At 39.7% G+C, this 57,671-nt stretch carries 57 protein-coding genes and 2 tRNA genes (2 of these 59 running past the window's edge); 28 read left to right on the forward strand and 31 right to left on the reverse strand.

The annotated features are described in order from the left end of the window. Positions 1-315 carry the 3' end of an SPFH domain-containing protein gene (locus tag B1C82_RS17570; protein ID WP_086448895.1) on the forward strand. 612 nt of this gene lie to the left of the window's left edge, so 315 of the gene's 927 nt are visible here — the last part of the coding sequence; its start codon lies beyond the left edge, outside the window; the stop codon is at positions 313-315. Positions 316-362: 47 nt separating this feature from the next. Here B1C82_RS17570 and fliN read toward each other — a convergent pair whose 3' ends face one another. After that, entirely contained in the window at positions 363-881 is a 519-nt protein-coding gene (fliN, locus tag B1C82_RS17575) for a flagellar motor switch protein FliN (RefSeq protein WP_086448896.1), read from the reverse strand. A gap of 81 nt (positions 882-962) precedes the next feature. Here fliN and B1C82_RS17580 point away from each other — a divergent pair, with 81 nt between their 5' ends. The 4 genes from B1C82_RS17580 to B1C82_RS17595 all read left to right on the forward strand — a co-directional run bounded on the left by B1C82_RS17580 (position 963) and on the right by B1C82_RS17595 (position 4,501). Continuing rightward, on the forward strand, positions 963-2,258 hold the full coding sequence (locus tag B1C82_RS17580) for an AAA family ATPase (RefSeq protein ID WP_199775790.1): 1,296 nt from the start codon (positions 963-965) through the stop codon (positions 2,256-2,258). A 125-nt stretch (positions 2,259-2,383) separates the two neighbouring features. Then, a complete protein-coding gene (fcpB, locus tag B1C82_RS17585; RefSeq protein WP_086448898.1) occupies positions 2,384-3,208 on the forward strand; it encodes a flagellar-coiling protein FcpB in 825 nt (274 codons plus the stop codon). A 62-nt stretch (positions 3,209-3,270) separates the two neighbouring features. Then, positions 3,271-3,735, forward strand: a complete 465-nt coding sequence (locus tag B1C82_RS17590; protein WP_086449344.1) for a hypothetical protein — start codon at positions 3,271-3,273, stop codon at positions 3,733-3,735. A 4-nt stretch (positions 3,736-3,739) separates the two neighbouring features. Then, on the forward strand, positions 3,740-4,501 hold the full coding sequence (locus B1C82_RS17595; RefSeq protein ID WP_086448899.1) for an RsmE family RNA methyltransferase: 762 nt from the start codon (positions 3,740-3,742) through the stop codon (positions 4,499-4,501). Here the strand turns inward: B1C82_RS17595 and impL63 are convergent. Further along, positions 4,498-6,174, reverse strand: a complete 1,677-nt coding sequence (impL63, locus tag B1C82_RS17600; RefSeq protein ID WP_086448900.1) for a cytoplasmic membrane protein ImpL63 — start codon at positions 6,172-6,174, stop codon at positions 4,498-4,500. The two genes, B1C82_RS17595 and impL63, sit on opposite strands and share 4 nt — an antisense overlap. Before the next feature lie 334 nt (positions 6,175-6,508). Between impL63 and B1C82_RS17605 the strand changes: the two genes are divergently transcribed. From B1C82_RS17605 to metW, 3 genes are all read left to right on the forward strand, one after another. Beyond that, positions 6,509-7,813, forward strand: a complete 1,305-nt coding sequence (locus tag B1C82_RS17605; protein WP_086448901.1) for an O-acetylhomoserine aminocarboxypropyltransferase/cysteine synthase family protein — start codon at positions 6,509-6,511, stop codon at positions 7,811-7,813. A gap of 117 nt (positions 7,814-7,930) precedes the next feature. Further along, the gene (gene metX / locus B1C82_RS17610; protein ID WP_086448902.1) at positions 7,931-9,046 is read left to right on the forward strand and encodes a homoserine O-acetyltransferase MetX; all 1,116 of its coding nucleotides are present in this window, start codon (positions 7,931-7,933) and stop codon (positions 9,044-9,046) included. Further along, entirely contained in the window at positions 9,043-9,654 is a 612-nt protein-coding gene (gene metW / locus B1C82_RS17615; RefSeq protein ID WP_020768310.1) for a methionine biosynthesis protein MetW, read from the forward strand. Before metX ends, metW begins: the two co-directional genes overlap by 4 nt. A 189-nt stretch (positions 9,655-9,843) precedes the next feature. On the opposite strand, the gene B1C82_RS17620 is transcribed toward metW, so the two are convergent. After that, complete coding sequence (locus B1C82_RS17620) at positions 9,844-10,902, reverse strand: D-alanine--D-alanine ligase (protein WP_086448903.1); 1,059 nt, start codon at positions 10,900-10,902, stop codon at positions 9,844-9,846. A gap of 38 nt (positions 10,903-10,940) precedes the next feature. Here B1C82_RS17620 and B1C82_RS17625 point away from each other — a divergent pair, with 38 nt between their 5' ends. The 5 genes from B1C82_RS17625 (at position 10,941) to B1C82_RS17645 (ending at position 15,639) form a co-directional block, all read left to right on the forward strand. After that, positions 10,941-12,341 (forward strand): hypothetical protein, encoded by a 1,401-nt coding sequence (locus B1C82_RS17625; RefSeq protein ID WP_086448904.1) that lies wholly within the window; start codon positions 10,941-10,943, stop codon positions 12,339-12,341. A 5-nt stretch (positions 12,342-12,346) separates the two neighbouring features. After that, positions 12,347-13,126, forward strand: coding sequence for an MlaE family ABC transporter permease (locus B1C82_RS17630; RefSeq protein WP_086448905.1), 780 nt, complete (start codon positions 12,347-12,349; stop codon positions 13,124-13,126). 3 nt (positions 13,127-13,129) lie between these two features. Next, entirely contained in the window at positions 13,130-13,897 is a 768-nt protein-coding gene (locus B1C82_RS17635) for an ABC transporter ATP-binding protein (RefSeq protein WP_086448906.1), read from the forward strand. Positions 13,898-13,965: 68 nt separating this feature from the next. Next, positions 13,966-14,715, forward strand: coding sequence for a mammalian cell entry protein Mce (gene mce, locus B1C82_RS17640; protein WP_086448907.1), 750 nt, complete (start codon positions 13,966-13,968; stop codon positions 14,713-14,715). A 45-nt stretch (positions 14,716-14,760) separates the two neighbouring features. Next, on the forward strand, positions 14,761-15,639 hold the full coding sequence (locus B1C82_RS17645; protein ID WP_086448908.1) for an NAD(P)-dependent oxidoreductase: 879 nt from the start codon (positions 14,761-14,763) through the stop codon (positions 15,637-15,639). Here B1C82_RS17645 and B1C82_RS17650 read toward each other — a convergent pair. The 6 genes from B1C82_RS17650 to B1C82_RS17675 form a co-directional block, all read right to left on the reverse strand. Next, on the reverse strand, positions 15,611-16,171 hold the full coding sequence (locus B1C82_RS17650) for a GDYXXLXY domain-containing protein (RefSeq protein ID WP_086448909.1): 561 nt from the start codon (positions 16,169-16,171) through the stop codon (positions 15,611-15,613). The genes B1C82_RS17645 and B1C82_RS17650 overlap by 29 nt on opposite strands. Beyond that, complete coding sequence (locus tag B1C82_RS17655; protein WP_086448910.1) at positions 16,168-17,358, reverse strand: DUF2157 domain-containing protein; 1,191 nt, start codon at positions 17,356-17,358, stop codon at positions 16,168-16,170. Before B1C82_RS17655 ends, B1C82_RS17650 begins: the two co-directional genes overlap by 4 nt. Positions 17,359-17,453: 95 nt before the next feature. Beyond that, positions 17,454-18,320, reverse strand: coding sequence for a M48 family metalloprotease (locus B1C82_RS17660; protein ID WP_086448911.1), 867 nt, complete (start codon positions 18,318-18,320; stop codon positions 17,454-17,456). Between the two features lie 8 nt (positions 18,321-18,328). Next, on the reverse strand, positions 18,329-19,183 hold the full coding sequence (locus tag B1C82_RS17665) for a DUF2797 domain-containing protein (RefSeq protein ID WP_086448912.1): 855 nt from the start codon (positions 19,181-19,183) through the stop codon (positions 18,329-18,331). Further along, entirely contained in the window at positions 19,180-19,785 is a 606-nt protein-coding gene (locus B1C82_RS17670; protein ID WP_086448913.1) for an LIC_11883 family protein, read from the reverse strand. The genes B1C82_RS17665 and B1C82_RS17670 overlap by 4 nt, the downstream gene beginning before the upstream one ends. 31 nt (positions 19,786-19,816) lie before the next feature. Then, entirely contained in the window at positions 19,817-21,076 is a 1,260-nt protein-coding gene (locus tag B1C82_RS17675; protein ID WP_086448914.1) for an exo-beta-N-acetylmuramidase NamZ family protein, read from the reverse strand. A 66-nt stretch (positions 21,077-21,142) separates the two neighbouring features. On the opposite strand from B1C82_RS17675, the gene B1C82_RS17680 reads away from it, so the two are divergent. After that, positions 21,143-22,390: a lipoprotein LipL46 gene (locus B1C82_RS17680; RefSeq protein WP_086448915.1), complete on the forward strand. Its 1,248-nt coding sequence runs from the start codon at positions 21,143-21,145 to the stop codon at positions 22,388-22,390. A 142-nt stretch (positions 22,391-22,532) separates the two neighbouring features. Then, positions 22,533-24,584 carry an acyltransferase family protein gene (locus tag B1C82_RS17685; RefSeq protein WP_086448916.1) on the forward strand — a complete coding sequence of 684 codons (2,052 nt, stop codon included), beginning with the start codon at positions 22,533-22,535 and terminating at the stop codon, positions 24,582-24,584. On the opposite strand, the gene B1C82_RS17690 is transcribed toward B1C82_RS17685, so the two are convergent. From B1C82_RS17690 to B1C82_RS17730, 9 genes are all read right to left on the reverse strand, one after another. Continuing rightward, positions 24,581-25,120 carry an SRPBCC family protein gene (locus B1C82_RS17690; protein ID WP_234008378.1) on the reverse strand — a complete coding sequence of 180 codons (540 nt, stop codon included), beginning with the start codon at positions 25,118-25,120 and terminating at the stop codon, positions 24,581-24,583. The two genes, B1C82_RS17685 and B1C82_RS17690, sit on opposite strands and share 4 nt — an antisense overlap. A gap of 4 nt (positions 25,121-25,124) precedes the next feature. Continuing rightward, a complete protein-coding gene (locus B1C82_RS17695) occupies positions 25,125-25,445 on the reverse strand; it encodes an ArsR/SmtB family transcription factor (RefSeq protein ID WP_086448918.1) in 321 nt (106 codons plus the stop codon). Positions 25,446-25,559: 114 nt separating this feature from the next. Then, positions 25,560-26,327, reverse strand: coding sequence for a hypothetical protein (locus tag B1C82_RS17700; RefSeq protein ID WP_086448919.1), 768 nt, complete (start codon positions 26,325-26,327; stop codon positions 25,560-25,562). A gap of 272 nt (positions 26,328-26,599) precedes the next feature. Then, complete coding sequence (locus B1C82_RS17705; protein ID WP_008590488.1) at positions 26,600-27,448, reverse strand: flagellin N-terminal helical domain-containing protein; 849 nt, start codon at positions 27,446-27,448, stop codon at positions 26,600-26,602. Between the two features lie 406 nt (positions 27,449-27,854). Further along, on the reverse strand, positions 27,855-28,700 hold the full coding sequence (locus B1C82_RS17710; protein ID WP_008591598.1) for a flagellin N-terminal helical domain-containing protein: 846 nt from the start codon (positions 28,698-28,700) through the stop codon (positions 27,855-27,857). A gap of 393 nt (positions 28,701-29,093) precedes the next feature. Beyond that, the gene (locus tag B1C82_RS17715) at positions 29,094-29,792 is read right to left on the reverse strand and encodes a DUF1361 domain-containing protein (RefSeq protein WP_086448920.1); all 699 of its coding nucleotides are present in this window, start codon (positions 29,790-29,792) and stop codon (positions 29,094-29,096) included. A gap of 62 nt (positions 29,793-29,854) precedes the next feature. Continuing rightward, on the reverse strand, positions 29,855-31,189 hold the full coding sequence (gene creD / locus B1C82_RS17720) for a cell envelope integrity protein CreD (RefSeq protein WP_086448921.1): 1,335 nt from the start codon (positions 31,187-31,189) through the stop codon (positions 29,855-29,857). A gap of 82 nt (positions 31,190-31,271) precedes the next feature. Further along, positions 31,272-32,699: a two-component system sensor histidine kinase CreC gene (creC, locus tag B1C82_RS17725; RefSeq protein WP_086448922.1), complete on the reverse strand. Its 1,428-nt coding sequence runs from the start codon at positions 32,697-32,699 to the stop codon at positions 31,272-31,274. 4 nt (positions 32,700-32,703) lie between these two features. Next, positions 32,704-33,381, reverse strand: coding sequence for a response regulator (locus B1C82_RS17730; RefSeq protein ID WP_086448923.1), 678 nt, complete (start codon positions 33,379-33,381; stop codon positions 32,704-32,706). 152 nt (positions 33,382-33,533) lie between these two features. Here B1C82_RS17730 and pdhA point away from each other — a divergent pair, with 152 nt between their 5' ends. From pdhA to fliG, 4 genes are read left to right on the forward strand one after another with little or no spacing between them, the layout of a single operon-like run. After that, a complete protein-coding gene (gene pdhA / locus B1C82_RS17735; protein ID WP_086448924.1) occupies positions 33,534-34,514 on the forward strand; it encodes a pyruvate dehydrogenase (acetyl-transferring) E1 component subunit alpha in 981 nt (326 codons plus the stop codon). Continuing rightward, entirely contained in the window at positions 34,514-35,488 is a 975-nt protein-coding gene (locus tag B1C82_RS17740; protein ID WP_086448925.1) for a pyruvate dehydrogenase complex E1 component subunit beta, read from the forward strand. Before pdhA ends, B1C82_RS17740 begins: the two co-directional genes overlap by 1 nt. A gap of 44 nt (positions 35,489-35,532) precedes the next feature. Beyond that, complete coding sequence (locus tag B1C82_RS17745) at positions 35,533-36,861, forward strand: pyruvate dehydrogenase complex dihydrolipoamide acetyltransferase (protein ID WP_086448926.1); 1,329 nt, start codon at positions 35,533-35,535, stop codon at positions 36,859-36,861. Positions 36,862-36,883: 22 nt separating this feature from the next. Next, on the forward strand, positions 36,884-37,903 hold the full coding sequence (gene fliG, locus B1C82_RS17750) for a flagellar motor switch protein FliG (RefSeq protein ID WP_167373783.1): 1,020 nt from the start codon (positions 36,884-36,886) through the stop codon (positions 37,901-37,903). A 274-nt stretch (positions 37,904-38,177) separates the two neighbouring features. Here fliG and B1C82_RS17755 read toward each other — a convergent pair. Beyond that, a tRNA-Asp gene (locus B1C82_RS17755) sits at positions 38,178-38,251 on the reverse strand. Between the two features lie 128 nt (positions 38,252-38,379). Here B1C82_RS17755 and B1C82_RS17760 point away from each other — a divergent pair. The 4 genes from B1C82_RS17760 (at position 38,380) to lysS (ending at position 41,390) form a co-directional block, all read left to right on the forward strand. After that, on the forward strand, positions 38,380-39,051 hold the full coding sequence (locus B1C82_RS17760) for a CDP-alcohol phosphatidyltransferase family protein (protein WP_086448928.1): 672 nt from the start codon (positions 38,380-38,382) through the stop codon (positions 39,049-39,051). Positions 39,052-39,114: 63 nt separating this feature from the next. Further along, a tRNA-Leu gene (locus B1C82_RS17765) sits at positions 39,115-39,197 on the forward strand. A 56-nt stretch (positions 39,198-39,253) separates the two neighbouring features. Next, complete coding sequence (locus tag B1C82_RS17770) at positions 39,254-39,889, forward strand: hypothetical protein (RefSeq protein WP_086448929.1); 636 nt, start codon at positions 39,254-39,256, stop codon at positions 39,887-39,889. 1 nt (position 39,890) lies between these two features. After that, positions 39,891-41,390, forward strand: coding sequence for a lysine--tRNA ligase (gene lysS, locus B1C82_RS17775; protein ID WP_086448930.1), 1,500 nt, complete (start codon positions 39,891-39,893; stop codon positions 41,388-41,390). A gap of 6 nt (positions 41,391-41,396) precedes the next feature. Here lysS and B1C82_RS17780 read toward each other — a convergent pair whose 3' ends face one another. Further along, complete coding sequence (locus B1C82_RS17780; RefSeq protein WP_086448931.1) at positions 41,397-41,942, reverse strand: hypothetical protein; 546 nt, start codon at positions 41,940-41,942, stop codon at positions 41,397-41,399. Between the two features lie 112 nt (positions 41,943-42,054). Here B1C82_RS17780 and serA point away from each other — a divergent pair, with 112 nt between their 5' ends. Next, positions 42,055-43,278 (forward strand): phosphoglycerate dehydrogenase, encoded by a 1,224-nt coding sequence (serA, locus tag B1C82_RS17785; protein WP_086448932.1) that lies wholly within the window; start codon positions 42,055-42,057, stop codon positions 43,276-43,278. A 514-nt stretch (positions 43,279-43,792) separates the two neighbouring features. After that, complete coding sequence (locus tag B1C82_RS17795; RefSeq protein WP_167373773.1) at positions 43,793-44,098, forward strand: PilZ domain-containing protein; 306 nt, start codon at positions 43,793-43,795, stop codon at positions 44,096-44,098. A gap of 73 nt (positions 44,099-44,171) precedes the next feature. Here B1C82_RS17795 and B1C82_RS17800 read toward each other — a convergent pair whose 3' ends face one another. From B1C82_RS17800 to B1C82_RS17815, 4 genes are all read right to left on the reverse strand, one after another. Then, entirely contained in the window at positions 44,172-44,381 is a 210-nt protein-coding gene (locus tag B1C82_RS17800) for a hypothetical protein (RefSeq protein ID WP_008590531.1), read from the reverse strand. Positions 44,382-44,548: 167 nt separating this feature from the next. Then, positions 44,549-45,442, reverse strand: coding sequence for an alpha/beta fold hydrolase (locus tag B1C82_RS17805; RefSeq protein WP_086448933.1), 894 nt, complete (start codon positions 45,440-45,442; stop codon positions 44,549-44,551). A 4-nt stretch (positions 45,443-45,446) separates the two neighbouring features. Next, positions 45,447-45,929: a DUF309 domain-containing protein gene (locus tag B1C82_RS17810; protein WP_086448934.1), complete on the reverse strand. Its 483-nt coding sequence runs from the start codon at positions 45,927-45,929 to the stop codon at positions 45,447-45,449. After that, positions 45,913-47,391, reverse strand: coding sequence for an aldo/keto reductase (locus B1C82_RS17815; RefSeq protein ID WP_086448935.1), 1,479 nt, complete (start codon positions 47,389-47,391; stop codon positions 45,913-45,915). The genes B1C82_RS17810 and B1C82_RS17815 overlap by 17 nt, the downstream gene beginning before the upstream one ends. Before the next feature lie 227 nt (positions 47,392-47,618). On the opposite strand from B1C82_RS17815, the gene B1C82_RS17820 reads away from it, so the two are divergent. From B1C82_RS17820 to B1C82_RS17830, 3 genes are read left to right on the forward strand one after another with little or no spacing between them, the layout of a single operon-like run. Next, positions 47,619-48,320, forward strand: coding sequence for a succinate dehydrogenase cytochrome b subunit (locus B1C82_RS17820; protein ID WP_086448936.1), 702 nt, complete (start codon positions 47,619-47,621; stop codon positions 48,318-48,320). Further along, on the forward strand, positions 48,320-50,236 hold the full coding sequence (locus B1C82_RS17825; RefSeq protein ID WP_086448937.1) for a fumarate reductase/succinate dehydrogenase flavoprotein subunit: 1,917 nt from the start codon (positions 48,320-48,322) through the stop codon (positions 50,234-50,236). The genes B1C82_RS17820 and B1C82_RS17825 overlap by 1 nt, the downstream gene beginning before the upstream one ends. Further along, complete coding sequence (locus B1C82_RS17830; RefSeq protein ID WP_086448938.1) at positions 50,236-50,967, forward strand: succinate dehydrogenase/fumarate reductase iron-sulfur subunit; 732 nt, start codon at positions 50,236-50,238, stop codon at positions 50,965-50,967. The genes B1C82_RS17825 and B1C82_RS17830 overlap by 1 nt, the downstream gene beginning before the upstream one ends. Before the next feature lie 60 nt (positions 50,968-51,027). Here the strand turns inward: B1C82_RS17830 and B1C82_RS17835 are convergent, their stop codons facing one another. The 7 genes from B1C82_RS17835 to B1C82_RS17870 all read right to left on the reverse strand — a co-directional run. Further along, positions 51,028-51,921: a hypothetical protein gene (locus B1C82_RS17835; protein ID WP_086448939.1), complete on the reverse strand. Its 894-nt coding sequence runs from the start codon at positions 51,919-51,921 to the stop codon at positions 51,028-51,030. Between the two features lie 348 nt (positions 51,922-52,269). Next, positions 52,270-52,830 carry a hypothetical protein gene (locus B1C82_RS17845; RefSeq protein ID WP_086448941.1) on the reverse strand — a complete coding sequence of 187 codons (561 nt, stop codon included), beginning with the start codon at positions 52,828-52,830 and terminating at the stop codon, positions 52,270-52,272. Positions 52,831-52,959: 129 nt separating this feature from the next. Further along, positions 52,960-53,859 carry a PALP domain-containing protein gene (locus B1C82_RS17850; RefSeq protein ID WP_086448942.1) on the reverse strand — a complete coding sequence of 300 codons (900 nt, stop codon included), beginning with the start codon at positions 53,857-53,859 and terminating at the stop codon, positions 52,960-52,962. Between the two features lie 3 nt (positions 53,860-53,862). Then, positions 53,863-55,668: a translation elongation factor 4 gene (gene lepA / locus B1C82_RS17855; protein WP_086448943.1), complete on the reverse strand. Its 1,806-nt coding sequence runs from the start codon at positions 55,666-55,668 to the stop codon at positions 53,863-53,865. A gap of 105 nt (positions 55,669-55,773) precedes the next feature. Next, positions 55,774-56,154 carry a TIGR04452 family lipoprotein gene (locus B1C82_RS17860; protein ID WP_086448944.1) on the reverse strand — a complete coding sequence of 127 codons (381 nt, stop codon included), beginning with the start codon at positions 56,152-56,154 and terminating at the stop codon, positions 55,774-55,776. Between the two features lie 103 nt (positions 56,155-56,257). Further along, positions 56,258-57,250, reverse strand: a complete 993-nt coding sequence (locus B1C82_RS17865; protein ID WP_086448945.1) for a UDP-3-O-acyl-N-acetylglucosamine deacetylase — start codon at positions 57,248-57,250, stop codon at positions 56,258-56,260. A 6-nt stretch (positions 57,251-57,256) separates the two neighbouring features. Beyond that, on the reverse strand, positions 57,257-57,671 hold the 3' portion of the coding sequence (locus B1C82_RS17870; protein ID WP_086449346.1) for a DUF6989 domain-containing protein. 395 nt of this gene lie beyond the right edge of the window; only the last 415 of its 810 coding nucleotides appear in the window; the start codon falls outside the window, past its right edge; the stop codon is at positions 57,257-57,259.

The following is a 57,671-nucleotide window of genomic DNA, read 5'->3' on the forward strand; positions in this document are numbered from 1 at the left end:
CGCTCTTTAGGTATCAAAGAAGAAGCAATCAATAAGTCTGAGGGTGAAAAACAAAAAAGGATAAACGAGGCAGAAGGACTAGCTGCTGAAATTGAATCCATTGCAACTGCTACTGCAAAAGGTATCGAACTACTTGCAGCTTCCATCAAAACAAAAGGTGGAAAAGAAGCAGTAAAACTCAGGATCGCTCAGAGATTTATTAAAGAAGTAGAAAAATTAGGACAGGATGGAACAGAACTTGTTCTTCCGCTAAACCTATCTAATTTTAAATCTGTGATGAAGTCAGTACTCGGAAGCGAGGAAAAAAAGGCTTAAAATCAATCTCGTATCCGGAAAACAACTTCCGGATACGAAAATTCTATTTAGAGCATTCTACGAGAAGGATCTACTATCTCGGTAATTCTAATTCCGTAATAATCATCCAATAAAACCAGTTTTCCCTTTCCAACCAGTTTGCCGTTTGCTAAGATATCTAAATCTTCGCCGACTGCATTGTCTAATTCTACTACTGCACCTTCATTCAGACCTAGAACATCCTTAATGTACATATTGGTCCTACCTAATTCTACAGTAAGAGCCACATTCACATCTAGTAATAGATTTAAGTTTGCGGTATTGGAGGAAACTGAACTAGAACGAGCACTCGCTTTTGGAGGAGCCGGGGTAGAAGAAGGTCCCAAAGCGGCAGCAATATCTGCAAATGATGGAGCTCCTCCGGATGCCGGCGAAGTAGAAGCGCCAGCTCCACCACCAGAATCTCCTAATAGGGAATCCAATTCTCCGCTCAGATTAAAATCTGCTGAGCCACCGCCCCCACCACCAGGACTGGACCCGGTTAGTAATGCGTCTATATCGTCTTGTGAAAGGGAGCCTTCACCCATTAGGACTTGCCTCCAAAGGTTCTTTCTAAATTCTTCGACAGAACCGAAAGATTATACAAGAGAAATTCTAGGGAAGAAAGAATGAAACCTGAAGATTTAACTAGTCCAGTTCCCCGAAATTCTGGAAATATCCTGGATTTCACCCAGGCTAAAAACCTGCTATATTCGGAACTAAAGGGTTTAGGAGTCAAGGACCCCGAACTTCCTGCATTTGTACCCGATAAAAAAGATCTAAGGATTGAATTTCCAATCCCAGGAGCAGACAAAAGCCAACTTTTAGACTGCATTCAGATCGTAAGAAATCATATAGAAAATCTAAGAATACATACGTTTGAACCTGGCTATGTTTGCCTACAGGCTCTGAACGAGAATTTATTCGAAACTAAAAACATTTTAGACAATGCTAAGTTCCGTTTCTATTCGGGAAGGAACCAAAGCAAAATAGAGATCACTAAAAAGGGAGATTTCCATAGAGAGGAAATTTTTTCAGCAATCGATCTATTCAAATATCTCAGACTTTCTAAGCAGGAGTCCGTTCAAAATCCAAAAGAACTTTTACTCCGGTTAGGAATCGATGTTTTCGATCCAATAGAAGCAAAGAAGAAGGGAGACTGGATGACATTCGAGACCATCGCAGGTTATGAGGATGTCAAAAGACAAATATTAGAATCCATTATACTTCCACTTAAGTCACCTGAAACCTTAGAAGAACTTTCCAAGCTCACTCGAAAATTCCCAGGTAGAACGAAGCCAAGGGCAATTCTTTTGGAAGGAGAACCGGGGGTAGGAAAAACTACCATGGCCAAGGTGATTTCCTGCATGACCGAGATCCCGCTCATCTATGTGCCTGTGGAATCTATTTTAAGTAAATATTATGGGGAAAGCGCCCAGAACATGGCTTATGTCTTCGACGTGGCTTCTCTATTCCCTTCTTGTCTTTTATTTTTGGACGAAATAGATTCCTTGGCTGGGTCCAGGGACGACGGATTATTTGAGGCAACCCGGAATATTCTATCAGTATTATTAAGAAAACTGGACGGTTTCGAAGGGGGACAAAAATCAATCACCCTGGGCGCCACAAATAGAAAACAGGACCTGGACAAGGCTTTGGTTTCCAGATTTGACAGATCCGTATTCTTTCCCCTACCTAATGAGAAGGAAAGAGCTGCAATATTAGGAAATTATGCTAAACATCTACAGGATTCAGAGCGTTTAACAATTTCACAACGATTAGAATCGCATTCCGGACGGGATTTAAGGGATTTCTGTGATTTTGTGGAAAGGAGATGGGCTGCCAACCTGATCGAAAAAGGATTGAAACCGACTCCTCCCCCCTATGAACTGTATTTGGAAACGAGTTCAAAATCCGGAAAATAAACGTTTTCGGTGCGAAAATGTAAGTCTTGGATTTAATCGGGAGTCTATTTTACCGATACTAGAGACAGGGAATTCTCGACTTTCGGGAAACCCAAACGCAGAAGAGACCAAGGAAATAGGGTACAATGAAACGCAAAATCGCATTCTGCCTTGCAATTTTTTCAATCGCAGGCATACTCAACGCTCAAGACAACCAAGCCCAAAAGAAGGAAGACGGTCAAACCGGTGCGGCTATCCTTGAAACGGAAAAAGGTCTGGATCAAAGAGTTACGGCTCTAAATGAAAGACTAAAACGTCATACAGTACTTATGAAAATGAAAGTACGCGTTCTTCCGTTCCGTACAGTCCTTTTCAAAGGAAAAGCAAACAACGACGAGTGTGTGGCTTCTAACAGCAACGCACAAGAAGATGCAGCGAACAACTGTATCAGAGTAGAAGTTTACGATTTCATTAAGGACGAGGAAAGAGGACAAGGTAAGATCGTTCAAGGTGGACTTTCCAAATATATGGAAATCTACTTCGAAGGGCCAAACACAAACGATCCGGATCCTAGAATGGAACCTCCTCGTAAAATCAGCAAAATTATCAGTAAAGTTTATAAAAACAACTTCTTGATCGAAGATAAATCGGTTTCTGAGATCATTGACAGGGCTCCGAACGATCAGCCAGGACATAACGACAAGATCGAACTTTTCTACCAAAAGAACGGTTATCCTGAAGGTGGTCGCCCAGAGACTCCTAGCGAAAAAGGTGTTGGTAAATACGTTCTTGCTAACGTAGAAAACACCAAGACCCACCCTATCCGTAACTCTTTCAAAAAGACTTTCTACATTAAACATTTGGATACGTTCGACAGATTATTTACCAAAATTTTCGATTACAACGACCAATTGGGTAATGAGAATTACAAAGAGAACGTGAACACGCTCAAGGAATCCCTGAAATACTAAGCTAAGTGCGGTATATTCTTCCTTGTTCTTCCTGCGGCACCGAACTCAGGATTCCCTTAGATTTGGGGAAACTGACAGTTCGGTGTCCTAGATGTTATCATTCTTTCGTTTTTGATCCGGAAGACCCGGCCAGTTTTAGAGGCGGAAGATATGATCTTCCCGGAGGAGACTCCGACACTAAGAGTCCCCGTTCATTGCGGGGATTTTTTCGTTTTTTAGAAGATAAATTCGAATCAATCAAATCCAAATTTAGCCGCAATAGATCTTACGGTTGGCAAAATCCCGGAGAACGTCCCAGGTCATTCGAAAATTTTAATGACCGGAATCATACTGGATTTGGTCCACTACTCGCTAAATATATCCTATTCATTCTGATCCTAATCGGAATCGCAAGAACCTGCTTCTTTTCTTCTCAAAGCTGGAATGATTCTGTTCCAAATTGGAATCCTCCGGAAACCCAGGAACCTTCTGTTCCAAATCCGAAAGAAGAAGATGAAAATGATAAAGCTCCCCAAGTAGAAATTTAAACCTATGAACTATCTAGTATTGGATCTCTCCCAGAAAACAAATTCTGGGGAATTCAAGATTTTCAATAAGGACCGGGCCTCTCATATCCGGAACATTCTACAAAAGAAAGAAGGAGATAGGATCAAGGCTGGTTTACTGAATGAAAGTTTAGGAATTTTTAAAATTCTAAAGATAAGCTCAGAAGAAATTTTAGGATCTTATAAACAAATTATAAAACCTAAAAGAAGAAGTCCAGGGATCAATCTAATTGTTTCCGTCCAGAGACCTCCCACCGTGGAAAAAATCTTAGAACTTGCAGGTGTCTGGGGAGTACAATCCTTGGAGTTTAGACTCGCAACTTTATCAAGAACTGAATATCTCACCTCCCCCGTTTGGAAAGAAGAGAACATAAAAGAAAAGCTTATATTAGGAATGGAACAAGGTGGTAATGTTTTCTTTCCCAAGATTGAACTTGGATTTGTTCCCCCAGGTAAAAATAAAAGTTTTGAGAAGAAGGAGTCAATTTCGGAAATAGTCACTTCTTCTTCCCGTAAGTCTTTCTATTTGGATAAAAACGGAAGAACCATCCAAGAGTTTCTTCCGTTGCAAGAAAAAGAATATTCTATTTTAGTTGGGCCTGAACCTGGCTGGACAAAAACAGAATTGGAAACATTTAAAAAATCAAATATCCAAGGAATCCGGCTTTCTTCTTCTGTATTGAGATCAGAACAAGCGGTATCTTTCTTCCTTTCTCAATGGGAAAATTCTGTTCCTCATTTAGATTAGAAGGATAAAGAATTAGAGAATAGAACCTTTTGTTCGTCTTGAGCTACAAAACTATTTGATGTACTATCGTAGACCCATCTGCGGATATCTTGGATTCTAATTGCAATAAAGCCTAGATTCAGCGCAGCCTCTATTGCTCCGACCGAATTATCGTCTACCTTAAATGCGTCCTTGTTCTGATCAAAGTTCTTACGCGTATAATAACCTGAGATCATGAATAAAGAACCGATTGGAAAATACAATCCTACGAATATTCTAGAATTATTCGGCCCAGAATAATTCTCATAGTTTGCCTCTAAGGAAATTCGATAAAAACTTAATACTACAGATGTGAAATATCCTTTAAGTCTGGCAGCATCCGGGTCCAAAAGTTTAGCGGCTTCCAATTTTGTGACCGGAAGTTGAGAGTTCACATTGGCTTGGTATCTTTCTAATTCATAAAAGCTGTCAAAATACATTGGGATATAGTTCGCATCCATATTCCTGTATTCAGGTTTGATCTTAGCATAAATATCTTTTCCACCGAATCGGAACATTGCACCTGTATGAGTTCCTTTGGAGTTCAAGATTTTGATAGTATTCACATCGTAATATGGAGTGATTTCTATATATTTTGTACTGATCAATTTGTATTCTGCATCCATACCTTGGATGACTAATTTTTCTGATTGTTCTACGAGTGGGTTATTATTGGAGTCCAAGCGTAAACGGCCAGTAGTATCAAATGCAAGTTGGGTTGGAGCCTTTGTATCAAACGCTGTAGTATAACCGATAGAGAATCTGTTTGCAAAATTGTCCTGATTGAAAAACTCTTTTAACTTTTCCTTACGAGACTCCGGTTTTTTCTCGATCGGGATCATTTCTTCTCTGATCTGGTGCGTCTTTTGGTCTTCTACTAAAGCCCTATATTTCTCTCTATCCTCTGGATCCACTCCAGCTTCTTCGTAAACCTTCTTTCTACCAGCCTCGTCTGCAACGTTTCCTTGTCCTAATTGCAACATTCCGAATAACTGAGATCTACCTGTAAATAGATCGAATAATTTGAATGCGATTGCAAATGGACGAACGTATCCCCTTGCTGCACCTATTTCATGAGTGTAAACAGAGTTTGTAAAAACCTGCACTCCCCCATAATCATTATTAAAATCAGCCATCAGACCTACATTATAAATGTCTATCCTTTGGTTGTTCACATAACGATTCACTATAGTTCCGTGGCCTATATACCCATCAAAAAGTTTTCCCGCATAAAATGAGAAAGTTGTCTCACCCGGTTTATAAAGTCCGTAGGTCCCGTACCAGATATTATTGATCAGCCTCAGATAATCGCTCTTCTGATCGTAATCGATTTTACGAATGCTTCCCACTTTTAGGGTCGGGTCTTTAGGATCCTGGTCGTACGCGAGAAAGTTCATCGGAGCTGTGAGTGATAATCCAAATTCTCCTCCGAAATTCAAATTTAAGGTCGGAGCTAGATATAGGTAATAGTCGTTATTAAACTTATTCACCCCTGCATCAAATGTGAAAGGGTCTGGAGGTTGCATGAACTGCCTTCCCGGAGGCATCCAGAGTTGAGCCTCAAGTTCTTCCACTGGCAATAAGTATAGGGAGAGAAGGATAATTCCCGGAAGTATTAGAGATTTCTTACATAAATTCAAAAAGTTTAATTTCATATTTGAGCCGGAATTTCTCCGGGGACCGTATTTCAAATCATCCAAAAATAGTACCACTAGTATCGTATTACATCCGTGGAATCTAAATGACTTAACGATTCTACCAGAACCTTGCGTTGAAAAACCAATAAAACAGGAATATTTCTCGTATTTTAGAAAATATTTTCCAAAATCTTGGTATTTTCATTTCTTAAGGGATGAATTTTAGAAAGAAATTTCAATTTTACCCAAACTACAAATTTGTTCGTTATAACGATTATTTTATCTTATTTATTATATTTTTGATAGACATTGTAGAATAAATTTCTAAGATCAGTAAAAAGGAGCCTTAAGCGTGGCAAGAAACTATAAACCAGAAACAATCGTTCTTCACGGAGGACAAACCCCGGATCCAACAACCACATCCAGGGCAGTCCCTATCTACCAAACGACCTCTTATGTTTTTAAGGACACAGATCATGCAGCGAGATTATTCGGTCTCCAGGAATTCGGTAATATCTATACTAGGATCGGTAACCCAACTACTGACGTATTAGAGCAAAGAGTTGCAGCCTTAGAAGGTGGAGTAGCAGCACTTGCAACTGCATCCGGTCAATCCGCAGAAACATTAGCACTTTTGAATATAGTAGAAGCTGGACAAGAGATCGTGGCATCTTCTTCTCTTTATGGCGGAACTTATAACCTTCTTCACTATACTTTCCCTAAGTTGGGGATCAAAGTCCATTTTGTGGATCAGTCAAATCCGGAAAATTTCAAAAAGGCGATCAATGATAAGACAAGGGCCATCTTTGCCGAAACCTTAGGAAATCCTAAATTGGATACTTTGGACATCGAAGCGGTTGCTAAAATTGCTCATGATGCAGGGATTCCACTGGTAATTGATAATACCCTACCTTCTCCTTATCTTGTTCGTCCTATCGATTTTGGTGCGGACATTGTGGTTCATTCACTCACCAAGTTTTTGGGAGGGCACGGAACTTCGATCGGCGGGATCATAGTAGATTCAGGTAAATTCAACTGGGGAAATGGCAAGTTCAAGAATTTCACAGAGCCGGATCCAAGTTATCATGGCCTGAAATTCTGGGATGTATTCGGAAAGTTTGAGCCATTTGGCGGAGTGAATATCGCATTCATCATTAAGGCTCGTGTGCAAGGTTTAAGAGATTTAGGACCAGCTATCTCTCCTTTTAATGCGTTTAATATCCTACAAGGTATTGAAACTCTTCATTTGAGAGTGACCCAACATTCTCAAAATGCTCAAAAGGTTGCGGAATTTCTTTCAAAACATCCAAAGGTAACCTGGGTGAATTACCCTGGGCTCACTTCCGATAAAAACTATGCTCTAGCTAAGAAGTATCATACAAGAGGATTGTTCGGAGCAATCATTGGATTCGGAGTGAAAGGTGGAATTCCTGAAGCGAAGAAGTTGATAGACGGTCTGGAATTATTCTCCTTACTCGCAAATGTGGGAGATGCAAAATCACTTGCGATCCATCCAGCTTCTACCACTCACCAACAGTTGAGTCCGGAAGAACAATTGGCAGCGGGAGTGACTCCTGAGTTTATCAGACTTTCTGTAGGTCTGGAACATATAGATGATATTATAACGGATCTGGATGAAGCACTGAAAAAGGTGTGACTTCCGACTCCGTACAAAAAATCGTCTAAAAACTGGCCACTTTCTCTTTTTGCTTTCCTAAACTCGTTTAGGATCGTCTGAAAAAGGAAAGTGGCTTAGCTATTTGGAACTTAAAACATGGGATCGAATCAATCCGTCGGCATAGTAGAACCAAAAACCGCAGTGCTGGGAGATCTACGCCTGGACAACGGTTCCATCCTTTCTCCTACAGTAGTTGCGTATGAAACTTACGGAACTCTTTCTCCGAATAAAGACAATGCAATCCTAATCTGCCACGCACTTTCTGGAGATGCCCATGCAGCGGGCTTCCATTCAGAAGGGGAAAAACGCCCTGGGTGGTGGGACGAATATATTGGCCCAGGTAAAGCATTTGATACAAATCAATATTTTATAATATCTTCTAACGTAATCGGTGGATGTAAAGGTTCCTCAGGACCGATGAGCATCAATCCTGTGAGTGGCAAACCCTACGGTTCCAGCTTTCCTTTCGTTTCCATCAAGGATATGGTAGCTGCCCAAAAACTTTTGGTAGAATCTTTCGGGATCCAAAGATTACTCTGTGTGGCAGGCGGCTCAATGGGCGGAATGCAGGCATTACAATGGAGCATCTCTTATCCAGATGTTCTAGAAAATTGTATTATACTCGCCTCTTCTGCGGAACATTCCGCAATGCAGATTGCTTTTAATGAAGTGGGAAGACAGGCAATTCTTTCCGATCCAAATTGGAATAACGGATTGTATGAAGACAGTGCGACTCCTAGAAAAGGTCTTGCACTAGCTCGAATGATGGGGCATATCACTTATCTTTCCGACCATAAGATGAGGGAAAAATTCGGTAGGAATCCACCTAGAGGAAATCTCCTGAACTCGGATTCTGATTTTGCAGTAGGAAGTTATTTAATCTATCAGGGAGAAAGTTTCGTAGATCGTTTCGATGCAAATTCTTATATCTACGTAACAAAGGCTCTGGATCATTTCAGTTTAGGAAAAGGTCAGGAACTTACTAAGGCTCTTAGTCCTGCTCAATGTAGATTTTTAGTGGTATCTTATAGTTCTGATTGGCTCTATCCTCCTTCTCAATCTAGAGAGATTGTAAAAAGTTTAGAAGCATCTGATAAAAGAGTCTTTTATGTAGAGCTTACAACGAATGAAGGTCACGATAGTTTTCTTCTTCCTAACCAAAGACAAGAGGATGTGATCCGAGGTTTTCTAAATATGCCGGTGAATGAATGATAGATTCTAAGATCTTAAGTAGTACTACCTTGAGAGAAAGACCGGACTTCGCATATATCCTGGATACTATCTCACCAGGTTCTAGAGTTTTAGACCTTGGATGCGGTAATGGAGATCTTCTTTACCTTCTGAAACAAAAAGGGATTAGAGGACAAGGAATAGAGAAGGATGAGGACGCAATTGTAGAATGTATCCGCAAAGGTGTGTATGTTCATCACGGGGATATCGACGAAGGTTTAAGTCATCATGAAGACAAACGGTTTGATTATGTGATCTTAAATCAAACCATCCAAGAAACTAGACATCCCGGTGATATTATCAAAGAATGTTTGAGAATCGGGAAACGTGTGATTATCGTTTTTCCAAATTTCGGGTATTGGGAAGTTCGTTTTAGAATTCTGTTCCAGGGAAAAACTCCAGTCACGGACCTTCTTCCTTATCGTTGGTTCAATACACCAAACCTACACTTTCTATCTGTCCTGGATTTCCAAGAGTTCTGTGATATTCGTGGATTTACTGTGGAAGACAGAGCATTCTTCACAGATCTAAAACAGGTAAAATTCAGTCCGAACTTTTTTGCAAAGTTGGCTTTATTCCAGATTCGATAGGAAGACGCGGAGTTTTAAGAGGCTCAAAGATTTTTTCTCACGCAGAGTCGCGAAGCCGCTGAGAAGGGATTTGTAGGAGCTCCTACACGCGGAAAATAGTTACACAGTTGTGATGTTGGAACTCCTACAAACGTAGCTAAAATTATTTTCCCCTCCGCGGCTCTGCGCCTCTGCGTGGTAATTGTAGTTCTAAACTCTCTGAGTCTCCTTCCCTGCTCTTTCTAAAGCCTGATCAATCAAAGACTGGTATAATGTTTGGATCGGGATACCTGCTGCTTTTGCTTGTTGAGGGATAAGACTAGTCTCTGTCATTCCGGGTAACGTATTTGTTTCCAATACGAATGGAGTCTCTCCAACTACTATAAAATCCGTTCTTGAATAGCCTTCACATCCGAGAGTTTTGTGAGCTAGAATGGATTGTTCTTGGATCTTAGAGATGATTTTTTCAGGTAAACGAGCAGGAGTGATTTCTTGGGAAAGTCCAGGTTTGTATTTTGATTCTACGTCGAAAAATTCTCCACCAGGGATAATCTCTGTAGGAGGAAGTGCCTCTAAGATTCTTTTAGAACCTTCTTTCTTTTCCCAGACTCCGCAGGAAACTTCTGTTCCTTTTAGGAATTTTTGTAAGATCGCATGTTCTTCCGCGTCGAAAAATTCAGGCAATCTTTTACGTAAATCTTCGGGGCCTTCTATCCTGAATGTATGAAAACTAGAACCACCTTCTACAGGTTTTAGAAAAAGTGGGTATTGTAATCCAGAACTTTCGACCAAAGTCGGATTTTCAGAATATTCTTTCTTTCTCAACTCCCAAAATGGAGCGACAGACATTCCCGCAAGTTGGAACAATCGATTTGCTCTCACCTTGTCCATTGCAAGGGCAGAAGCTTTTACATCTGAACCTGTGAATGGAATTCCAAGAACTTTCAAAAATCCTTGGACAGATCCGTCTTCTCCGCTAGTTCCATGTAGTCCCAAAAATGCTATATCACAATCTAACGAGGAGAATGCTCCTGCAGTCGTAGAATGAATTTCTTCGAATTCTTTTAAATACTCTTCCGGATTTTTGGAATTTCCTTCCGGGAACTCAGGTCGATACTCTTTAGGGATGACCCATCTGCCATCTCTGGAAATGAGAATGGGTTTGACCGAATGTCCCATGGAAGACAAAGTTTTACTTATGAAAGTGCCTGTGCGCAGGGAAATTTCGTGTTCTGTGGAAGTTCCGCCGAATAAAACTGCAATTTTCAATGATCTAATCCCCTGTTGCTTAGGAATTTCTGGGAAGAATGATAAATAAGAATCTAGTACTGATCCTTTTCTTCCTAGTTTGTACGGAAAGTCTATTTTCGGAATACCCTTTCAAACCGGTTTCTCCTTATCCTTCCGAGTACAAACAATTTTGGTTTTTATACCAATCCGAAAAAAGATTAGGCGAAGAAGAGCAAATCTTTCGGCCATTCTTCTCCACTTATAAAGAAACCAAATCCAATTATCGATACGATACATTTTTATTCCCGATCTACTATTCCGAAAAAACGGACTATTGGCGGGTTTGGAGTTTTTTATTCTTCATTAGCGGAACAGAAACTTATCATGACGATTTAGGTTGGGACGAGGATACTCTTTCTCCATTTTTAATCTGGGGCAAAGGAGAAACTGCTAGGGAGTCTTATTTCGGATTTTTTCCCTTGTTTGGAAAACTTAGGGGAAAGGCCAGCTATTCAGAACTGAACTTTGCGCTTTTCCCTCTTTATTCCAATTGGAAGTACAAAAATTATAATGCTCATGGGATCTTATGGCCACTCGTCATGTGGGGAGGTTCTGAGGTCAGAAACGATCTAAGGATCTTCCCTTTTTATTCCCATAAGATCCATAAAGGAAAATACGAACGTTATTCCGTTCTTTGGCCGTTTATACAATGGGGAAGTATTAACGAAGATAAAAGAGAACCGTTTACTTATAAAATGTTTTGGCCCTTTTATCTGGCAAAGGATTCGGAATTCGGAAATATGAAGGCCAGGGCTTTTTTCTGGTTTCCTATCCTTGGTTCCTTATTTTCCTACGGGTATGATAAAAGAACCCACGAAAAAGATCTAAACGTTCTATTTTTCCTTTTTCAGTATGGTCGGAATGACGACGAAGATTACAGAAAGTTAATTATATTTCCTTTTTATGGGTATTATAGATTTGCATATAAGGAAACTAGATTTTTCACCCCATTCTATTTCCGACTGAGTACAGATAGTTACCATCTTAAATCTTCCGAGACTTATTTTATTCCATTTTGGTGGAGAACTAACAGGACTTATGTTCAATGGGGAAGAGAAGATAACTATTACAAACTGTGGCCACTCTTTCGTTGGCATGAGGACAGAGAAGGTAATTTGACTTGGAATCTTCTTTCTTTATTTCCGATTAAATCCGAGCTTGTGGAAAGGATTTGGGATCCAGTCTGGTCCATTATCGAGTATCAAAAATTATCCAATGGAGAAAAAAGGCTCTCTTTTTTAATGAGGCTTTATACCCAGAGATGGAACGAAGAAGAACTGCATATCCATGTGCCATTGCTCGTGGAATACAGTTCTACTCCGGAAAAAACATCTTATCAATTTTTATACGGTCTATTCGGATTAGAAAAAACTAAGGATAAGACCACGGTGCAGATTTTTTGGTGGATTAGGCTCTAATCGAAATGTTGGATACATTTAAAGAAAAAGCAAACGATACTCTGTATGCCGCTGGTTATACAATCGTTCTGATCGCGGAGACTTTTTTAAATCTAAGATTCATCGTTGAAAAGCGGAAAGAAATTTTAGACCAAATGTTTATCGCCGGAGTAGGAAGTTTATTCGTAGTTTCGGTGGTTGCTGTTTTTACGGGAATGCTTCTCACCTTAAACACAGGACTTGGATTAAAAGATTTTGGAGCAGAAGGTCAAATCGGACTTCTTCTTACAATCACTCTCACCCGAGAAATGTCCCCTTTCATGACCGCACTCATCTTAGCAGCTTCCATAGGCTCTGCGATTGCCGCAGAAATCGGTACAATGAAAGTTTCCGAGGAGATTGATGCACTCGAAGTAATGTCCATTGATCCAGTGAGATTTCTGGTATTTCCGAGAGTATTAGGTTTTTCTTTAATGGTTCCGGTCCTCTGTGTATATTCCAGTATATTAGGGATTTTAGGTGGAGCAATCGTAGGCCATTTTCAACTGGGAATTGAATATATAGTATATTTTCAAGATGTGAATGAACGGATCACTTCTATCCCAGGTCTGAAAGATCTATATACTGGTTTATTCAAAGGTTATGTTTTCGGCCTGATCATTTCTTCAATTTCTTGTTCTCATGGTCTGAGAACTTCAGGTGGAGCAATCGGTGTGGGGAGAGCTACAAGGGAATCGGTAGTAACTTCTTTCTTGATGGTTATCTTTTTTGGTTATGTGATCACAGCGATCTTTTACAGGCAATAAGTCATGGAAGAATACGCAATAGAATTAATCAATTTACACAAGGCTTTCGGCCAAAGAAAGATCCTGAAAGGAATGAATCTCCAAGTAAAAAAGGGAGAGACAATGGTCGTGCTTGGACCTTCTGGAACGGGAAAGTCAGTCACCTTAAAACATATCACCGGCCTACTCGATCCGGATGCCGGAGAATGCAAAATCTTTGGAGAAAAAATCTCAGGTGCAGAAATTCCAGAAAGAGAAAGAATCCGCTCGAAAATGGGGGTTCTTTTTCAATCTGGGGCACTCATTAACTGGATGACTGTTTTTGATAACGTTGCACTCCCCTTACGAGAACATAAACTATATCCCGAAGAGGAGATCCAGAAGATTGTCGCCGAAAAACTTCGGTTAGTGGATATGACAGTCGCAAAGGATAATTTTCCGAATGATATCTCGGGCGGTATGAAGAAGAGAGCTGGACTTGCAAGAGCGATCGCTGCTAATCCTCAGATCATTCTGTATGATGAGCCCACATCTGGTCTAGATCCAGTTATGTCGAACGTGATCAACGAACTGATTATTCGTATCAAAAAGGAGACTGGCGCAGCACAAGTGGTCGTCACCCATGATATGTCCAGCGCCTACATGATAGCCGACCGCATTTCATTTTTTTATGGTGGACAGGTACTATTTACAGGAACTCCCGAAGAAGTGCAGAATTCTCCGAATGAATTCATCCGTCAGTTTATTAACGGACACACCAAGGGACCAATGATTCTGGAAACTAAGAATTGAAACCTGGGTCCTAAGAGAATATTCTGGATAAAAAGTCCGATATATATAGTAAGAGTTTTGGATCCTAAATGAAATCCTTTCGTTATCTTTTAGTAGGTGCTATCTTTTCAGTCGCTTTGGTCGTAGTAGGTTATTTTACCGTCATGACGGAAGGTGGGCCCGTTCAAAAACGGGGCGAATTCCTAAAAATCAATTTCAAAAACTCGGAAGGGATCAAAGTAGGAAATAAGGTCACAGTACAAGGTGTTCCTTTTGGATATGTATCGAATATTCGACTCATCCAAATCGATGAAAATGGAGCAGTACTTCCTGCAGGAGAAGTCGGAGTTGCAACCAGGGTAGAAGTTACCATTCTTCTAAAAGAGCCTGTGCGTATGTACGAAAATTATGATATTGCAATACGTAACGAAAGTTTACTCTCCGGGCGAGTAATTTCAATTGACCCTGGAACCTCAGAATCTACGGAAGAAGGTAAAGGTGCGCCTAGAACCTTCCAGGTAGTGGATTACAAATCTGGAGTTTCTTCCTTAAAAGGACGGGTGCTACAAGATCCACTTGTGTCTCTTTCAGAATTGATCGCAGAAAATAGAGGAGATATCCGTAAAACTTTCTCCAACGTAGCAGATATCACGACTAAGATCAATAGCGGAGATGGGACCTTAGGAAGGCTTATAAACAGAGATGATCTTCATACAAATGTCAATACAGTATTGACAGATGCGCAGATCGTTCTTAGAGAACTGAGAGAAGGTCTGGAAGATACCAGAGAGCAGGCTCCTGTTACAAGCTTTATCCGCGCAGCACTCAGCTCTTTCTAAAACCTTTTTCTTGCCAAATCGGGTTCTATGCGGGAAACTTTCCCTATGTCTTCTCATAAAATTGCAATCATCGGAACTGGAATCATGGGTAGAGGGATCGCAAATAATCTCTCTAAAGAAGGTCATTCCCTCCAACTATATGCTCGTAATCCAGAAAAGATCCAAGACCTAAAATCGGATAAAGTTTCTATCTATGGAAATATTAAAGAAACAGTAAAAAATTCTGAAATCATAATACTCTGCCTCACGGAAGATCACGTGGTAGAAGACTCAGTATTCTCCTCTGGACTTTTAGAAGCGAATGCAAAATATGTGATAGATGTTGGAACCACCTCCCCTTCTCTCACACTTAAATTAAATAACACATTCCAAAAACAGAATATTCAATTCTTAGACGCCCCAATGACAGGTTCCAAAAATGCCGCGAGAGACGGTCAGATCCTATTTATGGTAGGAGCAAAATCAAAAGAAGAAATCCAAGATATTTCGTTCATCTTCGAAATCTGTGGCAAAAATACTGTCTACTGTGGGAATGTCGGCGATGGGCAGAAGGCAAAAATTGCTCTCAATATGGTGCAGGCTGGGATCTTCCAGGTCTATATGGAAGGTTTTTCTTTGGCCAAAAGCCAAGGTATAGATACTTCTATCTTAAAATCTATCTTAGAACAATCCGCTGCAAAGTCCGGAATTTCAGAATTTAAGTTTCCATTTGTATTCTCTGGAAATTACGAGACTCATTTTGCTTTGAAGAATATGTATAAGGATCTCAAACATGCACTTTCTTTAGGAAAAGAGTCCGGAACAAAACTGCCGCTCTGTTCCGAACTAGATGAGATTTACCAAGCCGGTATGAACAATGGCTTTGGTGAGAAAGATTATTGCAGCCTAAACGAGGTTACTGCGAAGATACCTCCGGCCAAATAATCTTTTCGATCAATCCATTTCCGTTTTCGTCTATTCTCAACTGGATTTTGGCGCCTGGTTCTCTCAGTTTTTCTTCCAGTTTTTTGGCGCCCTCTTCCGGAATAAAATATTTGCTGAAAGGGTAATTAAAGTCTCCGTAATTACATTCGCCTTTGACGTAATTCCAGCAAGTTGTATCATTTTTGAGTTCGTCACAATCAGAGTGAAAACGTATTTCATATTCAGAAGGTTCTCTGGAATCAAAACAAACACAAGCTTCCTTTTTTGTAAGCTTACGTCCATCTGTTGTAGCCGTTGCCGATTCTATTGCAGATGAAACGTAATCTCCTTTTTGGCAAATATCATCAGAATATTTACGATCTATCTGAAATCTAAGATATTGTCCTGAAAGTAGATCTCTAGGATCATACCCAGTAATCGGAAGTATCAGAATTTTTCCATTCCTAAGATCGAATTCTCTCTCAAAAGCAACGGAGGCTAAAACAATAATTGGCAGAAATACTGCGAGAACTGAAATGTTAAACTTCTTCATATTCCAAGCTCCTCTTCTTGAAAGAGTTGATTCGCAGCATCTCTGATCCTTTCCCTCATCTTAAACACTAAAATGCTGAAACCCAAAATGACTGCTCCTGAAACTATCAGTCCAATTCCTGTGGCGAGTAAACTTCCGAATACTTCCAGATAGACTGAAACAAATCTAAGCCCTAAAATCAAGAGAGACAGATCAAACCATCTTCTGGATTGGAAAAATAAGAATGCAAACGGTATCCATGCCAGAAAGAAAAATATCATTGCCGGAAATTTTCCATACCAATGAAAAACCTGAGGATAATTTAAGAAACCGAGGAATATTCCGGAGATAGAAAGCAAGATGATCTTTCTACGAGAAAAACGTTTTCTAAAAATTTGAGAAATTACAATTAGAAGAATCGGGATAAGCAAAGGCCAATACCACGAAAAAGGAAGATCATATCTTCTGACAAATTCAGGGTCCCCGTCTAAATTCGGAATATCATGAGTTTCGAAACTTCCCCAAATAGATGAAGTTAAAAAGAAACCGAAAGCCCATAGTAAAAATGGATTCACAAGAATAGAAGTTTTACTCTCTTTAGTTTCTAATCTTTTCTCCGCAAAGATCGCAATTCCTGCAAATACCCAAGAAGCTACAAAGAAGAAGAGAGAAAAATAATGACTTCTTTCTTTCCAACCGATATCAGGATGATTGTCAATCCAACTTAAAAAAGAAGAACTGAATACTGCGATCCAAAGATGCTGTAATATTCGTCCCGGATACATTATCACAAGTAAGATCGTAATTCCTGACCAAAGAAGCAAACCCTGGTATAATTTTCCCTGAGTATGATATACCTGGGAAACCAGTCCAATATTCGCAAAAAATAATACACAAAGAAGTAAAACTAAAAGATAACGAACTGTATCATTCCAGATCTCTTTCTTTTGAGAGTATAGAATTGCAATCCCTATCCCGGAAAGTATCATAAAACTATTAAATAATTTTACGGAATAATGAATCTTGTCCCAATTAGCCGCCACCATTGCGATAACCCCAAGGCCGATTACTACAATCCCTAAGGCCAGGAAGGAATAGAATACATATGGAATTTTTTTGGAATCTTCGAATTTGAGAATGGACTCTGCCTGAGTCTGGCTAATGAGTCCGGAATCTACCCAAGTTTTTAATTTTTTCTTCCAATTCATAACGCGAAAGTTATCTAAATGGAATCGAAATCAGTCAATCTTTCTTTGTATAATTTATAAATTAGAACTAGCCAGAACTGCGAACAACCGGTCGATCAGTCCTCTTCCTCTTTGGTTCCCAAAGATTTTTCTATATTAGTACGATATCTTTCTTTATAATAAGATTTCACATTTGGTGCGCCGATTTTAGCATCTTTTAGTCTTTTTTCATTGGCAGAAATTCTGTCCTCGTCTAGAGGATGTGTGCTTAAATATTTTTCTAAAGGAATGTCGGCTCCCGCCAACTCAGGATTTATCTTCTTCTCCTTTTGAATATCCTTGAAAAAATCTGCGATTGCTCCGGGATAATAAGGAGTAGATCTCATATAATCAAATCCGTATTCATCTGCTTCTTCTTCCATAGAACGAGAATTTGCAAGTCCCAATAGATTTGTAGAAAGCCCTGCAATATCTGCCGCATGTGAAGCCAGATCCGGACCAAGCACAAAGGAAAGCACAAAATATAAGGAGAAGTATAAAGTAATATTCGTGGATAATTGTTTAGTGGAATGCCTTCTTTCTGCATGAGCAATCTCATGAGAAAGAATCCCTGCCAGGGTTGCCTCATTCTTCACAAAATGAAGAAGTCCAGTATATACGAAAATGTAACCGCCAGGTGCACAAATTGCATTAATGACCTTATCATCGTCTATTATGGTTACTTTATATTTGAATTCGTCTTTATATTTGATGGATTTGGATTTTAAGATCCGGTCCACTATAGATTGCAGATATTTTTCTAAAGACTTACCTTTATAAACTTTACCGTGATCTTCTCCAGTCACTGCGGCCTTATAAAATTGTTCTCCTAAAAATCGGTCCACGTCCAAAGGAAAAACAAGATCCACCATCCAACCGCAGCCTTGGAGACTAAAAAGTAAAAATAATACCAGAAAATATTTGCGAATAGAAGTTTTATTCATGAATCAACTCACTCCGAATACAAACGGATTTCGTAACCGCCATAGGCGCGGATATTAATAACTACATCCTCGAACAAAAGGTATTGCCCTTTGATACCGAGTAATTTAGAATCTATTTCCTTCTCCTTATCTGGGGAGAAAGATTTGGATTTTTTAGGATATTCTGAAATAGGATAGCTTAATTTTGTAATTTTCTGTTCATCAGATTCAGTATAAGGAACTCCTAGATCCCAGGATTCCAATACTTCTAGTAATTCTTTCTTTTTAGAGATTAGATCATAAGGAACTGAATCTTCTGTGACCATCTTTTGCCATTTGGTCTTATCATCTATAACAGTTGTAAATTGTTTTTCTATAAGGCCAGCATCTCTTCTAGATGTAACTTCTAAAAGCGGAATTGCTTCTTGTGCACCTTGGTCCACCCAACGATTGGAAACAGGTTTTTCTCGAGTGATACCGACTTTTAATCCACTTGTATTTGCAAGATAGACTGTATGCTTTTGGAAACAGTAGCCTTCTCCCCATTCAGGTTCTCTACAAGTTCCTAAATGAAAATGACAGGTCTCCGGGCGAAGAATACATAGATCATTCTCCGCTAATGTTTGGAAGCAGGAGAAACAACTTCCTTGGTTAAAACTTTTGCTTGTGACCTTCCCGCAATTTACGCAGCGAATTTTTCCGGTAAATTCTAGTTTTACACGTTTGCCTACAAGACTTCCAATCTTAAAATTTGCGGGAACTAGCTGAGCCTCTTGTTTTCCGGATTCCGAAGAAGGATAATTAGCGACTACCCAGATATATTCTACTGGGTCGATACTTTCGTGATCCATCATTCTTAAAAAACCGGAAGAGAGTTCTTTCATCGAAAAAAATATTCCTTACCACCAAGCGGTCTTAGTTTAGGATCCACTTTTACAGTTAGAATAGTACTTAACTCTTGGCCTTTCCAGTCAAAAACCACTATTTTATCTTCATAAGAATAATGACTTAGCTTTCCATCAGTATGATAGAATAATTTCAAATCACTCTGGCCTTCTTTTCCAGGCAGAGAAAGTACACCTTTGCCTGCGAGAGTTCTTCCCTCATACCATTTCGCTTTTGTTGGGATAGGAGGTATCGTTTTGCTTGGAGTTAAACCGTTAGTTCCGGTAGCCGCAGAGCTTGGAGTTTTGGGCTCCGAACTTTCTGCCAACTTATCCTCTAATGTAGAAACTTTCAGTAATGCACATTGGAAGTTCCCTTCTAATACTGGAAAATCCTGAGCGCATGGAGTTTCTTTTACATATAATTCTTGGTCGAAAGAAGCCCCAGTACGAACACTTTGAGCGATCTTAGCGAATGCATAAAATTTCAACCGGCCCAAAACTTCTTTCAGACCGTATTCTTTCCATTCTCCATTTACATCTTCTGCGGAAAGGGAAAAGGAAAAACAAAACAATGCTATAACAGCGAATCTAATTCTCATAATTTATCTTTCGAAATTTTAATACAAAACATTAGTAGATCAGATATTTTTGGATCAGCTTATTTGTAGAAGATTCGGATTCAGCATAAGTAGCCTTAAATTGTTCGTATGTGAGGCCGGCATCTACTGACTCTCTGAATTTTTCGGTTCCCCAAAGAAAATCAATATTATGAGATCCGTCCGCATACTGTCTCCATTTGAAATCTTTATATTTCTTTTTCATAATGGTAGTTAGGTTATATGCCATTCTGATCGGATCATATTTACGATTTACAACCGTTAAACGAAGACCTCTACAAATCTCCCCCTTAAATGGTCCAAATGTTGGCTTAAAGAATACACTTTGGTAATAATAATCACCTTTACTGTCTTCATTCAATTCATTGATAATATCTTCAGGCTCATTCATCCAAGGAGCGCCGAAATATACGAATGGAGCCTGGGTTCCCCTACCTACGGAAACATTCACTCCTTCTAATAATACCAAACCTAAATAGTTTTTTGCTGAATCTAACATAGGAAGATTTGGAGAAGGTGTGGTCCAGGGGATTCCTTCTTTCTCCCAATCAAATCCTCTTTTTAGATTTTCAGGAGAGATAATATCCAGTTTTACTTTTCCACCTAGATATTCTCCATTATAGAACGCAGCCGCTTCTCCCAAAGTCATTCCTGTAAAAAATAGAGACGGAAATTCTCCCGCGAAGTTTAAAAACTTCTTCTGTATACCTTCTCCTCTTGCACCTAAATACAATGCAGGGTTAGGATGATCCAAAAGAATAAACTTAGTATTTGGATCAGGAAGATTATCCATCAAACGTTTGAGAACGCTTAGGTATGTATAACAACGCATTCCCATATCGACGACGTCGAATACAACCGCGTCTGCACCTTTCAGGATTGCTGGGATCTCAGAGTTTTTAACCTTATAAATATGATAGATAGGAAGTTGAAAAGTCTCGTCCAGTGTGACCGGAGACTTACTGAAGTCTTCTTCCAATCCTAAAAACCCATGTTCAAGTCCGATCAAATGTTTGATCTTAACTTTTTTATCCTTAAATTCTTTCAGGATCTTTTCAGGGTGTCTCCCTATACCTGATGGATTTGTAACGAGCACAACGGATTTACCTGCAAGACTTGGAAGCACTTGTTCGTAAAAGGAAACTTCGGCTGGAATAATTTTAGATTTAGAAATATGACTTCTGGATGACGCTTCTACGCAGGAGCCTGAGGAAATTGTCAGAAAAAAAATGAGTAAAGTTAGGTTTTTTTTGTTTCTTTCTTTGAACCGCATGTAAGATACCTTATTTGTTCAGTAAATAGACAGAATTCAATACATCAAGGAGAAAAAGGAAGCGATATGGCAAAGCTGCCCATCCTGCGGATTACCGCTCTCACACTGATTTTAGGTTTCGCTTTTGCATGCGCAACGGGTGACGGATCCCGACGCAAGAAAAAAGAAGAATTCACTAGAGAAGGAAATACAATCACCGTGATCGGAGAAGCTCCGATTTATAACGGGGATATAGCAAACGCAAAACAAAGAGCGATTAAAGACGCAAAAGTTAATGCGGTACGTAAAATAGTTGGTGAAGAAATTTCCAACAAAAGCCAAGCTTCGGATGGAGAAAGTTTAGGCTCTAGTCTACTTTCCAAAACGGATGCATTCGTAAAATCTTACGATATAGTTGCGGAAGACCAAGGTAAGATAGATACCCAACCTATTCTAAAACTTACAGTTCGTTGTACTATCGAAGAATCTAAACTTTCCACTGCGGTCGAAGGTTTACTTGCTGACGTAGGAAATCCAAGAATCGTAGTTTTAGTTCCTTCTAAAGTAGGAGGAGCTCCAGTTGCTCCTTTAAGCAATGGTAATATTGCAGAAGCAGAGATTATCAAAGGTCTTAAAAAAGCAGGAAACAAGATCGTAGATCCTGGACAAGCTTCTAAATCAGTTAAACCTTCCGGCTTGAATGCTGATGCGGTTAACTCTTTAGATGCAGGAGCTGCAATACTTATCCAAGCTCAATCTTCCGGAGCAGAAGTTTTAGTTGTTGGTTCTGTTGAAACAGAAGACCAAGCACCTGTAACGGCTATTGGTGGGAAAACTTTAGACAGACCTTTATTCAATACTGCTGCGACCGGACCTTATAAAGTAATCCTACTTTGGGGAGACGGAAAAGTGGTAGCATCCGGAAACGCAGATGCTCGTGGAGCAGATATCACTCAAAAAGTTTCCAGAGAGAAAGCACTTGCTGGTTGGGCAGAAGACGTTACCAAAAAAGTAAACAAACAACTAAAAGAAGAATGGTTTAATCTCACTGAGAATAATACAATCATTCTTAAGTTTACTGGATTGGATGCAGATGAATCCACTAAATTCAAAGATGATCTTGCAGAATTAACTGCTGCAAAAGACATCAATGTTAGAACTAGCAATACAAGTGGTTCCGAGTGGGAAGTTACCTACCCTGGAAAAGACGCTCTGTTTATGGACGAACTAGTCTATAAAAAGGACAGGGGATTTACTTTCTTAGCTACTAAGAAGATGAATGTTAAGTCCGCTGCAAGAGGCGTAGTCACTTTGGAGTTTACTCCTAATAAATAATCGGTCTTATCGATCGATTTAAAAAAAGCCGGCGAATTAATCGTCGGCTTTTTTATTTTCACCTTCTTGCTACTCTCAAATCTTTTTCATATTCGAATTGACCCTAGTTAGGAGAAAAATACCGTATAAGAATATAATTAGAATGTCCCATAATAATTCACTTAACTATAGACCAGACATAGACGGACTAAGAGCAATAGCTGTTCTTTCCGTTTTAATTTATCATGCATTTCCTCAATGGTTGCCCGGTGGGTTTATCGGAGTAGATATTTTCTTCGTCATATCCGGCTATCTAATCTCCTCGATTCTTTTCAAAAAAATGGATACGAACGAGTTATCTTTTTCTGAATTTTACAAGCGAAGAATCCACAGAATTTTTCCTGCACTTCTTCTAGTGATATTTATTTCTTTAGTATTTGGATTTTTTGCTCTTTATCCTGAGGAATATTCTAAATTGGGAAAACACTCCGTTGCTGGGATCTTATTCTTTTCAAACTTTACATTTTTAAATGAGGTCTCTGATTATTTTAACCCAGTCTCTGAACAAAAACCTTTTTTACACCTTTGGTCTTTGGCAATTGAAGAGCAATTTTATATAGTCTGGCCATTCTTGTTAGTCGCTGCTCGTAGATATAGACGACTTCCTACCGAATATTTCCTAATCGCATTAATTCTACTTTCGTTCATCTTTAACGTCATTGATACTAAATATAATCAAATTAACGCATTCTATTTACCAGTCTTCAGATTTTGGGAGTTACTATCAGGTTCCTTGCTTTCATGGATTCGAATATATCGCCCTTCACTCTTTCGATTTTCCTCCGACAAAGAAACTGACGAAGTCAGCCCATCTTTTTTCAATATTTCGAACTTAATTTCATTAGTCGGATTTTCTCTAATCGTAATTGGACTCGCTTTGATAGACCGCAGCACTAAATTTCCGGGATTTGCTGCGGCTATCCCAGTTTTAGGGGCTGTATTTCTCATATACGCAGGAGCAAATTCTTGGTGGAACAGAAAAATACTCGGATCACGCTTACTAGTTTTTGTAGGATTGATTAGTTTCCCTCTATATTTATGGCATTGGCCTTTATTATCTTTTTCGAATATAATAGAATCTGGATCTCCTCGCTGGGAAATTCGAACCGGTGCTGTTATCTTATCTTTTCTATTTGCCACTCTAACTTGGGCATACCTTGAAAAGAAATTACGTTTTAATTTTCAAAAAAAGGTAACTCAAGGAATTTTAATCGCTGCTTTGTTTATAGCAATTATTGGTGAAATCGTCTTCTTATCTGGAGGAAAAAATCACAATGATGCAAAACCATCTGCCTTATTAGAATATCAAATCGCGACTATGTTCGAGCAAACCAAATGTTCCGAATCTTTTTTCCAAAAAATCGGTGGAAAGATCGAATTCTGTAATTACCTGCAAGTTGGAGCTGAGCCAGAGGTCGCGCTAATTGGTGACAGTCATGCGAATCATCTTTATTATGGGCTCTTTCAGGCGTATGTTAAAAAGATGAACCGAAACGTGATAAACCTGAGTAATCCGGCCTGCGCAGGATTATACGGAGTAATCAGAACACCTGGTACGGAACGTTGTTCAATGTTCGATGGTATATTCGAATACGTAATTGGTAACCCGAAAATAAAAACAGTAATCTTAAGCGATCGAGGATCAATGTATATCGGTGAGAGTTCGCCTGATCGAAAAGAAATTCCTTGGGACTATAAAATACGAAATCAATCACGTCCCGACCTGAATTCAAATCAATCCGCGTATGAATATTCACTTATTTCGACAGTGCGAAAATTATTAGAGCACGAAAAAGAAGTTATTTTGGCTGTAGATATCCCTGAATTAGATTTTGATCCGGAAGCTTGCGGAGCTCAACGTCCTATACATTTCTATAACTCTCAATTAAAAGATCCATGTGCGATCTCTAAAGCGCAGTTCGAAACTCATCGTAACGCTTACCGAGAAATAATAGAAAAAGTCGCAAAAGAATTTTCAGGCAAAAAACTGAAAGTCTGGGAACCTTGGAAATCCCTTTGCGATAACAACTATTGTTGGGCTGCGAAAGAAGGAAAGATACTGTATTCAGATAAACACCATTTAAATTATATCGGCTCTGAATTAGTAACTCAAAGTTTAATGTCAGGAATAATATTACCTCCAGAAAAACTTTAGGTTGGATGTAATATTTTCCCGTATTCAATTTCGTGTTTTTCGAATGTTTGCCAAAATTTAGGAACTGATTCCTTATACAATTTGGAAACTAAGATATCCAAATGAGTATGCCATCCGGAAGAAACCATAAGTTTACCGAACTCATCATTCAGTTTATAATGGCGAAGAGTAAGAAGAACTTCTTCTCCTTTCTCTTCCAATTCGATACGGACTTCTGAATCGGGATGCCAAGTAAAACTTAAAAAGCGAGGCGGATCGATCGCTGTAATTGTTTCGACCCCGCTAATGCCGTTTTCCATTGCCTTAAATCTGTCTGGATAATTTTTTTCATCGGAAAGAGAAGAATGCAAAAAGTTTAATTCTACTTTTCCTCCTACCTTCAGCTCCATAGTTCCAGAAGCAAGCCATGTGCCGCGCTTCTCAGAATCAGTCAAATATTCCCAAACAGTTTCGATTGGACCAGGTAGTAGCCGTTCAAAACGAACCTCACTTGAGGAAACAAATTTACCGTACGTTCTATTTTCCGATCTGTTCATCAGATCACCCTCTCTGCTTTTTAATCTTATTTGCTTTCAATTCCTTTTCCAAAACGTCCAATCTTCCTTCCCAGAAAGTTTTAGCTCTGTCTAACCAATCTTGGATCTCTTTCCAACCTCTGTAATCCAACGAATGGATCCTTCTTTGGCCATCCACTCTCACTTGGATAAGATTGGTTTCTCTTAAAACTTTCAAGTGCTGAGAAATCGCTGCAGAACTAATATCGAAATGACCGGAGATCTCGCCTGCCCCCATTTCCCCTTCGAATAGAAGTTCTAAAATTTTACGCCTGGTAGGATCAGAAATCGCATCTAAAGCGTTCATGGGCATATATTTAAGTATAAACTTAATTAAGTCAATACTTAAATATATAAATAAAGGCTTTTTGCGAACTTAACCTTAGGGTCAAACCGAGGTCGGTAAATGAAATGCTACGAATTAACGAAGTAAAAACTGAAGGGCGTAAGTATTTTTAGGATTCAGTTGAAGTGTCTTACATAAATAAAATCGATTCTTATCCTTATCGTTCAGATAATAAGCGGTTTCGGTTAAGTAAGCATAGTTCTCTATCACAGATGGATGAGGTGCTTGGTTTCCATCATTGGTCATGGTTACTCCAAAAAGAGATAACTCCAAGTAGGACTCTGCGGTTTGCCACTCTGCTCTATCTAAATAAATTGTAGCAATCTTCCACTCTATGTCATTAAAACCCAGGACAATGACTACTTCGCCTTTTTTTCGAATCCCATCCTGCACATCAATTTCATGATGCACGCGCTTATATAGATCCAAATAGAATGCAATAAGCTTATCGTCCTTTCCTCGATTTTGCTGACTCCAGTACCAAGATTTGGCGTATAATTCCCGAAGATTTAAATCCTGATCATACTTGGAAAGAAAAGGTTCTAACAAGGTTTTTACTTCGGAAAACTTCCTAGCTTGATAATCCAAGAGCGCCTTATCCCATATTTTCTGATTTTGACTTAAAAAATTTTGATGAGCACTGGCTGGAACAGAGTATTCTAAAAACCTTGTTATTGAAAAATTCCCCTTCCCTTTCATTACAGAGATATAATATGGACTCTTTGTATTTGAACAATCCAAAGTAAATGTATTATCAGAGTCCGGCCCGGGCTTTTTTCCCGAATTAGTGGTTGCACAATTTAAACCTAAAAGTATCGCAAAGATGAGTAAACCACGGAACATTCTAGACTACCTATAGGGAAAGATGTTCAAGAATTTCTGTGAAACTATAGAAAGAGTCAAGCTAAATCGTTCAATTTCAAATGTAGACAGTAGTTCCCAAACAAATACTATTTACATTTTTCTATAAACAACTCTCAATTTTTTAGCAGAGCTTGTTTAGAAAAATCGAATTTAGACGAATAAATAAATAGAAAGAATTTTTATAGGGATCTCAAATCATTAGATAAAAAAAGCCACCGGAGTTTTCATCCGGTGGCGCCTGTTCCCGAAAACTACATTTGTAGAAGTTTGAGGACCGAATTCGGTTTTAAGTTTGCTTGCACTAACATCGCCGTACCACTCTGCACGAGTATTTGTTTTGTAGTTAGAGCAACCATCTCCTCCGCCATATCAGCGTCACGAATTCTGGACTCAGATGCCTGCATATTTTCGTATGCGGCCATGAGACCTTTTGCGGAATGTTCCAGCCTATTAAAATAAGCTCCCATATCCGCCCTCTGCTTCATGATCTTTCCGAGTGCAGCGTCGGCTAAGCCGATCACTTCATTCGCTTCCCCAGGAGAAGAAACCGCAATCGGTCTACCATCTGCCTTGGTCAGCTTTAAAGCTCGGGAAGTCATAGTTCCAATGAAGAACCTTTCCCTTTGGTTCTGGTTCGGTCCCATATGGAACCACATAGAAGCTCTTTTGGAACCTCTAGCGAAGTCTCCTTCGAACAATTTGAATCTATTGAACTCTGCTTGAGAGGCAATACGATCCACTTCGTCGACAAGGGCGGAAACTTCCACCTGAACCAATTGTCTGTCTTCGGGGCTGTAAATTCCATTCGAGGTTTGGATGGCCAAAACCCGGATTCTTTGGATGATATCCGAAGACTGTTGAAGGAATCCTTCTGCAGTCTGGATGAAACTCATCCCATCTTCCGTATTTCTCTCCGCTTGCCTCAGCCCGTTGATCTGCGTTCTGAGTTTTTCGGAGACAGCCAAACCCGAAGCATCGTCACCGGCAGAATTGATCCGCATGCCGGAAGACAAAGCTTTCATGGTTTTATCCACAGCTAGCTCGTTGAACTTCAGAGAGCGGTGAGAATTCACCGCACTCAGGTTGTGATTGATAATCATCCTACACTCCTTGTAGAGAGTTTCCGGAGGATCTCCCTATCCTCCGATCGGACATGACCTGTCCGGTGCTCCGGGATGGACCCGGTCGGACCACCCGACAGGTCATTTTCTCCCGAGGAGATTTAGGATATTTTCAATCAACCGCAATAAAGCCGACTAACGCCAGCAATCTTGCAAAAATACAATAAGCTTTAGGTTATTACTAACCCGGTTCGGTTTCTTCGGAATTCCTCCTTGGAAAAGGAACCGGAAAAAAATTGGGGAAAGAAGAATGCTGGACCCGACGTTTTTCCTGTACCTTTTCGTTAGGTCTGTAGACAACGATAGCCGCATACGCGGCTTCGGAGTTTTACAGAAAAGTTCCCGGTGCGGGAGCATCACTGCTCCCGCTGCCGGAAAGTCCTAATTACCTAAGTAACTGGAGGACAGACTGAGGTCTTACGTTAGCTTGTGCTAACATTGCAGTTCCTGATTGAACCAAAATTTGGTTCTTAGTGAATGCAACAGTTTCCTCTGCCATATCCGCGTCCCTGATTCTCGACTCTGAAGCTTGGATGTTCTCGTAAGCTACCATTAGGCCTTTAGATGCATGCTCTAAACGGTTATAGTAAGCTCCAAGATTTGCTCTTTGTTTGTTGATTTTCATTAAAGCATCGTCAAGAAAGCCGATTGCTTCGTTTGAAAGTTCCGCAGTAGAAAGAGTCAAAAGTGTTCCGTCAGACTTGATCAAATTCAGAGCCTTAGCGGTCATAGTTGCGATATAGACACGTTCCCTCTGGTGCTGGTTCGGTCCGATGTGGAACCACATAGAAGCGGTTCTTGATCCACGAGCGAAATCGCCTTGGAGCAATGCCATCTTGTTGAACTCTGCTTGGGAGGAAATGCGATCAATTTCGTCTATAAGCTGAGAAACTTCTACTTGGATCATCTGACGGTCTTCTGCACCGTAGATTCCGTTGGAAGATTGGATAGCAAGTACACGGACCCTCTGGATGATATCATTAGTTTCCTGCAGATATCCTTCAGTTGTTTGGATCAGGGACATGCCGTCCTCAGTGTTTCTCTCCGCTTGGCGAAGTCCTTTCACCTGAGTTCTCATTTTCTCGGAAACGGCTAGACCGGATGCATCATCCCCGGCGCGGTTGATACGCATACCGGAAGAAAGTGCCTCCATGTTTTTCGCCACTTCGTTGTTCTGGAACTTCAGAACGCGGTGGGAGTTAATCGCGGCTAAGTTATGGTTAATGATCATTTGTTTCCTCCTTGAAACTGAGATCATGAGCCCGGCGTCCGTGCCGGGATCTGTGCTGGTTTGGTTTTGGTCTTTTTTCTATATGTTTAAATGAAGGCTGATATCTGGGATAAACCTAGAAATTCAGGGTTTCCTTCAGATATATCTTCGGTGAAGCGCATGGCCTAGATTAATTTTAATGAATTCGAGGAAATTCGCTAATTTTAGCCAAATTTTGGCATTTTTTAGCGATTTTCGGAGAAAGGAAGAAAAAGGATTTGGAGAATTTTTCTAAAAAATTTTCCTTTTTTGGGCTCATCTAAAGGTTCGAACGAATCGGAAATTTCCATAAGCATTTTTTTAGAAAAGTCACCGACTGAGTTATTCTCACACAAATCCCCTAACCTTCTCTGCTTAGCGTCTTATGGTGCTTTTCAGAACATAATTTATTCTCATAGCGCCAAGGGACAATGCGAGAAGATAAGCAACAACCATCCCGCAGGATAAAAATCCAATCACCAAAAAAAATTTCCAATTACTGCATACAATGTGGAGAAACTTCCAGGAATCTAAAATTAGAGACTGAGGATTTCCAACCAAGTCCCATGAATTCCATCTATAAAATCTGCCGATACAAACTCCTAAAATAGTAATTGGAGAAACAAAAACAACGAATACCCAACCAAACCACTGATTGACCTTATCGTTCAATACTAATTGTATCATTCTCAAAGATATAAAACCTGAAAATAACCCACACCAGGAAAAAGAAAAGATCATCAAGATATCAAACCAAATAGGAACCATATTCCTAACCCTTAAATGAACGAAATCAGTAACAATATAAGGAGCATTCGGAAAGAATAATAGCCAAAGCCCTAACAAAGCAAAAAATAATAAACCTATCTTACGCCTTCTAAATTCATAATATGTATAAATAAAATAAGAAATAGCCAAAGGAACTACGGCTAAAAACAAATTCCAAACCAAAAAAGAGAAACTTTTCTCTTTGGAAATGGAGATACGCATTGCGACTAAAAATACGCTTACAAAACAACTTAAAGAAAATACAAACAATTGTTGGATAAAAGGAATTTTACTGATTAATTTCATAATTATAACCGGAAAATCCTCTCAGAGAAGATATGGCCTTCCCTGAAAGGAGATAAAAGATATTAAGCTGGTATTTGATCCTCTTTCGTGCCGAAAGAATACCAATCTATATTTCGAGTGAGATGCATTAGTCCAGCTAAAGCAAAGAATACTGCTAAGGAACCTAAAAGTAGTGCATTCTCCTCGGACGCGAGGATTACATATAAGAAGATATAAAGAATAGTGAAATATCCTCCAGCCAGATATCCCCTTTTTTTATCCTTTAACACTGATGTTGCATAATATGATATCAAACCTGACACAGAAACAGATGCACATAAGTATGCCAGATTAAATCCGATATGCTCAGAAAGAGAAAGATTTAAAACATAAAATACCAACATTGCCGCTCCGATCATTAAATATTGAAGCGGATGCAATATTTTTCCACCGAAAATTTCCAAAAGGAAAAATAGCGCAAAACTCGCCATCAAAAACAAGATCGCGTATTTTAAAGATCTTTCTGATTTTAAATAATGATCGGCTGGAATTATAAAACGGACCCCATATGCAGAATTGATAATAGATTCTGTATAAGATCCGGTCATATCTTGGATCACCTGCGGATAATTTCTTGCAAAATAGGAAGATTCCCAAACTGCATTAAATCCTTTCTCTGATACAGACCTTTCGCTTGGAAGAATTGAACCCTCAAAGGAAGGATCTTTCCAATCCGAATACATTTTAATCGAACTACTTTTTCCTACAGGGGCCACATAAATAGAATCAGATCCTTTTAAAGGGATTCTTAATGAGAAGGAAATATTACCGTTACCTTCCTTCGGATTTAATTTAGTATGAAGTCCTGCAGGGAATAAATAGGAAGAAGATCCTGGTTGCAAAGCAGTGTCATTTCCTGCTAAATTGAATTTTACATCTTTGCCGATACCTTTTGGGTCAGATACAGAAAGAATTACTCTTGCTTGAGACCATAAAATGTTTTTGGTTCTAGCCGGAAAGTCTGTGAGAGAGGGAGATTTAAAAAACCCTTCTATTTTGAAATCTCCTGAAAATAATACAGTCTCATAAATGGATCTTTTTCTTTTTTCTGCCTTTAAATCGGAATCAACGGTAAGATTCTCTGGCAGAATATAAATTTCTCCGCTTTCGCTATCCACTTCTTCCTCATCTTGGACATTCTTTTTAGTTTTCTCTAATTTGTATGGGATAACCAGAAATGGGCCTGCAATTACTTGGCTTGCACCCCATTTAGAATTCATTTCTTGTACTGCCTCTCTCGATCTGTCTTGCCTTTCGCTAACAAGGGATCCCATCATAAAAAGTGGAATTACGAACCCGAACAGCATCCCGCCTAGAATAAATACTCTAACACCAATAGAGGTTTTTAATTTGCTCATCTATCGCTCCTTTCCAGAAAGTATCTGTTAAGCAAGTGATTTGATTATGAGTGAATTGTGTGGATTATGTGAGGAATTGGACTTAGGATCGAATTGGCAGAAAAAAAAGCGAAATCACGCCATTTTCCCAATTGTTTATTTCTATCCGCCCTTCATGCAATTCAGCAACTTCTAGAACGAATGCAAGACCTAAACCGGAACTTTTTCTCCCAGTATCAGGCCTAGGCAAAGAATAAAACCTTTCAAATACTCTCTCTAACGCGTAATCCGGAATATTCGGCCCTTCATTCCTGATCTCGATAAAATATTCTTTTTCCAGCAGAATTCCTAGATTTATCCGGATCTCAGCATTAGCATAAGAAAAATCTAATGCATTTTGCAGAAGATTTCGAATTGAAGTAATTAAAAAGAAACGATTCCCATTCAAGAGTGCATCTGGACCGGATAAGTGTAGCTTTACTTTCTTTCTATCTGCCTCGGGAGTTAAAGAATCCAAAACTTCTTGGACAAGTTCCTTCATGCTCAATCCTGCTTGTAGTTCCAGATTGGATACATTCTCCAAAGCGCTTAACTCTAATAATTTTTCGATTACTGTTTGTATCCTTTTACTCTCTAATTGGACATTTTGCAGAAGAGGTTTTAGCCGATTAGGATCCTCGGATAATAATTCTACTGAGGCAAGAATAGAGGATAACGGACTTTTTATTTCATGGGTCAAAACCTGAATATAATTCTCAACATATTCTTTTCCTGCAATTTCCCGAACAAGCTGATCCATCTGTTCTCCCAATTCTCGAATTTCAGGAACTCCAATCTTAGGAAGACTTGGCCGTTTTTTGGAACGTAAGGCAGAAACATATCCGGATAATTTTCGGATCGGAGAGAAGATAAAATAAACAGCGATACAAAAAACAAGAGAGATAAAGACTGCAACAAGCAAACTTGTCTTGTAAAACTTCTCCTTGGCAAAATCTATAAAAGGCAGAATACTTCCTTTAGGCTTTATAATTGTAAGAACACCAGCAATCTTTCCTTTGAAGTAAATAGGTGCTGCGATGAATATCGCACTTTCTGTATCTGATACTCCTAATTTACTAGATCTCACTCCGTATTTTCCCTTTAAGGTAAGAAAAACGTCGTTGTATCTGGAATAATCTTCCCCTACTCTTTTTTCGGCGGAATCGTACAGTATGATGCCTTTTGCATCCGTTACATAAAATTCTAGATCAATCTTCCTTTTAGTATGCTCATAAATTTTTGCGTTAAAGTTCTTTTCTTTGGCCTTTTTAAAGGAACTTCCCAATGCTCGATTGATATTCGATTCGAATGTAGACTCTGGATGGTTTAAAAGTTCTTGTTCAATTAGAGAAGCGAGTATATGAACAGTGTCGTTCATGGATTCTTCTACAGTTTCCATGTAACGAGGGCGAATAGATTCTTCTATCTTATCTACTAAATAGTAGAAACCGATCGAGAACGCAAAAAAAAACCGATGATGATCCGTATCCAAAGACTCATATTGATTCCTTCAAGCCGTATCCTTGTCCCCTTCTTGTCTCGATCGGATCCAAGTCAGGACGGATCTCTTTTAGCCTTGCTCTTAAATTTTTGATCACAGTGTCAACAGCACGGTCAAAACTATCTTCCGGTTCAGTCCAAACCAAATCCATTATTTCTTCTCTAGTAAAAATTTTACCTCTTCGTTTGATGAATAATACTAGAGTTTTATATTCATAGGGAGTTAGGCCCAAAGATTTCCCATAGTAATAAATTACCTTTTTATCTTCATCTGTAACAAAGTCGGTGGCCTTTTCTTCTGGTTTTCCGTCGTATCTTCGAAGCACTGCGCGAATACGGGCAACTAACTCCCTTGGACTAAATGGTTTTACCATATAATCATCCGCCCCAAGTTCCAAGCCGAGCACTCGGTCTAGTTCTGATTCCCTAGCAGTAAGAAGTATTACAGGTATAGAATATTTCTTTCTAAGCTCTTTTAAAATCTCCAAACCACTGGAGTCAGGAAGTCCTATGTCTAATACAAGTAGATCCGGAGATTCTGACAGAAGGGTAAAACACTCCTTTCCGGTCATTGCTGTTAGGGCCCTAAATCCCTCCGATTCAAGGACCATACGGATTGTATCAATAATCCCTGGTTCATCTTCAGTTACAAGAATCGTTCGGGTGGAGTTCATTCAGAAAAAGGAAATAGGTAACTCTGCCCAAGGAAAGGAAAATTTTTTCCATTATTAGCTTTTCATTTTTTTTCCAAAATTTTCGAAATCAGTTTGCATATCCTAGTTCTAAGAAGATATTTTGCGATTGTTTTCGCATTTCCTAAAGTACTATGAGCCAACCTAAAACAAAAAAAGAAACCGAAGATCTATTAGAATTATACAGACAAATGCTTTTAATCCGCCGCTTCGAAGAAGCTTCCGCAAAAGCGTATAGTATGGGTAAAATCGGCGGCTTCTGCCATTTATACATCGGTCAAGAAGCTGTAGGTGTGGGAGCAATCTCCGCACTAGAACAAAAAGATTATATAGTATCCACCTATAGAGATCATGGGCATGCACTCGCCAGAGGTCTGGAACCTAAAGCACTTATGGCCGAGTTATACGGTAAAAAAACTGGGATCGTTTCAGGTAACGGCGGCTCCATGCACTTCTTCGATAAAAAGAAAAACTTCATGGGGGGACACGGGATCGTAGGTGGCCATATCTCACTTGCTGCAGGTATAGCATACGCATCTAAATACCGAGGGGACGGAGCAGTAACATTATGTTTTTTCGGAGAAGGTGCAGCAAACATTGGATCCTTCCATGAAGGAATGAACTTAGCCGCTATCTGGAAACTTCCTTTAGTTATGATCTGCGAGAATAATCACTACGCGATGGGGACTCCTGAGTATCGAGCTCTCTCCGTCAAAGATGTTTCCGTAAGAGCTGCGGCATATGATATCGCAAGAGACCATATCGAAGGTGATGAGGTTAGAAAAGTTAGAGAGCATGTTAGAGTCGCTGTGGAAAGAGCAAGAAGAGGAGAAGGTCCTACCCTCATGGAAATTTCCACTTACAGATTCAGAGGACACTCCATGTCAGATCCAGCCAAATATAGGACCAAAGAAGAATTAGATAAATATAAACAAGGCGATCCTCTTATCAAAGCAGAGAAAGATTTACTCACTGCAGGTTGGGCCCAAGAAGATTTAACCAAGATGGACGAAATCATTCTCAAAACAGTAGAAGACTCGGTTGACTTTGCAGAAAAAAGTGAAGAACCACCTCTTGGTTGGTTGTACAAGCATGTTTATGCGGAGAATGCATAATGGCAGTACTCACTTATAGAGAAGCACTCAACCGCGCCATGACGGAAGAAATGGAGAAGGATCCGAATATCTTTCTCATGGGAGAAGAAGTAGGACATTACGAAGGAGCTTATAAAGTTTCTCAAGGAATGCTTGCCAAGTTTGGCGAAAGAAGAGTGATCGATACTCCAATTTCTGAGAACGGATTTGCTGGAGTTGGGATTGGAGCAGCAATGGTGGGGCTTAGACCAATCATAGAATTTATGACTTGGAACTTCTCACTTGTTGCAATTGATCAGATCATCAACTCAGCAGCAAAAATGAATTATATGAGTGCGGGACAATTTCCGATCCCGATCGTATTCAGAGGGGCTGGAGGTGCGGGAGGAAGACTTGCTGCTCAACACTCTCAGTCATTCGAAAGTTGGTATGCTCATATTCCCGGACTCAAAGTGCTCGCACCTTATACTCCGTCAGATGCTTACGGACTTTTGAAAACTTCTATCAGAGATAATAATCCAACCATCTTTATCGAAAGTGAAGTTCTCTACGGCTCCAAAGGAGAAGTTCCGGAAGGAGAATTTTTGATCACGATGGGAAAATCGGATATCAAACGAGAAGGTACACAACTTACGATCATCAGTTGGTCCAGAGCTCTCATGTATGTTCTTCCTGCTGCAGAAAAACTGGCAAAGGAAGGAATTTCAGTAGAAGTTTTAGATCTAAGAAGTATAAGACCTTTGGATGAGGAAGGGATTTTGGCTTCCGTGAGAAAAACGAACAGAGCACTTATTGTGGAAGAAGGCTGGAATGTGGCAGGATTCGGGGCGCAAGTAGCCTACCTCATCCAAAAAGAAGCGTTCGATTATCTGGATTCTCCAATTGAAAGGATCACCCAGGAAGATGTGCCTATGCCTTATGCAGCAAATCTGGAAAAATCCTCTTTGCCGAGTGAAGAGAAGATAATAAAAAAAGTCAGAGAAATGATTAAATAAATCATAATATTTAAATATTACTATATTATAAATAGGAAAAATAGATGGCGAAAATCTCCGAAATGACCCAACTTTCTCCGACTATGTCGGAAGGTGTTTTGGTAAAATGGCTAAAGAAGAAGGGTGATTCAGTCGCTCCAGGAGAAATTTTAGCCGAGGTCGAAACTGACAAAGCGGTCATGGAAATGGAGGCATTTGACTCCGGGGTAATTTTAGAAATTTTAGCCCAGGAAGGTGCCAAACTCCCCGTGGGAGCCCCGGTTGCCATCATTGGAAAGGCGGGAGAAGATATCACCTCCCTACTTTCTGAAGCAAAATCCAGATCTACGGCTTCGGCAACTTCTACTCCGGTTGCAGCTCCTTCGACCTCACCCTCACCTTCTCCAAGTCCAGCGCCTAAAAAGACAGAAAATGCAGTATCTTCGACAACCCCTGAACCTCAGGAGGAAGAGGTTCCAGTACCTAAAGAGAGTTCCATTTCAAGAGGGCTTTCTCCAGGGGCTTTGGAAGGAAGAATCAAGGTTTCTCCCTTAGCAAAACGTTTAGCAGAAGAAGGTGGGATCGATCTTTCTAAGATCAGAGGAAGCGGACCAGACGGAAGAATTATTAAACGAGATATTGAAAACGGGATCTCTGCATTTTCCGCAAGCGGAACTTCTCCATTTGCCGGAGTGCAAATACAAGAAGAGAAACTTCCAATTTCGGGAATGAGAAAGACGATCGCATCTCGATTGGTTCATTCAAAAACCCACCAGCCTCATTTCTATTTGGATATGGAAATTGATGTGGATGCACTCGTTCAATTGAGAGAAAATTTTAACTCAGATCTAAAAGAATCAGGAGAAGAAATCAAACTCAGTATCAATGATTTTATCATAAGAGCTTCTGCGCTTGCCCTTCTAAAAGTTCCAGAAGTAAATTCTTCCTGGAGAGAAGATCATATCTTAAAACATGGAAGAGTAGATGTGGGAGTCGCTGTTTCTATCGAGGGCGGGCTTATTACTCCTTATGTGAGGAATGCAGATAAAAGGTCTGTTTTGGAAATTGGTAGGGCGGTAAAAGAGCTTGCTTCTCGTGCCAGGGAACGAAAACTCAAACCGGAAGAGTTTTCAGATGGAACCTTCACTGTTTCCAATTTGGGAATGTTCGGAGTGAATCGTTTTGCAGCTGTGATCAACGAACCAGAGGCCGCAATCCTCGCAGTAGGAAATGTGGTGTCCAAACCGGTAATCAAAAACGGAAGTATAGTCCCCGGAAAAACTCTTTCAGTCTGCCTTTCCTGTGATCATAGAGTGGTAGACGGCGCGGTGGGAGCCGGTTGGTTGGAAGTGTTTCGAAATTTTCTGGAACATCCTCTTCGGTTACTTGCCTGATTTTTTAGTGGGCGAAGAAACAGTGGATCAGGATTCCAATCTTAAAATAAGAGATCAAAAAGTTAAAAAAGCAGCAATGCTACTTCTATCCTTAGACAAGGATGCTGCTGCAAAGGCATTGGCCCAACTAGATGAGAAGTTGATTGAAGAGATCGTCCAGGAAATGGCTAAGATCAAAACAATCAGCAAATCCGAAAAAGAAGAAGTTCTTTTAGATTTCCAAGGTTCACTTAAAGACCTAGCTGCAGAGTCCAGAGGTGGGATAGAAACTGCGAGAGAATTACTCCAGAAATCGCTCGGAAAAGAGAAGTCCGAAAACATCTTAGGAAAACTGGATAGAAAAGATACTGAAGAGGATTTTTCCTTTTTAAACGACGCTGAACCCCAAACTCTTGCTCACCTACTCGCTCCGGAACATACTCAAACCATTGCAGTCACACTTGCATTTTTACATCCTAAAAAAGCTGCCGAAACACTTAAGTTTTTGCCCAAAGAATTGCAGAGTAAGGTTGCCCTTAGGCTTGCAAATACTACTAAAACCCATCCGGATGCAATACGTCAGATCGCAAAAGTTCTGAAGAAAAAATACGAACAAAGAGACAAATCCGAATTCAGCGAAGCAGGAGGAGCGGAAGCTCTTGCAAATATCCTGAATCATATGGATAAATCTTTGGAAGAAACGATTCTGAAAGAATTAGAAGAACAATCTCCTGAGCTTGCCTCTCAGGTCCGTGAAAAATTATACACATTCGAAGATGTACTTCTTCTAAACTCGAAAGAGATGAGATTACTCATCAATCGTATTGGAGATGACGATCTGATAGCGATCGCGCTTAGAGGAGCCTCTGACCAAATAAAGGCTCATTTCTTCGAAGCAATGTCTAAAAACAGAGCCAATGATATTCTAGAAAGTATGGATATCCGAGGAAAAGTGACCTTGAAAGAGATCACTGATGCAAGAAATTCTGTTCTTACCGCATTACGTGATTTGGAAGAAATTGGGGAAATTATTATTAAAAAGGACTCGGAAGAGTTTATCTGATTAGTTTATCTAGTTTGCGCGATCTTCGATCGCTTTATGAGGTTGGTCTTCTGTAGGTGCGAATTTGGAGTATGGAAATTTCTGACGAAATTTCACGTACTGTAGGACTCGCCGTTACGCAGTTTGCCGTCCTGGCAAACTCGGCTCCACGGCGTCTTTTGCGCTCGCTTCGACATCCTGTCTTGCGTCGCAATCGTTTACACTCCCTATGGGTCGCTACGATTGCTTACGCACAAAAGCTTCGAGTCAAGTTATAGAATGAAGGGGAAATTTCCGGAGCTGACGGGACTCGAACCCGCGACATCCTGCGTGACAGGCAGGCACTCTAACCAGCTGAGCTACAGCTCCTTTTATGAAGAACATAATTTCTGAGCGGGCTCGGGGGTCAATTCGTTTATCTGAAAAAGGGATGAATTTTTAAGTCCCTTCCATAGCCTTTCCAATAGCGGAGATTTTCCGACCGACGGCTTTATTAGATGCTTCACGAAAAAAAACCAAAGGATCTACTCGAAGAGAGGGTGTTTACTCTTTCGAATTTTCTATCCGTCTCTAGAGTTTTACTTCTTCCTTTTTTTATACAATTTACTCGCAAACATATCGAGTCTCCTCGTAGTAGCGAATATTTATTTTTAGCAATAGGCACCTGCATTCTTGCAGTGCTTACAGACTTTCTAGACGGGTTTCTAGCTCGCCTTCTCTCTCAAGAATCTGTCTTGGGAAAATATCTAGACCCGATCTGTGATAAGTTCGTTACTATTGGTGGACTTTCGGTAATTGTTCATTATTACCAATTTCCTCTTTGGATTCTTCTCATCTATATCCTAAGAGAAGTTTTAGGAGTCTGGTTGGGTGGATTTCTATATTTAAAAAGAGGGATTCAAGGAAAACCAAATTGGTGGGGTAAGATTGGAGTTGGTCTTGTTGCAGCCGCTGTTCTATGGTATATGACCTTACCTTTGATCGGCCCGACCTTACCTGAAAATCATTTCTTCCATCATCCGGAATATTCAGGTTATGTATTAGTCCTAATCTTAAGTATTGGAGTGGTAGCTTATTCCAAAAGATATTGGAATATTGTATTCCATCCGGAAGAATTCATCCTGGATCCGGAAGATAAAAAGCAGAAGAAAAAGTACGAATTGGTCTAATCCCAGTCCTGGTTGAATTTCCTTGACACTGGAGCCTAGTCACCCAGTCTGTCAATCGCGACCGCTCGGGTGGTGGAATTGGTAGACACGCAAGCTTGAGGTGCTTGTGCCGGTTCGGTGTAGGGGTTCGAGTCCCCTCTCGAGCAATTCGTCCTACCTAAAACTCTTTCCCCATTTCGAAAAACCAACCCTCGGTAAAACTATGGCATCGGGTGCTCTTTCCGTTAAAGATTTTTTAGATAAAGCCAAACTAGTCTCATACGGCTTTTTCGGATTATTGATCCTATTTCTGATCTTATTCTTCTCTTCTCCTTATCTTTTAGTTTCAAAAGCAGATCCTAAAAAATCGGACGCGCTTGTTTTAGAAGCAATTGAAACAGGTAAAAAAGATAAATTCAAGCAGGCAGCTGCTTTATGGAAGAAGGGCCTCGCTCCTGTGATCGTAATTCTTCATTCTCCACCCAACCAAGATTCTGATTTGGGACTTGTAGGAGATCCTACGACTTCTTTACAAAGTTTCTTGGTTTCCTTAGGGGTAGATGAAACCAAGATCTTAGTTTATACAGTAGAATCTGGCCCCCAGGAATTCCCTAAAACTCTCTTAAAGATCGCGTTAGATCGTCAGTGGAAAACTTTTCTTTTGATAGGAAAAGAATACGATTCTGCAACCCTGTTAAAATTATATAGAAACGTGTTAGAACCTGCTGGAATTTATATAGCAGTCTCCAAAGTGAGCGAAGGGATCGGTTCCTGGGATTGGTTTACAAAACCGAAAAGCCTGGAATCCATCTTAGGAAGACTCTCGAAACATTTATATTTGATACTATTAGGAAATTAAAATGTCCCACGACTTAAAAGAAACAAACGAACTCATCCAACAAAGAATCGAGAAGATCAAAAATCTAAAGGAGAAGGGAGTAGATCCTTACCCGATCCGATTCTTCCCAGATTCAGATTCAGCATCTTTGATAGAGATGTATTCTAAAACTCCGACAGGCCCTGAGAAAAAGTTTTTATTAGGCGGACGTTTGCATTCCAAACGTGTGATGGGAAAGGCAAGTTTTGCTCATTTAAAAGATAAGTCAGGAGTCATCCAACTTTATGCAACCAGAGATGATCTGGGAGAAGAGAATTATACTCTTTTCAAAAGTTTAGACTTAGGAGATCTTATCGGGATAGAAGGTTATCTTTTCCAAACGCAAAAGGGAGAGACTACCCTTCATTTAACTTCGGTTACATTGCTTGCAAAATGTGTTCGTCCACTTCCGGTTGTAAAAGAGAAAGACGGAGTGATATACGACGCATTTGCTGATGTGGAACAAAGATATAGAATGCGTTATGTGGACTTGGTAGTAAACGACCATGTCAGAGATACTTTTATCACACGCAGTAGAATTGTATCTGAGATCCGTAATTTCCTAACTTCCGAAGGATTTTTGGAAGTGGAAACTCCTATGATGCAACCAATTGCGGGGGGCGCGGCAGCAAGGCCTTTCGTCACTCACCATAATACATTGGATATGCAATTATTCTTAAGGATAGCTCCTGAATTATATCTGAAACGTTTGATCGTTGGTGGATTAGATAGGGTTTTCGAATTAAACCGTAACTTTCGGAACGAAGGTATTTCTACCAAGCACAATCCTGAGTTCACTATGATGGAAGCGTATATGGCTTACGGCGATATGGGCAAAATGTTAGAACTAACTGAAAAACTAATCACTACTGTTGCCGAAAAGATCTGCGGAACTCTTAAGATCAAATACGGAAATGATCTAGTAGACCTTAGCTCTCCTTGGAGAAGAGTCAAATACGTTGATATTATTAAAGAATATTCAGGAATCGATTTCTCTCAGGTAAAAACTCTGGAAGAAGCTAAAGAAAAAGCAAGTTCCGTAAAAGTAGATGCAAGTAAATGTACTTCTATTTGGAAAGTGGCGGACGAGGTTTTCTCCGAAAAAGCGGAACCAAATCTGATCCAACCAGTGTTCGTGACAGATTATCCTAAAGAACTTTCTCCATTAGCGAAATCGAACCCTGAAAATCCAGGGTATGTGGAAAGATTTGAACCTTATATCGTAGGTAGAGAGATCGGAAACGCATTTTCAGAGTTGAACGATCCATTCGATCAAAAAGAAAGATTCGAGGATCAAGTAAAACAAAGAGAAGCTGGAGACGATGAGGCATTCATGATGGACGAGGATTATATCCGAGCACTCGAATATGGAATGCCTCCTACTGGAGGTCTTGGGATCGGGATAGATCGTTTAGTGATGTTACTCACAAATTCTCAATCTATCCGCGATACCATCTTATTCCCTCTGATGAGACCGGAATAAGATCATTTAGTGATTTGTAATTGTTAGCCTAGCTTGAGTATCCAACTTTTCCTTTAAGTCTTTCAATAGAGATTTCAAACTTTCTGTATTGGAAGAACTTAAAGTGAATGTGCTTGTATTGTCTCTCGAAGAAAAGCTGAACTGAACTTCTTTCGCAGAAAGTAATTTATCCGCCACATCTGCCGGAAGAATGGAAACTACACGAACAGTGTCACCATAATCAGTAGAGGTTTTTCTGAGATTATGCCAGGTTTGGTCTAACTTCATAGAAATCCCGATTGGAAAACTTTCCTCGAAAGAACTCATATAGTATTCTAAGAAGATTGGCTTCTCCCCTGTCTTATTTACCAAGATTCCTTTAAAATTCAAGGAACCTGGTTTTCCAACACTGCAGAAAATCGCTCCCGGACAGATAGGACCACTTCTGAAAAGTGTCTGCTCTACTACAGGTTCTGGAAGGACTTGGACCCGAGCCGAGCAGGAATTCAAGAAAACTGCAAAAAACACGGCAAAGAGAGAAACTTGTAAAAAAGAGAAACTAGAACGGATCATTTAAAGGCGGTCTCCTTGTGATTTCCTTTCCATTCTTCTCACGATCTCCCAAAGGTGAAGTAAAAAATCCGTTTTCAGAGAAGCCAAGGATACGTTCCATGGTAATAGAACTATGATTTCCTACCCGAAAGAAAAGATAAACGTCCTCCTCTTAGAGAATGTACACCAAGACGCATTCCAACTCTTTCAAAAAGACGGTTTTAATGTCCGCCTTCTCCCCCAAGCACTTAGCGAAGACGAACTTTCGAAAGAAATCGAGAACATTCATGTTCTGGGGATCCGGAGTAAAACCAATCTGACTGCACCTGTTTTAGCCAAGGCAAAACGACTTATGACTGTAGGTTGTTTCTGTATCGGAACAAACCAAGTGGATTTAATAGAAGCGGAGAAGAAAGGGATCCCAGTATTCAACGCGCCTTATTCCAATACACGTTCAGTCGCGGAACTCGTAATTGCAGAAGTTGTAATGTTAGCAAGAAGGGTCCCAGACCATATTCGAAATACACACGCAGGGATTTGGAATAAAATATCTAAGAACTGTTTTGAGGTTCGTGGAAAAACTTTAGGAATCGTAGGTTATGGCCATATTGGAAGCCAGGTTTCCGTACTTGCGGAAGCAATGGGTTTGAAAGTAGTCTACTACGACACACAAACAGTTCTTCCTTTAGGAAATGCAACTCCTCTCAATTCTTATGAGGAATTACTTTCCACGTCTGATTTTGTTACATTTCACGTGCCTGAACTTCCGGAAACTACTAACCTTTATGCAGCCAAGGAAATCAAAGCCACGAAAAAAGGTGCTTATATTATCAACCTTTCCAGGGGGAAGGTTGTTGATTTGGAAGCTTTGGCGGAAGCAATTAAGTCAGGGCATATTGCAGGAGCTGGAGTGGATGTTTTCCCTCAAGAACCTGAATCCAATAGCGATCCATTTATTACACCATTACAAAATCTGCAAAACGTAATTTTGACCCCTCATATTGGCGGTTCTACGGAAGAAGCCCAAAAAAATATTGGAACTGAAGTTGCTTCTAAACTTTTGAAGTTTGTAAACAATGGTTCCACTACTTTTGCAGTGAACTTTCCTCATCTGGAATTAAATCCAATTCCTCAGGGAATGTATAGAATACTGAACGTTCACAAAAACCAACCTGGGTTCTTGAAGGATATCAACAGTATGGTTTCTGAAATTGGAGCAAATATCAGCTCTCAACATTTAGGAACGAGTGCTGAAATTGGTTACCTCTCTATGGTAATCAATATGAGCGTAGGTGATGAACTAAAAGAAAGAATAGAAAGACATCCTGGATCTCTTAAGACCAGAATTCTTTACTAAGCTATTTTTAGATAAAAAACTTCAGTTTATATTTTCTCGGAGAGATGATTTCGATTTTCTGAAACTGATTTAATTTCAGAAGATCGTAATCCTCGCTCATGATCGTATCTGCTTTCGCAAATTCTGGAATAAATAATTTCCAAAGACGAATGGAATACTTCCAATTCGCTTAATAAATTAGCAATATAGAAGAAGATTCGGGATTGGTGAAAATATCTGCCATGTAGTAACTTCGACAAAATAAGAAGATTTGAATCTCAAATCCCGGCAAGACCGAGCTCCTTCTCCGCTAAACACAGGTATTTGTTCGCTATATTAGAAAGTGACTTAATATTTTAGTGCATTGCACGATTTTCTTTTTGTCCGGGAACTAATATAAGATTACTGGTATAGAATTTGCTATAAATAGGGTAATCGCCTCTTTGTCCGAATATTTCAGGATCGTAAAACGATCTTAATCGGAACGTAAGCGACTTAATCTAAGCTATCTTAGAAAACCGGGAGGAAAACCGCCATGAAATACAATAGAATCCCCTCCACTCTTAATGTAGGCTTTCAGGTCTTAGAAAGTTCTAAACTGAGGATTGCCGAAAATGTTCTCGTAGGAATTGTCCATAGAACGGATATTCCTTGGGAACCAGGAACGAATCTTGCTCTGCAAGTAGGAACAATCAGTGTCTCTGGTTCCATCGATATTCCGATGAAAGTGATCAAGTGTGATCGTGTTTCTGATGTAGAATACGATATATTCTTGAATTATACTGAAAAGGATTTTGATAAGATCAAAGAGATTGAAGAATTAATCCAGACCTTAGCGTAAGGCTTATATAAACAAACACCGGGTGATTCCCCGGTGTCGTTTTGGTCAAATTAAAGGGATTCGTCGCTTTAGATTATGCGACAAATAGATCCGCTTTTTGGATCATGGTGAGAGAAATTTTACTAGGATTCGCTTTTTGTGGAAAATACACGATCTCTTCGCCTACGAGTCTTCTGTTTTTATCTAATTCGATGATAGAACCATCTTTTAAATGAAGGATGATATCAATTCCTCGGTAGTTTACGTATCTTTCCATTTGTTCTTTAAATTTGCTGCTTACCATGTTCGCCCCTAACTACAAAACGTTGGAGGAAAACTATTCCGGTACGATAAAAGTACAAGTGTTTTTTGAAAAAACTCAGGAATTTTTTTATGTCTCCGGATTTTTCGTACTAAACATGCGTGAGTAAAAAATACGTTACCCGACACATAAACATATTTAAAATTCGTTTACTTTAAATTTGTTACGTAGAATTCCTCAAGTATACTTTCGAGAATTTCCGGCCGATCATGATGCATATTATGACCTGCATCTTCTATTTCAGTATATTTTAAATTCCTAATATGTGAGAATACTTCCTTGCTATCATCCAGAGCAAGATGAGTCTTTTGTCCATATACAACGAGAACATTACAGGAAATAGTTTCCCAAAGATGTCGAGTGAATTGAGGACTTAAAAATACAGGAGGACCATTTTTATAAGAAGGGTCACTCTTCCACATATACCCCCCCTCTTCTGCCGGTCTTGTTAATGTTTCGGTGATTTTGAGAAGTCTTTCTTTTGGAAGTCTTGGATAGATAGGTGCAAGTCTTGCTGCTGCATCTTCTACAGATTTAAAATTTTTTTGGCGCTTTCTATCCTTTCCCGCGAGACTTTGTTCCCAATTTTCCAACCAACCAAGGAACCTTCTTCTTTCCTTTTCAGGATCTTGGAGAGAACTAAAACCTTCCAAAGATACAAGACTTTGAACTCTTTCTGGGTAGAGACCTGCAATTCGAGAACCAAGCCCCCCTCCCATAGAATGTCCGAGTATATGGAATTTTTCAGGAAGAAATTTTTGGATGAATGTAGTGGTATCCACTAAAGGAAGCATGAAATGGTAGAAACCTTCCCTCAGCCAATCCGAATCCCCATGTCCCCTATAATCAAAACGATAAAGATCGAAATATTTGGATAAATATTCTTCTTGGAACAAAAAAGTTTGAGAAGAATCCATAAATCCATGAAGAAGAAGTAATGCTCTACCCTTTCCATTATCTCTTTTTGTATAATGGAGTTTATATCCACCTGATTCAAAAAATCCGCTTTCTTGGTTTTTATTTTGAGAATCCGAAACTTCCATAGGGTCATTTTGGTGGGAAAACAGAACTTGAAAACAATTCCTTGCCGTTTTCTTTCATTTCAGGCAAGGAAAGTTCTTTAATTTGTTCGAGGCCCCAACTTTCTTCACTTTGAAAATTGCTTAAAAGTTTTTCTAAATAAGAGATTATAAGAGCAATTTGCTCTCTACCAATCGAAGAAAGTTCTCCAGTTTCTGAAAGTTTTAAGAACTTCTCCCTGGACTTCTCCGCTTGCATTTTAGATCCGCGTATATTCGGTTTTACGAAAACTTTATTCAAGGAAATGGCAAGTTGGATCCACCCGTGTAGAAGAAGTCTTCTGCCGCCTGCTTCCTTTTTCCATTGAAATTCGAATACTTCATGTAATTCGAAATATCTTCCTTTAAGATATAGCTTTCTTCCTTCTTCCCATGCATAGACAAAGCTCGAGTCTGCATCTCCTTGTTTTACTTTTTCTAATATGGAAAGTATTTCAGGATCGAATTCCATTTTCTCCCCATTCCGATCTTGGGATTGGCGATAATTGATTTGTGAAGATTGGAAGAATGTCCCGGACATATTTTCTTTTCCTCATTCCGAGAAGGACGACCCCTTTTTCAAGAAGAGAAGCCAGATGAAAAACCATAAGAGAAGATAAACTTTCAGGAGCTTCTCCGCTAGAATGGAATCGAGAGACTAAACTTTCATATAGTCCGGAAAGGTTTTCAGAAGAACGGATCCGTATTTGTTCTTCCAATAAAGGAAGGGCTGTGTTCAGGACTCTTAGGTATTCTTCCGCTGATTCTTTTCCTTTTTCAGAATATACTTCGTCGATTACCTCTCTTAAGATTGGGATCCAGGATTTTTGCAGAAGCAGCTGGAATTGTTCTTCGGAGCGGACCTTCTCCCCAGATGTTTTCCAGAGCTTGGAAAGTGAATTCCGGTTCGGGTTAGAAGAAAGAGGTTCTATGAGAGAGGATTCGAGATCTAGGATTTGTAGTAACTTCGACTGATCTGGAGCTTGGCTTTGAGGTGTATAAGAAAGTCGGACCATTCCCTTTCCGGCTTGGAATGAGTTGAGTGGTCGGTTGATCAAGGGAAGAAGGTCGAAGTTACTACAGATTTCGAGCAACGTCTTGCCTTGGGATTGATTTCTTAGGAATCCGTCTTCGTACCAATTCCCCGGGAACTGGATAACCGCAAATCCGTTCTCTTTTCCCGCTATTTTCTCCGCGATTTGTAGGCACTTCGACAAAGAAGTATGAGTATATTCCTCTTCGGGAAGCGGAAAAGTATTACTGGAAATTCCATAAAACTGGATTTTTCCTTCTTTTCTGGCTTTCTCTAAAAATTGAAACGCTTCCTTGATCCTACGATAATATTCTGCCTGAGCTTCTTCTTTAGGAACTCCCTTCTTTTCGGAATGGCTCAGGAAATATTCAGGGTTATGCAATAAGAATGCGTCAATAGTGGAAAGGCCCAGACGTTTTCTGGATCTTTCTAACTGGTCTTCTAAAAAATTAGGAGAGATACAATGATAGCAGCCAGGTTGGTAGTATGTGATTTCAGGAAATTGATCCTTCTCCTTTTCTTTGGCCTCGACCAATTTCATATTTTTTCCCTGGATATATCCAGCCTTGGTGATGATAAAAAGTTCCTTTCGGTTCAGATATTTCTTTTTGAAATTTTCATCCAGGACCTTTCCGACTAAACTTTCCGCCTCCCCGTCTCCGTAATTAGCAGAAATATCGATAACGTTTATTCCAGATCTGAGCGCTAAAATTAGAGCTTCCTTTTGTTCCGGATCTTCGAGTCCAATTCTATATCCACCGAACGCAATTCGGGAAAGCCTAAATTCTCTGAATAAAAAATAGCCGGTGCTTTCTCCTTTTTTGCCTGGGGAGAATTTTTCCTTCCTCCCCTCGTGAAGGGGCTCTCTATATAAAGACTGAAACGGATCTTTAGAAATCATTTGCGGTTTTTTGAATTTTCGCGTCGCACTATCGGACTAAATGAGACCAAGTCTAAATATTCCTCGGCAAATGTCCATTTTTTGTCTTTTAGTTTAAAAGTGCTTTTCGTCTGAACCTGATTTTTTATCCTACTTTGTAGAGGGATTCTAAATTCGATCTTTCGTTTTTACTCCCTTCCTCAAACAAATCGATGACTTCTTCCCATGATCCTCACAGGAGATTTTGAATGGATTTTCAAGCTGGATATCTAAGGTCGTCCATCGGTAGAAAGACTATCGTTGCGATTACCGGAATCATTCTCTTTGGCTTTGTATTTGTACATATGCTGGGGAACCTCCAGATCTTCCAAGAGCCGGATAAGATTAACACTTACGCTGAGTTCTTACACAAATTAGGCGGACTATTATGGTTAGCCCGCGGAATTCTTTTGTTAGCATTCGTATTACACGTTTACTACGCTCTGAAACTGTCCCTTGAAAACAAGAAGGCAAGACCGGTTGGCTACGTAAAAGAAAGTACGATCCAAGCTACATTGTCTTCTCGTTATATGGCCTTAACTGGTTCCGTATTATTAGCTTTCGTAATATACCATTTGCTTCATTTTACTTTAGGTAAGATTCAGCCGGAAAACTTTGCACTCCGAGAGACCATCGGGGATACTCAAAGACATGACGTCTATTCCATGGTAGTTTTAGGATTTAAGAATGTTTATGTTTCTATTTCCTATATAGTAGCGATGACCTTGCTTGCGTTTCACCTTCGTCATGGAGTTACGAGTGTCTTCCAAACTCTTGGATTTAACACTAGCTTCTGGGCGCCTAAGACGAACGCATTTGCGATCCTCTACGCTTTGACCATCTTCATCGGCAATGTTTCCATGCCGGTTGCCATTCTTCTCAACTTCGTGAAAGTTCCAGGAGCGCAATAATGAGTTTAGATTCCAAAATCCCATCGGGTCCCTTGGAAAAAAAATGGGACGATTATAAATCTCATATCAAATTAGTTAACCCGGCTAACAAAAGAAAATACACAGTTATCGTAATCGGAACTGGTCTAGCAGGCGGTTCTGCTTCTGCTACATTAGCAGAATTAGGATATAATGTTAAAACATTCTGCTTCCAAGACAGCCCACGTAGAGCTCACTCAATCGCAGCTCAAGGTGGTATCAACGCAGCCAAGAACTACCAAAACGATGGCGACTCTGTTTATCGTTTGTTCTACGACACTATCAAAGGTGGGGACTTCAGAGCAAGAGAAGCGAACGTATATCGTTTAGCTCAAGTTTCTACAAACATCATCGACCAATGTGTTGCTCAAGGTGTTCCATTCGCAAGAGAATACGGCGGACATTTGGATAATAGGTCCTTTGGTGGAGCTCAAGTTTCCCGTACATTCTACGCTAAAGGTCAAACAGGACAACAGCTTCTATTGGGAGCTTATTCAGCACTTTCCAGACAGATCGGTTTAGGAAATGTGAAGATGTATCCTCGAACTGAGATGTTAGACCTAGTTGTGATCGACGGTCATGCTAAAGGTGTTGTGATCAGAGATCTGGTCACAGGCCAAGTAACAGTTCATTCTGCTGATGCAGTGGTACTTGCTTCCGGTGGATACGGTAACGTATTCTACCTTTCCACAAACGCAAAAGGATCTAACGTTACTGCAACTTTCCGTGCTTATAAAAAGGGAGCTTTCATGGCTAACCCTTGTTACACTCAGATCCACCCTACTTGTATCCCAGTTTCAGGCGACCATCAGTCTAAATTAACTTTGATGTCTGAGTCTCTACGAAACGACGGACGTATCTGGGTCCCTAAAAAACAAGGAGATACTCGTAACCCTGCGGATATCCCTGAGAGCGAAAGAGATTATTACTTAGAAAGAAAATACCCAAGTTACGGAAACCTTTGTCCTCGTGATATCGCTTCCCGCTCAGCAAAAGAAGTTTGTGATGCTGGATTCGGTGTTGGACCAGGTGGCCAAGGTGTATATCTGGACTTCTCTTCTGCTATTAATCGTCTGGGAGAACATACAATCGCTGAAAGATACGGTAACCTCTTCCAGATGTATGAGCAGATTACGGGAGAAAATCCTTATAAGGTTCCTATGAGAATTTACCCTGCAGTTCACTATACAATGGGCGGGCTTTGGGTGGATTATAACCTGATGAGTAATCTTCCAGGTCTATTCGTGATTGGTGAAGCAAACTTCTCTGACCACGGAGCAAACAGACTCGGGGCTTCTGCTTTGATGCAAGGACTTGCAGACGGATATTTCGTTCTTCCTTACACAATAGGAAATTATTTGGCAGAAGTTGGATTCGGAAAAACTCCTTCTACTGACCATGCAGAATTCAAAAAAGCTGAGGCAGATTCAAATTCACAATTAAACAAACTTCTTTCCATCAAAGGAAAAAGAACTGTCGACTCTTTCCATAAAGAACTTGGAAAGATCATGTGGAATAACTGCGGTATGGCAAGGGATGATAAGAGCTTAAAAGAAGCGTTAGTCAAAATCCCTCAAATCAGAGAAGAATTCTGGAAGAATGTAAACGTTCCAGGTTCCGGTTCTGATCTAAATCAATCCTTGGAAAAAGCAGGAAGAGTTGCGGATTTCTTAGAATTCGGAGAACTTCTTTGCTTAGATGCTCTCACAAGAGAAGAATCTTGTGGAGGCCATTTCCGAACTGAACACCAAATGGATGACGGAGAAGCAAAACGTGACGACGATAAATTCTGTCATGCTACTGCTTGGGAATGGAAAGGTGTGGGTGCAAAACCTACAGAGCACAGAGAAAAACTGGAATTCGAGAATATTAAACTCGCTACGAGGAGCTACAAATAATGGACCTCAAACTGAAAGTCTGGAGACAGAAAAACGCTAAAGAGAAAGGCAAAATCGTAAATTACGATGCCAAAGGGGTTTCTCCCGATATGTCTTTCTTGGAAATGTTGGACGTAGTCAACGAGGACCTGATCGTAAAAGGAGAAGATCCGATTGCGTTCGAGCATGATTGTAGAGAAGGTATTTGCGGTTCTTGTAATATTATGATCAATGGAGAGGCTCACGGCCCTCTTCCTGGTGTAACCACCTGCCAACTTCATATGAGAACTTTCAAAGATGGAGACACTATTTACTTGGAGCCATGGAGAGCGAAAGCATTTCCAGTTCTAAAAGATTTGGTAGTGGATCGCAGTGGTTTTGACAGGATCATCCAAGCAGGAGGATTCGTTAGCATCAATACTGGCGGCGCTCCTGACGCAAACGCATTACCTATTCCTAAAAAGGACGCGGACGTTGCGATGGATGCTGCGACCTGTATCGGTTGTGGAGCATGTGTAGCTTCTTGTAAAAACGCTTCTGCTATGCTATTCGTTTCTGCGAAAATTTCCCACCTTGCGCTACTTCCTCAGGGCCAAGTGGAGAAAAAAGAACGTGTGAAAAACATGGTAAACGCAATGGATAAAGAAGGTTTCGGAAATTGTACAAACCAGTACGAGTGCGAAGCTGCTTGTCCTAAAGATATCAAACGGGATTTTATCCGAGTTCTAAACAAAGAGTTTATTCTTTCTTAAGAATTAGGGAGATTCCTAATAAGAAAAAGGCCTTCGAAAGAGGGCTTTTTTTGTTCCTATTCAAAGCGGAAAAAGTTTAAATAAGATCTCTTCTTCCAAAATGGAAAGACTTACAAATTTTTTCTTCAGCCCTTCCAAAGTTTCATATTTCCAATAATTATTATTTCGATTCGCGGCCGAATAAGCTCCCACTATATTAGTTGTGTAAGTTATCAAAGAAACTCCTGAGACAAGATAAAACAAAACGTTTGTAGGTTCTGCTACATACAATGCATAAGTTGCAGATAGAACTACTAAATTGACAAAGAAGGCTGTAACTCCCTCTGCAAATTGATCCGCATATACCTGCCCTGTTCCTGGAATTATTGCCGAAAACCCTCCTGCTAAATATGGATTCTTAGATCTTTCTTGGATCTTCTTTAGCTCAGTGGTCCAATAATCTCTAAATCTCTTGAATTCATCTTCTGAATACGTATTAGAAGAATTTCCAAAAGAAGAAGTTTCCAAATTTTCCCAATCTTTTACCTGAATCAAAGACATTAAAACAGCTTCGAGTCCTTCTAATCTGCAATTTGGATAAAGGCAGGAAATCGTTTCTTTAGGAATCTCTGCAAAATCTCTACCGGACCGAACTAAATTAGAAAAATCGTATAGGATCCGGAAGCGAATATCCTTCCAATCCGACTCTTCGAATAGTATATCTATATTCTTATTTTGTTTTAGGATTGTAAATACGTGGAAGATCCGAATGGGATTGCATTTATTCGACTGCAAGATCCGATTGAGTTCTATCTCAGCTTCCAGATATCTTTCTGACTTGTAATAAAAGGTTGCGTTACGTAAACTATCTAACTGTGAAGGATTTAGATTACAAACGTCCAGAGGAGAAGAGAATATTTCAAAACTCCAAAATTGGACGAATACAAATATGCTTATTTCTAATATTCTTCTCATTTTGCCAAACTGCGTCTTCCGTCCGCAAAGAAGATCCAGAGGATCGTTTTTTTCTCACTGATATCGTATTAGATAGAATTCAAAAACACCAAACAAAGGATAGCAAATTCCAAAATGTAATTTGCCCAATGTCACCCTCCTGTTCTCACTTTGTAAAAGAAGAATTCGAAACTTCTAATTTTTTCACTGCCCTATTTTTTTCAATCAATAGGATTCTTTATGTTGAAAACAGACTAATACAGGATTATGGACAGAAAAGATATGTATATAAAGAAGGAAAAGGGAAACTAATCGACCACAAACCGATCGATGAATTTCCCAGAGATTTCGATTCCTTTAAACTGGAATTTACTGACGATTAGAATTAGAAGAGTCTAATTGATAAAAATATCCACTATCCTTCTCGAAACGATGTTTTCCTATATCGTTACATTTCAAGTGGTCACAAAGTTTTACCTTATATTCATTCGCTTCTATATAAGCAGAACTATTTTTTCCGAACACTTTAGTCCCGACGATCATTTCTACACCTTGAGGTAAATTAGAAACTACTAAAGCAGAATCCTTATTCATTGTCTTCTGGTCGAATGCATTGTCTATCGTGTATTCTTGGTATGGTTTAGGTCCGACTACCCAAAGAACTGGAAATAAAAAGCAAATCGCTCCAACCAAGGCTCCGGTTTTGATTTCGGTTGCCATACGAACATTTCTTAAATACTTGCGATCTTTTTTAAATTCTAAATAATAATTTTCAAATATACCGTCAGACATCACCACTTCCACTGGTGTTTTTCCAAGTCTTTGGCTTTGGTTATATACATCCAATCCAGGAGGATCTGTAATAATCTTAACGGTAGTCGTACACTGTAATAAATACAGGCTAAGACATATAAGTAGAATCTTTCTCATCGGTAATCCAATATAAATGATAAGTTATGTATTTTTCCGACTGGCAACGAGGTCAATTTTGTTTTGAAGAAAACTTAGAATTCGCTCTATCCCAAAAGAGTTATACGAAACACTTCTATACATTTAGGGTTAGATGGACGTTATTCCTCCTTGTAGGACTCCCCCTTGGTAAATATACAAAATCCGCCCTTCTAACTCACCTTTTTCCATCATAGATTCAATAATGCTGATAGACTTAGCGGCATATATAGGCTCTAAATAGATTCCGAATCGTCTCTGGTATTCCTTAGATCTTTCCAACCAATAATTTCCCTTATTTCCATAGGTAAAATCTACCTCTAAACTTTTTTTTGGATCGATTAGGTTTTCATAAGGAAGATCTATATTTCCAAGTCGAAGTGACGACAGATTCGATTTCATCCAATGGCCAAATTTCTCTTTTTGTAGACCGAGGCAAATCCCAGTGATTGGAAGTTTTCCCCACAAAATTCCAGAAATCCAAGTAAGTCCAGAACCAACGTCTAAAACAATCCGGTCATAATGAGTTTGATCTATTTCTTCCCAAAGATAAGACACGCCTTGCAAAGCTGAATGCGTGAATAGATATTCTGGGACCAGAAATTCGCGAGAAGGGAGAGAATTTGTAGTAACTTCGACAGCTTTCTCCCATTCTTTCCTCGTAGGATACAATTCTAAGCTAGAAAATCGATTAGAAATGATAGAAGCAGGAGTAATTAGCTCTGGGTTCCTGGAATATCCCAGGATTTTTGTAGGCACTCCGACAACTCGAAAAAACAAACTCCCAGCAAGTATCGCATTGGAATGTAAATTCCCTTGCAAAATGATTTTTTGGATTTTCCCAGTTCGGAGTTTCGATTCTAAACTTTTATAAATTCCGGTTAATTTCCGGATCTTAGTTCCTTGGGAAAAGAAGATTCGATCTTCTCTTTTGATAAATAATTCTGAGGAGCGAACTTTTAGAACGGAATCAACTCCGGTTCTGCGGGGACGCAAAACGGAGTCTTTCAAAAATTAATCCCCGGTTTTTAAGACTGCTAAGAAGGCTTCTTGAGGAATTTCAACGTTTCCGATCTGTTTCATCCTCTTCTTTCCTTCTTTCTGCTTCTCTAAAAGTTTTTTCTTACGGGTAATATCTCCGCCGTAACATTTAGCGGTAACGTTTTTACGAAGGGCAGAAATACTTTCTCTGGCGAGAATTTTGCCACCAACCGCAGCTTGGATCGGGATCATGAACTGGTGACGAGGAATGATCTCTTTTAATTTTTCAATAATCTCTCTACCTCGAGATTCTGCTTTGGAACTGTGAACGATCATAGAAAGTGCATCCACAGATTCTCCGTTTACCAGAATATCCATTTTAACGAGCCTTGAGGCCTTATATCCACACGGTTCATAGTCTAAGGAAGCATAACCTCTGGTGAGAGATTTTAGTTTATCATAAAATTCGAAAATTAACTCCGCAAGAGGGATCTCATAGGTCAACTGCACCTTATCTTGAGAAAGATAAACCGTGTCCAACTGAACTCCCCTTTTATCAATTGCCAAGGACATGATATTTCCAACGTATTCATTCGGAGTAATGATAGACGCTTTTACATAAGGCTCTTCTGTAGCTTCAATAAAAACAGGATCCGGAAATTTAGATGGGTTATCTATATCGAATACTTCACCATTTTTCATTCGGATTGTATATTTTACGGAAGGTGCAGTAGTGATCAGGTCAAGATTGAATTCTCTTTCTAATCTTTCTTGTACGATCTCCATGTGGAGAAGTCCAAGATATCCGACTCGGAATCCAAACCCTAACGCAGCAGAACTTTCCTTTTCATACACAAGAGCTGCGTCGTTCAGTTTCATCTTCTCGATCGCATCTACTAATTCTTCGAATTGTTCTCCCATAATAGGAAATAATCCTGCGAACACCATAGGTTTTGCATCTTTATAGCCAGGAACCGCTTCTGTACTTGGATTAGAAAATAATGTTACTGTATCTCCAGTTCTTGCATCAGAAACTTTTTTGATACCAGCTATAATATAGCCAACTTCACCCGCTGTGAGAGAGTCTGTAGGTGTTAAACCAATTCCTTTGATACCAACTTCGTTGACTGTAAAATCCTTTTGGCTACTCATCAAAAGGATTCGATCTCCTTTTTTGACAGTTCCGTCGAATACTCGGATCTTGATCACAACACCCATGTATGGATCGAAATATGAATCGTAAATAAGTGCTTTAAGTGGACCTTTTGGATTTCCTTTTGGCGGTGGAATTTGTCTTGTGATTTCTTCTAAGACTGCTTGGACATTCAGTCCAGTTTTTGCCGAAATAGCCACAGCATTCTCTGCATCTAAACCTAAACTGTCTTCGATCTGTAATTTGGTCTTCTCCACATCCGCGGCAGGAAGGTCCACCTTATTCATGACTGGTATGATTGCTAAGTCTTGCTCCATCGCAAGATATAGGTTAGCTAGAGTCTGAGCCTCTACTCCTTGGCTAGCATCTACAATAAGAAGCACACCTTCGCATGCTTTTAAGGATCTAGATACTTCGTAGGTAAAGTCTACGTGACCAGGAGTATCGATCAGGTTCATCGTATATGTATTACCGTCGGCGGCGGTATAATTAAAGGTGGCATTGTTTGCCTTGATCGTGATCCCTCTCTCCCTTTCAATATCCATGGAGTCTAGGATCTGGTCCTTTTTTGTCCGATCATCAGTAATCCTGCCTATTTCCAAAAGTCTGTCCGCTAAAGTGGACTTACCATGGTCAATATGGGCGATAATCGAGAAATTGCGGATGAATTGTTGGCGGTCGGACATTGCTAAAAACAAAGTCCAGCGAGACGGGGCCTGTGAAAAGTCTTTTACTGGGGAAATTTGTCCCCGGCCCTATTACAGACCGAGGAGCTTGCAATTGAAACGGAACTAGTTTACATTTCCATACACATTATTATCAGGCTGCAGGTTTGAACATTGCCCAAACAGTACGGCGATAGAAGGTTGAAGCTTCAATGCTCCAAACAATTTAATCTCGTCCACACAGGCATTTACATCTTCCTTAGCGTAATATTCGCCCGGCTTGATTCCTGCCAAAATTGGTGGAAGATATATATTATTTAAATAAGTAGAGCCTGAAAAGTCTCCAGTCCCAATCGCATATAATTGAGCCGCGACAGTAGCCGCCTCTTCTATTTTATCCTTTGCCTCACTTCCTTTATAACGATTCGTTAATCCGGTAGTGTTTAACGCCACGCAGTTTACTGCGATCGTTAGAATAAATAAGAGCGGTAATATTCCGATCCTCATTGAAAACCTCTTTTGAGAAAATTTGGACTTCGTTTTGATTTTTTAAAACGAAACCGTTTCTATTACAAGTAGTTTTAGGTTCTTGGAAATCATATTAATGAAATTAATTTCCGATTCTGATCCCATGTTTTTTCAATTCGTCCTGATTACAGGAAAATTGAGCAATATCTATCTGCTTATGATGATCAAAAAGAAAGGTTGTCATCTTTCCAAAAAACTTTCCCTCATATTTTTCTTCTACAAAGCGTAACCAGGAAATGATATCTATCATCTCGTGACAGATGAATTCGTAATTATAATCTGACCTTGGGTCCTTAAATTTGTCCCGAATATTATAAATTTTATCTTCATCTAATAGTAATACATTTTCCAAGGTGAACGGATAATCTTTCAATCCTCCAGCAAGTCCGATTTGGTAAAAACTTTCCGCGTCCTTTTTATTACGGAACGCAGTCGTTCTTGCGTCTCCAAAATAAGAAAAATTTTCAGGAGTCAGTTCTGTCACGATCCTGGATTTTCCAACTGTGGTTCCGGGATATTCTACTTGGTGGTCTATCAAAAGGCCTTTTGAGTCCTGGACCGCTGGTTCTAAAATACAATACCCCTTATCCCATACTAGTGCAAACGGAGAAGATACTGTGATTTTTTTCCTTTCTCCTAACCTTCTCCAATTCCCTTTAAATTGATCCATATAGACCCGGTCACAATAATCGAAAGTAGGAAAACTGGATTCAGTTAAACTAAAGTCAGCATAAATACCAAAGGCTAACATCCAGGCTAGAGGATGTTCTATCACCTTCACTTCTCCCAGCTGTATATTATGATTTCCTTTTTTACATTTCTCACTATCCAGATCGTATCGAATTCCATTCCAGCTAAATCCGGATTTTCCATTCTGAGCAGGACTGACTTTAACTACCGAATCCTTGTTTTCAAAAGTGGCCTTACCTTCTACACTAAATTCTTTTTGAATCGTATAAGAATAATTCGGATCTATCTCTACCTTCTCTGCAAACTCAGGAGGAAGATGTAGAATTTCCGGATTTCGATCCGAGACTAAGTTTTTAATTTCAGAAATTTGAGTCAGGACCTTCATTCTATCTTAAACTTTCCAGACACCTTCTACAAATAGATAACTGAAAGAGAGCGCACCCAAATATACAAACATGGTCGGGATCGCCCAAAGTAATTTTGTTCTGAAAGGTTTATGCTCTGTGTGAAAATATGCAAATGTTGCAAAGATACCTAAAACAAATTCAGGGAACAAGACGTAGATCGCTGTATGACCGATCATAGAAACATTCTGAGCATACCAAACTGGAATCAGTCTCATAAATTCTTCGGATAAGAAAAAGATAAGAAACGAGCTTACTCCAGCTAATAGATATTTGCTGATCGGATTTGCTTCCGGATATCTTTTCTCAAATCGAGTAGAAACATATACTATTATAAATAGCGGGATGGTCCAGAGTCCTGCCATGTATGCGGACACTGTTCCAAATTTATAAAATCCATCC

The sequence above is a fragment of the Leptospira venezuelensis genome (assembly GCF_002150035.1).
Lineage (GTDB): Bacteria > Spirochaetota > Leptospiria > Leptospirales > Leptospiraceae > Leptospira_B > Leptospira_B venezuelensis.

Bases quoted from the DNA above. Each gene is read 5' to 3' on its own strand.
- B1C82_RS17695 (WP_086448918.1), bottom strand. From the start codon at position 25,445: ATGAACGCTTTAGATGCGATTTCTGATCCTACCAGGCGTAAAATTTTA.
- B1C82_RS17760 (WP_086448928.1), top strand. From the start codon at position 38,380: ATGCTTCACGAAAAAAAACCAAAGGATCTACTCGAAGAGAGGGTGTTT.
- pdhA (WP_086448924.1), top strand. From the start codon at position 33,534: ATGAGCCAACCTAAAACAAAAAAAGAAACCGAAGATCTATTAGAATTA.
- fcpB (WP_086448898.1), top strand. From the start codon at position 2,384: ATGAAACGCAAAATCGCATTCTGCCTTGCAATTTTTTCAATCGCAGGC.
- B1C82_RS17660 (WP_086448911.1), bottom strand. From the start codon at position 18,320: ATGAATAAAACTTCTATTCGCAAATATTTTCTGGTATTATTTTTACTT.
- B1C82_RS17780 (WP_086448931.1), bottom strand. From the start codon at position 41,942: ATGATCCGTTCTAGTTTCTCTTTTTTACAAGTTTCTCTCTTTGCCGTG.
- B1C82_RS17805 (WP_086448933.1), bottom strand. From the start codon at position 45,442: ATGGAAGTTTCGGATTCTCAAAATAAAAACCAAGAAAGCGGATTTTTT.
- B1C82_RS17795 (WP_167373773.1), top strand. From the start codon at position 43,793: ATGAAATACAATAGAATCCCCTCCACTCTTAATGTAGGCTTTCAGGTC.
- B1C82_RS17645 (WP_086448908.1), top strand. From the start codon at position 14,761: ATGTCTTCTCATAAAATTGCAATCATCGGAACTGGAATCATGGGTAGA.
- B1C82_RS17700 (WP_086448919.1), bottom strand. From the start codon at position 26,327: ATGTTCCGTGGTTTACTCATCTTTGCGATACTTTTAGGTTTAAATTGT.
- B1C82_RS17680 (WP_086448915.1), top strand. From the start codon at position 21,143: ATGGCAAAGCTGCCCATCCTGCGGATTACCGCTCTCACACTGATTTTA.
- lysS (WP_086448930.1), top strand. From the start codon at position 39,891: ATGTCCCACGACTTAAAAGAAACAAACGAACTCATCCAACAAAGAATC.
- B1C82_RS17635 (WP_086448906.1), top strand. From the start codon at position 13,130: ATGGAAGAATACGCAATAGAATTAATCAATTTACACAAGGCTTTCGGC.
- B1C82_RS17810 (WP_086448934.1), bottom strand. From the start codon at position 45,929: ATGGAATTCGATCCTGAAATACTTTCCATATTAGAAAAAGTAAAACAA.
- B1C82_RS17690 (WP_234008378.1), bottom strand. From the start codon at position 25,120: ATGAACAGATCGGAAAATAGAACGTACGGTAAATTTGTTTCCTCAAGT.
- creD (WP_086448921.1), bottom strand. From the start codon at position 31,189: ATGAGCAAATTAAAAACCTCTATTGGTGTTAGAGTATTTATTCTAGGC.
- B1C82_RS17580 (WP_199775790.1), top strand. From the start codon at position 963: ATGAAACCTGAAGATTTAACTAGTCCAGTTCCCCGAAATTCTGGAAAT.
- B1C82_RS17740 (WP_086448925.1), top strand. From the start codon at position 34,514: ATGGCAGTACTCACTTATAGAGAAGCACTCAACCGCGCCATGACGGAA.
- B1C82_RS17595 (WP_086448899.1), top strand. From the start codon at position 3,740: ATGAACTATCTAGTATTGGATCTCTCCCAGAAAACAAATTCTGGGGAA.
- B1C82_RS17730 (WP_086448923.1), bottom strand. From the start codon at position 33,381: ATGAACTCCACCCGAACGATTCTTGTAACTGAAGATGAACCAGGGATT.
- B1C82_RS17665 (WP_086448912.1), bottom strand. From the start codon at position 19,183: ATGAAAGAACTCTCTTCCGGTTTTTTAAGAATGATGGATCACGAAAGT.
- B1C82_RS17800 (WP_008590531.1), bottom strand. From the start codon at position 44,381: ATGGTAAGCAGCAAATTTAAAGAACAAATGGAAAGATACGTAAACTAC.
- metW (WP_020768310.1), top strand. From the start codon at position 9,043: ATGATAGATTCTAAGATCTTAAGTAGTACTACCTTGAGAGAAAGACCG.
- B1C82_RS17630 (WP_086448905.1), top strand. From the start codon at position 12,347: ATGTTGGATACATTTAAAGAAAAAGCAAACGATACTCTGTATGCCGCT.
- B1C82_RS17710 (WP_008591598.1), bottom strand. From the start codon at position 28,700: ATGATCATTAACCATAACTTAGCCGCGATTAACTCCCACCGCGTTCTG.
- mce (WP_086448907.1), top strand. From the start codon at position 13,966: ATGAAATCCTTTCGTTATCTTTTAGTAGGTGCTATCTTTTCAGTCGCT.
- fliN (WP_086448896.1), bottom strand. From the start codon at position 881: ATGGGTGAAGGCTCCCTTTCACAAGACGATATAGACGCATTACTAACC.
- B1C82_RS17655 (WP_086448910.1), bottom strand. From the start codon at position 17,358: ATGAATTGGAAGAAAAAATTAAAAACTTGGGTAGATTCCGGACTCATT.
- B1C82_RS17670 (WP_086448913.1), bottom strand. From the start codon at position 19,785: ATGAGAATTAGATTCGCTGTTATAGCATTGTTTTGTTTTTCCTTTTCC.
- B1C82_RS17865 (WP_086448945.1), bottom strand. From the start codon at position 57,250: ATGAAGGTCCTGACTCAAATTTCTGAAATTAAAAACTTAGTCTCGGAT.
- B1C82_RS17835 (WP_086448939.1), bottom strand. From the start codon at position 51,921: ATGAGAAGAATATTAGAAATAAGCATATTTGTATTCGTCCAATTTTGG.
- serA (WP_086448932.1), top strand. From the start codon at position 42,055: ATGATTTCCTACCCGAAAGAAAAGATAAACGTCCTCCTCTTAGAGAAT.
- lepA (WP_086448943.1), bottom strand. From the start codon at position 55,668: ATGTCCGACCGCCAACAATTCATCCGCAATTTCTCGATTATCGCCCAT.
- impL63 (WP_086448900.1), bottom strand. From the start codon at position 6,174: ATGAAATTAAACTTTTTGAATTTATGTAAGAAATCTCTAATACTTCCG.
- B1C82_RS17815 (WP_086448935.1), bottom strand. From the start codon at position 47,391: ATGATTTCTAAAGATCCGTTTCAGTCTTTATATAGAGAGCCCCTTCAC.
- B1C82_RS17820 (WP_086448936.1), top strand. From the start codon at position 47,619: ATGGATTTTCAAGCTGGATATCTAAGGTCGTCCATCGGTAGAAAGACT.
- metX (WP_086448902.1), top strand. From the start codon at position 7,931: ATGGGATCGAATCAATCCGTCGGCATAGTAGAACCAAAAACCGCAGTG.
- B1C82_RS17705 (WP_008590488.1), bottom strand. From the start codon at position 27,448: ATGATTATCAATCACAACCTGAGTGCGGTGAATTCTCACCGCTCTCTG.
- B1C82_RS17845 (WP_086448941.1), bottom strand. From the start codon at position 52,830: ATGAGAAAGATTCTACTTATATGTCTTAGCCTGTATTTATTACAGTGT.
- B1C82_RS17625 (WP_086448904.1), top strand. From the start codon at position 10,941: ATGATAAATAAGAATCTAGTACTGATCCTTTTCTTCCTAGTTTGTACG.
- B1C82_RS17825 (WP_086448937.1), top strand. From the start codon at position 48,320: ATGAGTTTAGATTCCAAAATCCCATCGGGTCCCTTGGAAAAAAAATGG.
- B1C82_RS17745 (WP_086448926.1), top strand. From the start codon at position 35,533: ATGGCGAAAATCTCCGAAATGACCCAACTTTCTCCGACTATGTCGGAA.
- B1C82_RS17770 (WP_086448929.1), top strand. From the start codon at position 39,254: ATGGCATCGGGTGCTCTTTCCGTTAAAGATTTTTTAGATAAAGCCAAA.
- B1C82_RS17830 (WP_086448938.1), top strand. From the start codon at position 50,236: ATGGACCTCAAACTGAAAGTCTGGAGACAGAAAAACGCTAAAGAGAAA.
- B1C82_RS17860 (WP_086448944.1), bottom strand. From the start codon at position 56,154: ATGAGGATCGGAATATTACCGCTCTTATTTATTCTAACGATCGCAGTA.
- B1C82_RS17650 (WP_086448909.1), bottom strand. From the start codon at position 16,171: ATGAAGAAGTTTAACATTTCAGTTCTCGCAGTATTTCTGCCAATTATT.
- B1C82_RS17675 (WP_086448914.1), bottom strand. From the start codon at position 21,076: ATGCGGTTCAAAGAAAGAAACAAAAAAAACCTAACTTTACTCATTTTT.
- B1C82_RS17715 (WP_086448920.1), bottom strand. From the start codon at position 29,792: ATGAAATTAATCAGTAAAATTCCTTTTATCCAACAATTGTTTGTATTT.
- B1C82_RS17685 (WP_086448916.1), top strand. From the start codon at position 22,533: ATGTCCCATAATAATTCACTTAACTATAGACCAGACATAGACGGACTA.